Annotated in this window: 59 protein-coding genes and 1 tRNA gene (2 of these 60 only partly in view); 50 read left to right on the forward strand and 10 right to left on the reverse strand. The window is 42.8% G+C overall.

All coding sequences use genetic code 11. From position 1 onward, the window contains the following. From JJ692_RS05025 to JJ692_RS05040, 4 genes are all read left to right on the forward strand, one after another. Positions 1-784, forward strand: the 3' portion of a protein-coding gene (locus JJ692_RS05025; protein WP_024423579.1) for a DUF4097 family beta strand repeat-containing protein. It extends 308 nt beyond the left edge of the window; the window shows 784 of its 1,092 coding nt (coding positions 309-1,092); the start codon falls outside the window, past its left edge; its stop codon occupies positions 782-784. 6 nt (positions 785-790) lie between these two features. Continuing rightward, on the forward strand, positions 791-985 hold the full coding sequence (locus JJ692_RS05030) for a PspC domain-containing protein (RefSeq protein WP_024423578.1): 195 nt from the start codon (positions 791-793) through the stop codon (positions 983-985). Then, complete coding sequence (locus tag JJ692_RS05035) at positions 986-1,372, forward strand: phage holin family protein (RefSeq protein ID WP_024423577.1); 387 nt, start codon at positions 986-988, stop codon at positions 1,370-1,372. It begins immediately after the preceding gene. 94 nt (positions 1,373-1,466) lie between these two features. Further along, positions 1,467-5,321, forward strand: a complete 3,855-nt coding sequence (locus tag JJ692_RS05040) for a metallophosphoesterase (protein ID WP_206534291.1) — start codon at positions 1,467-1,469, stop codon at positions 5,319-5,321. Between the two features lie 29 nt (positions 5,322-5,350). Here JJ692_RS05040 and JJ692_RS05045 read toward each other — a convergent pair whose 3' ends face one another. Genes JJ692_RS05045 through nagA form a run of 3 tightly spaced genes read right to left on the reverse strand, consistent with a single transcriptional unit; the run spans position 5,351 to position 8,010 of the window. Beyond that, the gene (locus JJ692_RS05045) at positions 5,351-6,076 is read right to left on the reverse strand and encodes a GntR family transcriptional regulator (protein ID WP_044334239.1); all 726 of its coding nucleotides are present in this window, start codon (positions 6,074-6,076) and stop codon (positions 5,351-5,353) included. 18 nt (positions 6,077-6,094) lie between these two features. Then, the gene (gene nagB / locus JJ692_RS05050) at positions 6,095-6,820 is read right to left on the reverse strand and encodes a glucosamine-6-phosphate deaminase (RefSeq protein WP_024423574.1); all 726 of its coding nucleotides are present in this window, start codon (positions 6,818-6,820) and stop codon (positions 6,095-6,097) included. Further along, positions 6,820-8,010 carry an N-acetylglucosamine-6-phosphate deacetylase gene (gene nagA / locus JJ692_RS05055; protein WP_024423573.1) on the reverse strand — a complete coding sequence of 397 codons (1,191 nt, stop codon included), beginning with the start codon at positions 8,008-8,010 and terminating at the stop codon, positions 6,820-6,822. Before nagA ends, nagB begins: the two co-directional genes overlap by 1 nt. A gap of 177 nt (positions 8,011-8,187) precedes the next feature. Between nagA and hprK the strand changes: the two genes are divergently transcribed. The 8 genes from hprK to JJ692_RS05095 all read left to right on the forward strand — a co-directional run bounded on the left by hprK (position 8,188) and on the right by JJ692_RS05095 (position 13,993). Next, complete coding sequence (gene hprK / locus JJ692_RS05060) at positions 8,188-9,120, forward strand: HPr(Ser) kinase/phosphatase (RefSeq protein ID WP_024423572.1); 933 nt, start codon at positions 8,188-8,190, stop codon at positions 9,118-9,120. A gap of 11 nt (positions 9,121-9,131) precedes the next feature. Further along, the gene (gene lgt, locus JJ692_RS05065; protein WP_103131662.1) at positions 9,132-9,956 is read left to right on the forward strand and encodes a prolipoprotein diacylglyceryl transferase; all 825 of its coding nucleotides are present in this window, start codon (positions 9,132-9,134) and stop codon (positions 9,954-9,956) included. Between the two features lie 20 nt (positions 9,957-9,976). Further along, positions 9,977-10,921 carry a nucleoside recognition domain-containing protein gene (locus tag JJ692_RS05070; protein WP_024423570.1) on the forward strand — a complete coding sequence of 315 codons (945 nt, stop codon included), beginning with the start codon at positions 9,977-9,979 and terminating at the stop codon, positions 10,919-10,921. Beyond that, positions 10,918-11,568, forward strand: a complete 651-nt coding sequence (gene ppaX / locus JJ692_RS05075) for a pyrophosphatase PpaX (protein WP_024423569.1) — start codon at positions 10,918-10,920, stop codon at positions 11,566-11,568. Before JJ692_RS05070 ends, ppaX begins: the two co-directional genes overlap by 4 nt. A gap of 1 nt (position 11,569) precedes the next feature. After that, positions 11,570-12,088: an acyltransferase gene (locus JJ692_RS05080; RefSeq protein ID WP_024423568.1), complete on the forward strand. Its 519-nt coding sequence runs from the start codon at positions 11,570-11,572 to the stop codon at positions 12,086-12,088. 69 nt (positions 12,089-12,157) lie between these two features. Then, positions 12,158-12,586: an Rrf2 family transcriptional regulator gene (locus JJ692_RS05085; protein ID WP_024423567.1), complete on the forward strand. Its 429-nt coding sequence runs from the start codon at positions 12,158-12,160 to the stop codon at positions 12,584-12,586. Between the two features lie 87 nt (positions 12,587-12,673). Continuing rightward, entirely contained in the window at positions 12,674-13,315 is a 642-nt protein-coding gene (locus JJ692_RS05090) for an NAD(P)-dependent oxidoreductase (protein WP_206534292.1), read from the forward strand. A 45-nt stretch (positions 13,316-13,360) separates the two neighbouring features. Next, on the forward strand, positions 13,361-13,993 hold the full coding sequence (locus JJ692_RS05095) for a DsbA family protein (protein WP_206534293.1): 633 nt from the start codon (positions 13,361-13,363) through the stop codon (positions 13,991-13,993). 40 nt (positions 13,994-14,033) lie between these two features. Here the strand turns inward: JJ692_RS05095 and JJ692_RS05100 are convergent, their stop codons facing one another. Next, complete coding sequence (locus JJ692_RS05100; RefSeq protein ID WP_206534294.1) at positions 14,034-14,822, reverse strand: C39 family peptidase; 789 nt, start codon at positions 14,820-14,822, stop codon at positions 14,034-14,036. A gap of 234 nt (positions 14,823-15,056) precedes the next feature. Here JJ692_RS05100 and JJ692_RS05105 point away from each other — a divergent pair, with 234 nt between their 5' ends. The 17 genes from JJ692_RS05105 to JJ692_RS05185 all read left to right on the forward strand — a co-directional run bounded on the left by JJ692_RS05105 (position 15,057) and on the right by JJ692_RS05185 (position 30,758). Next, positions 15,057-16,232: an ATP phosphoribosyltransferase regulatory subunit gene (locus JJ692_RS05105; protein WP_044334248.1), complete on the forward strand. Its 1,176-nt coding sequence runs from the start codon at positions 15,057-15,059 to the stop codon at positions 16,230-16,232. Then, positions 16,225-16,869 (forward strand): ATP phosphoribosyltransferase, encoded by a 645-nt coding sequence (gene hisG, locus JJ692_RS05110; RefSeq protein WP_095409635.1) that lies wholly within the window; start codon positions 16,225-16,227, stop codon positions 16,867-16,869. The genes JJ692_RS05105 and hisG overlap by 8 nt, the downstream gene beginning before the upstream one ends. Further along, entirely contained in the window at positions 16,866-18,152 is a 1,287-nt protein-coding gene (hisD, locus tag JJ692_RS05115; protein WP_151862863.1) for a histidinol dehydrogenase, read from the forward strand. The genes hisG and hisD overlap by 4 nt, the downstream gene beginning before the upstream one ends. Then, positions 18,152-18,736 carry an imidazoleglycerol-phosphate dehydratase HisB gene (gene hisB, locus JJ692_RS05120; protein ID WP_024423560.1) on the forward strand — a complete coding sequence of 195 codons (585 nt, stop codon included), beginning with the start codon at positions 18,152-18,154 and terminating at the stop codon, positions 18,734-18,736. The genes hisD and hisB overlap by 1 nt, the downstream gene beginning before the upstream one ends. Then, positions 18,736-19,374: an imidazole glycerol phosphate synthase subunit HisH gene (hisH, locus tag JJ692_RS05125; RefSeq protein WP_122631965.1), complete on the forward strand. Its 639-nt coding sequence runs from the start codon at positions 18,736-18,738 to the stop codon at positions 19,372-19,374. Before hisB ends, hisH begins: the two co-directional genes overlap by 1 nt. Beyond that, entirely contained in the window at positions 19,371-20,108 is a 738-nt protein-coding gene (hisA, locus tag JJ692_RS05130) for a 1-(5-phosphoribosyl)-5-[(5-phosphoribosylamino)methylideneamino]imidazole-4-carboxamide isomerase (RefSeq protein ID WP_206534295.1), read from the forward strand. Before hisH ends, hisA begins: the two co-directional genes overlap by 4 nt. Next, positions 20,105-20,863, forward strand: coding sequence for an imidazole glycerol phosphate synthase subunit HisF (gene hisF / locus JJ692_RS05135; protein WP_034281034.1), 759 nt, complete (start codon positions 20,105-20,107; stop codon positions 20,861-20,863). Before hisA ends, hisF begins: the two co-directional genes overlap by 4 nt. Further along, positions 20,860-21,489, forward strand: coding sequence for a bifunctional phosphoribosyl-AMP cyclohydrolase/phosphoribosyl-ATP diphosphatase HisIE (gene hisIE / locus JJ692_RS05140; protein WP_024423556.1), 630 nt, complete (start codon positions 20,860-20,862; stop codon positions 21,487-21,489). Before hisF ends, hisIE begins: the two co-directional genes overlap by 4 nt. Before the next feature lie 130 nt (positions 21,490-21,619). Then, on the forward strand, positions 21,620-23,077 hold the full coding sequence (locus JJ692_RS05145; RefSeq protein WP_151039865.1) for a tetratricopeptide repeat protein: 1,458 nt from the start codon (positions 21,620-21,622) through the stop codon (positions 23,075-23,077). A gap of 364 nt (positions 23,078-23,441) precedes the next feature. Then, the gene (locus JJ692_RS05150; protein ID WP_024423554.1) at positions 23,442-24,830 is read left to right on the forward strand and encodes a C40 family peptidase; all 1,389 of its coding nucleotides are present in this window, start codon (positions 23,442-23,444) and stop codon (positions 24,828-24,830) included. A gap of 234 nt (positions 24,831-25,064) precedes the next feature. After that, entirely contained in the window at positions 25,065-26,015 is a 951-nt protein-coding gene (gene trxB, locus JJ692_RS05155) for a thioredoxin-disulfide reductase (RefSeq protein ID WP_087976242.1), read from the forward strand. Between the two features lie 357 nt (positions 26,016-26,372). Further along, positions 26,373-26,837, forward strand: a complete 465-nt coding sequence (locus JJ692_RS05160; RefSeq protein ID WP_024423553.1) for an 8-oxo-dGTP diphosphatase — start codon at positions 26,373-26,375, stop codon at positions 26,835-26,837. Between the two features lie 39 nt (positions 26,838-26,876). Then, positions 26,877-27,764 carry an RNase adapter RapZ gene (rapZ, locus tag JJ692_RS05165; RefSeq protein WP_024423552.1) on the forward strand — a complete coding sequence of 296 codons (888 nt, stop codon included), beginning with the start codon at positions 26,877-26,879 and terminating at the stop codon, positions 27,762-27,764. After that, entirely contained in the window at positions 27,765-28,724 is a 960-nt protein-coding gene (locus JJ692_RS05170) for a gluconeogenesis factor YvcK family protein (RefSeq protein WP_024423551.1), read from the forward strand. Positions 28,725-28,741: 17 nt separating this feature from the next. Continuing rightward, a complete protein-coding gene (whiA, locus tag JJ692_RS05175) occupies positions 28,742-29,692 on the forward strand; it encodes a DNA-binding protein WhiA (RefSeq protein WP_206534296.1) in 951 nt (316 codons plus the stop codon). Between the two features lie 26 nt (positions 29,693-29,718). Further along, positions 29,719-29,976, forward strand: coding sequence for an HPr family phosphocarrier protein (locus JJ692_RS05180; protein WP_024423549.1), 258 nt, complete (start codon positions 29,719-29,721; stop codon positions 29,974-29,976). 38 nt (positions 29,977-30,014) lie between these two features. Then, entirely contained in the window at positions 30,015-30,758 is a 744-nt protein-coding gene (locus JJ692_RS05185; RefSeq protein ID WP_151039866.1) for an arylamine N-acetyltransferase family protein, read from the forward strand. Positions 30,759-30,811: 53 nt separating this feature from the next. Here JJ692_RS05185 and JJ692_RS05190 read toward each other — a convergent pair whose 3' ends face one another. Next, the gene (locus JJ692_RS05190) at positions 30,812-31,291 is read right to left on the reverse strand and encodes a ribonuclease (protein WP_151039867.1); all 480 of its coding nucleotides are present in this window, start codon (positions 31,289-31,291) and stop codon (positions 30,812-30,814) included. Between the two features lie 177 nt (positions 31,292-31,468). Beyond that, positions 31,469-32,446 (reverse strand): 2-hydroxyacid dehydrogenase, encoded by a 978-nt coding sequence (locus tag JJ692_RS05195; protein WP_206534297.1) that lies wholly within the window; start codon positions 32,444-32,446, stop codon positions 31,469-31,471. 553 nt (positions 32,447-32,999) lie between these two features. Here JJ692_RS05195 and JJ692_RS05200 point away from each other — a divergent pair. Together JJ692_RS05200 and JJ692_RS05205 are read left to right on the forward strand one after the other, a co-directional pair. Further along, a complete protein-coding gene (locus JJ692_RS05200) occupies positions 33,000-33,581 on the forward strand; it encodes a beta-class carbonic anhydrase (protein WP_024423545.1) in 582 nt (193 codons plus the stop codon). 37 nt (positions 33,582-33,618) lie between these two features. Continuing rightward, the gene (locus JJ692_RS05205; RefSeq protein WP_024423544.1) at positions 33,619-35,241 is read left to right on the forward strand and encodes a SulP family inorganic anion transporter; all 1,623 of its coding nucleotides are present in this window, start codon (positions 33,619-33,621) and stop codon (positions 35,239-35,241) included. Positions 35,242-35,267: 26 nt separating this feature from the next. On the opposite strand, the gene JJ692_RS05210 is transcribed toward JJ692_RS05205, so the two are convergent. After that, positions 35,268-35,609: a MazG nucleotide pyrophosphohydrolase domain-containing protein gene (locus JJ692_RS05210; protein ID WP_024427682.1), complete on the reverse strand. Its 342-nt coding sequence runs from the start codon at positions 35,607-35,609 to the stop codon at positions 35,268-35,270. Positions 35,610-35,746: 137 nt separating this feature from the next. On the opposite strand from JJ692_RS05210, the gene JJ692_RS05215 reads away from it, so the two are divergent. Next, positions 35,747-36,325: an LOG family protein gene (locus JJ692_RS05215; protein WP_206534298.1), complete on the forward strand. Its 579-nt coding sequence runs from the start codon at positions 35,747-35,749 to the stop codon at positions 36,323-36,325. A 60-nt stretch (positions 36,326-36,385) separates the two neighbouring features. Here JJ692_RS05215 and clpP read toward each other — a convergent pair whose 3' ends face one another. Beyond that, a complete protein-coding gene (gene clpP / locus JJ692_RS05220) occupies positions 36,386-36,982 on the reverse strand; it encodes an ATP-dependent Clp endopeptidase proteolytic subunit ClpP (RefSeq protein ID WP_024427684.1) in 597 nt (198 codons plus the stop codon). A gap of 253 nt (positions 36,983-37,235) precedes the next feature. Here clpP and JJ692_RS05225 point away from each other — a divergent pair. The 8 genes from JJ692_RS05225 to abc-f all read left to right on the forward strand — a co-directional run bounded on the left by JJ692_RS05225 (position 37,236) and on the right by abc-f (position 46,114). After that, a tRNA-Arg gene (locus JJ692_RS05225) sits at positions 37,236-37,311 on the forward strand. A 597-nt stretch (positions 37,312-37,908) separates the two neighbouring features. Then, a complete protein-coding gene (locus tag JJ692_RS05230) occupies positions 37,909-39,078 on the forward strand; it encodes a macrolide family glycosyltransferase (protein WP_024423541.1) in 1,170 nt (389 codons plus the stop codon). 120 nt (positions 39,079-39,198) lie between these two features. Next, positions 39,199-40,839, forward strand: a complete 1,641-nt coding sequence (gene nikA, locus JJ692_RS05235) for a nickel ABC transporter substrate-binding protein (protein ID WP_206534299.1) — start codon at positions 39,199-39,201, stop codon at positions 40,837-40,839. Positions 40,840-40,854: 15 nt separating this feature from the next. Continuing rightward, a complete protein-coding gene (gene opp1B, locus JJ692_RS05240) occupies positions 40,855-41,784 on the forward strand; it encodes a nickel/cobalt ABC transporter permease (RefSeq protein ID WP_024423539.1) in 930 nt (309 codons plus the stop codon). Positions 41,785-41,789: 5 nt separating this feature from the next. After that, positions 41,790-42,677: a nickel/cobalt ABC transporter permease gene (gene opp1C / locus JJ692_RS05245; protein WP_024423538.1), complete on the forward strand. Its 888-nt coding sequence runs from the start codon at positions 41,790-41,792 to the stop codon at positions 42,675-42,677. Next, the gene (locus JJ692_RS05250; RefSeq protein ID WP_024423537.1) at positions 42,640-43,458 is read left to right on the forward strand and encodes an ABC transporter ATP-binding protein; all 819 of its coding nucleotides are present in this window, start codon (positions 42,640-42,642) and stop codon (positions 43,456-43,458) included. The genes opp1C and JJ692_RS05250 overlap by 38 nt, the downstream gene beginning before the upstream one ends. Next, positions 43,452-44,222, forward strand: a complete 771-nt coding sequence (locus JJ692_RS05255) for an ABC transporter ATP-binding protein (protein ID WP_024423536.1) — start codon at positions 43,452-43,454, stop codon at positions 44,220-44,222. Before JJ692_RS05250 ends, JJ692_RS05255 begins: the two co-directional genes overlap by 7 nt. 332 nt (positions 44,223-44,554) lie before the next feature. Then, a complete protein-coding gene (gene abc-f / locus JJ692_RS05260) occupies positions 44,555-46,114 on the forward strand; it encodes a ribosomal protection-like ABC-F family protein (RefSeq protein ID WP_024423535.1) in 1,560 nt (519 codons plus the stop codon). Positions 46,115-46,128: 14 nt separating this feature from the next. On the opposite strand, the gene JJ692_RS05265 is transcribed toward abc-f, so the two are convergent. Continuing rightward, positions 46,129-47,538 (reverse strand): polysaccharide deacetylase family protein, encoded by a 1,410-nt coding sequence (locus tag JJ692_RS05265; RefSeq protein WP_024423534.1) that lies wholly within the window; start codon positions 47,536-47,538, stop codon positions 46,129-46,131. 322 nt (positions 47,539-47,860) lie between these two features. On the opposite strand from JJ692_RS05265, the gene JJ692_RS05270 reads away from it, so the two are divergent. From JJ692_RS05270 to JJ692_RS05285, 4 genes are all read left to right on the forward strand, one after another. Continuing rightward, positions 47,861-48,889: a FecCD family ABC transporter permease gene (locus JJ692_RS05270; protein ID WP_081372098.1), complete on the forward strand. Its 1,029-nt coding sequence runs from the start codon at positions 47,861-47,863 to the stop codon at positions 48,887-48,889. After that, positions 48,886-49,887, forward strand: a complete 1,002-nt coding sequence (locus JJ692_RS05275) for a FecCD family ABC transporter permease (RefSeq protein ID WP_044333952.1) — start codon at positions 48,886-48,888, stop codon at positions 49,885-49,887. Before JJ692_RS05270 ends, JJ692_RS05275 begins: the two co-directional genes overlap by 4 nt. Positions 49,888-49,904: 17 nt before the next feature. Beyond that, positions 49,905-50,804 (forward strand): iron-hydroxamate ABC transporter substrate-binding protein, encoded by a 900-nt coding sequence (locus JJ692_RS05280; protein ID WP_370880892.1) that lies wholly within the window; start codon positions 49,905-49,907, stop codon positions 50,802-50,804. 144 nt (positions 50,805-50,948) lie between these two features. Further along, on the forward strand, positions 50,949-51,173 hold the full coding sequence (locus JJ692_RS05285; protein WP_024423530.1) for a phage holin: 225 nt from the start codon (positions 50,949-50,951) through the stop codon (positions 51,171-51,173). A gap of 293 nt (positions 51,174-51,466) precedes the next feature. On the opposite strand, the gene slrR is transcribed toward JJ692_RS05285, so the two are convergent. Further along, on the reverse strand, positions 51,467-51,937 hold the full coding sequence (gene slrR, locus JJ692_RS05290; protein ID WP_024423529.1) for an HTH-type transcriptional regulator SlrR: 471 nt from the start codon (positions 51,935-51,937) through the stop codon (positions 51,467-51,469). Between the two features lie 257 nt (positions 51,938-52,194). Between slrR and JJ692_RS05295 the strand changes: the two genes are divergently transcribed. From JJ692_RS05295 to JJ692_RS05320, 6 genes are all read left to right on the forward strand, one after another. Beyond that, positions 52,195-52,926 (forward strand): YveK family protein, encoded by a 732-nt coding sequence (locus tag JJ692_RS05295; RefSeq protein WP_024423528.1) that lies wholly within the window; start codon positions 52,195-52,197, stop codon positions 52,924-52,926. Further along, entirely contained in the window at positions 52,916-53,599 is a 684-nt protein-coding gene (locus JJ692_RS05300; protein ID WP_206534300.1) for a CpsD/CapB family tyrosine-protein kinase, read from the forward strand. Before JJ692_RS05295 ends, JJ692_RS05300 begins: the two co-directional genes overlap by 11 nt. Before the next feature lie 164 nt (positions 53,600-53,763). Next, a complete protein-coding gene (locus JJ692_RS05305; RefSeq protein WP_122631941.1) occupies positions 53,764-55,638 on the forward strand; it encodes a polysaccharide biosynthesis protein in 1,875 nt (624 codons plus the stop codon). Further along, the gene (locus JJ692_RS05310; RefSeq protein WP_206534301.1) at positions 55,604-56,752 is read left to right on the forward strand and encodes a glycosyltransferase family 4 protein; all 1,149 of its coding nucleotides are present in this window, start codon (positions 55,604-55,606) and stop codon (positions 56,750-56,752) included. The genes JJ692_RS05305 and JJ692_RS05310 overlap by 35 nt, the downstream gene beginning before the upstream one ends. Continuing rightward, positions 56,745-57,584 (forward strand): glycosyltransferase EpsE, encoded by an 840-nt coding sequence (gene epsE / locus JJ692_RS05315; RefSeq protein WP_024423524.1) that lies wholly within the window; start codon positions 56,745-56,747, stop codon positions 57,582-57,584. Before JJ692_RS05310 ends, epsE begins: the two co-directional genes overlap by 8 nt. Next, on the forward strand, positions 57,577-57,671 hold the 5' end (the start) of the coding sequence (locus JJ692_RS05320) for a glycosyltransferase family 1 protein (protein WP_034621438.1). The gene runs 1,036 nt beyond the window's last position; the window shows 95 of its 1,131 coding nt (coding positions 1-95); its start codon is at positions 57,577-57,579; its stop codon lies beyond the right edge, outside the window. Before epsE ends, JJ692_RS05320 begins: the two co-directional genes overlap by 8 nt.

Genomic DNA, 57,671 nt, shown 5'->3' on the forward strand with positions numbered 1-57,671 from the left:
TTCCCATTTAGATATTCAATTGGCGAACGGCAGCCTCAACGTGATGCCTTGGGACGATCGAGATATTCGAGCAGAGTGTCATGCAAAAATTTACCGTGCAGAGGATGGAGAGCAGGCAAGACAGCAATTTCTCAATCAATTGGACTGCGGGCTTGAAGGAGATAAATTTTTTATTCGAACCGAAAAGAAGACGATGAAAGTCAATGTTACATTATACGTACCGCGTATCCAATACGATAAGATCAAGGTCAAGCTGTTTAATGGACCGATTCGCGGGGAAAAGCTAAAGACAAAAGAACTTGCCGCGAAAACGACAAATGGTGTTGTCTCGTTTGCTTCGTTACAAGCAGAAAAAGTCGGAATAGAAACAGCAAACGGACAAATCAAACTGGCAGATCACGAGTGTGGTATGATTGAAGTAGAAACCATCAATGGGCTCATAGACCTGCGCGGGAAAAGTGAATCAATTGATGCTCAAAGCTTTAATGGAAATATTGCTGTTCAGCTGTCAGATGAAAAGTGCCGTTCCATCTATGCGAAAACGACAACAGGCAGTGTGGACGTTCAGATTCCGCGTGCATGTGCAGTGACCGCTGAGCTGAAAAGCAATCTTGGGTCTATCTCTCACGATTTACTTGATGCAGAGATGATTAAAGAAAAAAATGAAACATTACAAAAAGAGAAAATGATCAAAGCAAATCAACAAGCGGTGCACAGTATATCCATTTTTGCAGAAACAAAAACAGGCTCAATACAAGTAAAGCACCAATCAGACAAGGAGTGATTCTACATGAAGAAGCTTTATCGTTCAGCAACGGATAAAAAAATAGCGGGTGTTGTTGGTGGACTTGCGGAATATTTAAGTGTGGATGCATCCCTGCTTCGCATTTTAACCGTCATCATCGGATTTTTGACAGCATTTATGCCGATCTTCCTGATCTACTTCATCTGGTATTTTGTTGTTCCGGAAGAAGGCACTAAATAAATGCTTAGATGGATCGTCAGTATTTTAGTAAATGCATTACTTTTAATCGTCATTGCTGGATATTTTGATTCGGGCATTCTGCCTGGGCTCGGGAGCGTGTATATTGAAGGTTTTGGCGCAGCCATTGTGGCAAGTATCATTTTGTCCTTGCTCAATATTTTAGTGAAGCCGTTTTTGATCATTTTAACGCTTCCAGTGACCGTTCTTTCACTAGGATTGTTCTTATTTGTCATCAATGCGATTACACTCATGATGACATCGAGCTTTATGGGAGATAGCTTTAACATTGATGGATTCGGAACGGCCATTTGGATGGCTGTCATTTTATCCATTTTCCATCTGTTGATACAAAAAGGAATTGTAGAGCCGTTAGCGAAAAAAAGCTAACGGTTTTTTTGTGCAAATTTGCATCGTTTCTCCGTTCCATCTGACATAAAAACGACCTTCAGGAGACACAATATCCGAAGGGAGGCGGTGCAAGATGGTGAACGTGAGCAGACAAATCATGCTTTTATGTTTTTTTATCATTCTTTTTTGTTTCAGTCAGCCTGCTTCAGCAGGCCCTTTTCTTCAAACAGAAGTGAATGTACCGGACAAGCCTTTTTCGCCTTTTATCTTTGACCAATTTCATGTGGACGTCCGCCCGGTTCTAGGAAAAAGCCATGATCTACAGTTTCGTGCGTCCATTAGTGACCAAGAACAGATTTTGTCTGCGAACTTGTATTATAAACAAAGTGATGAACTGGGGTACCGCTTGATTCCAATGGAACGGCTGCCAGGGATGAAGCCAGAATTTACAGCGAAAATTCCGCCAGATCAATTATGGAATCCAACCGTTCGTTACTATACAGAGTTCCTTACGCAAAAATCAGTAATCAAAACGGCAGAGAAATTGGTTCATTTAAATGGATTTGAAGAAGATCTTTCACATATTCCGGATTTATTCATCACAGAAATTGTTGTCAATTCAAAAAACCGAAAAGGCAAAGATGCTTTTGAGTTTATCGAAGTGTATAACACGACACATGCGCCTATTTCTCTTAAACATTATCAGCTCCGCTACCGCAATCCTGCACAGGGCATTGAAATGGATGATGTATACTCCTTTCACACAAATTCAGTCACCATTTCACCTGGAAAACCTTATGTATTCTGGCTGAGAAAAAAAGGGCAGGAGCATTTAACGACAGCGGACTTTAATGCCATGTACAAAAGCCAATTAAAAGAGGGCGAGCATCTATCTATTATCGAGAGCAAAGGGCTGTCCAACTCTAAATCTCGTCTTGTTTCGATCACAACAAATATAGGTGAAGAGATTTCTTCTGCCGCATTTCGTTTGAAGCCATCATGGTTTAGCGAGCATAAATCCTTGCTGTTTAAGTATCCAATGGATGGTACGACGCAGACGAAGCTGATTTCGATAATTGAGGAAGAACCCACTCCAGGTAAAGTACTAAAAGCACAAATTCCATCTGAAAAAAAGGAAATTTCTCAAGATATCCATAAACCTGTGATTGAAGATATGACGGTAAGGAAACCGGTGAAACCAACTGAAAGTGTAGAGATTAAAGCAGACGTCCAAGATGATCAGGCTGTAAAAACCGTCAAGCTGCGCTATCGAACGAATCGAAAAGATCCGTTTAAGGAAATACTGCTGCAAAAAGACCATAATGACCGGTTATTTCATCATATTATTTATTCACCTGAGTTGATTGGGAAAGAACAATTGGAATATCAGCTTGAAGCGTCAGACGGCGAAAATGAAGCCATGACGTTGAAAAAAACGATTGATGTGGAGCAGGTCAGCAAAGCCCACGGTCTACGATTCAATGTAGAAGAGGGAGATACGGTATCAGGTTTATTTTCATTAAAGGCAACGTCTGATCAGAAAAAAAGCATCGAATTGCGGATAGATGGAAAACGGAATCAGCAAGTATCCTCTGCGCTTGAAGCGGATCCATATATCGCATTTGATGTCAAAGGAACAAATTTATATTTTAAAAATGGTGTGTCTATAGGTAGGCGTTTACTTTCTATTTTTGATGATTCGACAAAGGTGTACCGTACCTATACAATGCCAATACCCGAAGAAGAGATAAAAAAGGCAGGTCTCCAAACGATCTCTTTCCACGCTGGCACAAAGTCTTCTCCGATGGACCGGCTGCCTGGAGAGAATCATGATGATTTTGAATTGAAAAACGTCAGGATGATCTTGTCAAATGGAACACAAATTCCGCCAATCAATGCGAGGCCGCTAAAAGAATGGAGAATGGGAGACAGCGGGAACGCAAAAAAGGTGAGAACGTTTCAATTTGAGATTCCAAAAGAGGCGTATGTCTCAACCTATATAAAGTGGGATACAAAAAGGCTGAAAGAAGGGCCGCACCTGATTGAGGCCAAAACCTCAGACGAGCACGCTTCAGTACGTGTGAAAGTTGATAACACTGGGCCGAGAATTAAGACCAATGTACAAGCAAAGGATCAATATAAAGGCGCCTTTACATTAAAAGCAAAAGTAACGGATCGCTGGAGTGACATTGAGGAGTTGAAGGCATATGTAGATGGCAAACCAGTTTCTTTGCCATATCAGACGTCCTCTAGTGAATTAAAGCCTGGGAAGCACACGTTTACGATCAAAGCAAAAGACGCTGCCGGGAACATGTCGACGTTAAAAAAAGAGTTCAAGACGGTACATGAGCATCCTGAAACACCAGAGCGGGTGGCAGATAAGACGAAAATGAAATCATCAAAACAAACTGTGCTAACCAAGGATCCAACGAATGATAAGTTAGATTACTCTTTTTATCGTGCCTATCAATATACATCGCTGCATCCTTCAATGAAGATTTTTAAGTATGCAGCAGAGACAGAACCGCCTAAGAGTTATCTCCAAAAAGGAGAAATGATTTTTTCTGATCAAGAAAGGAACCGCATTGCATTTGTTGATGGGAAGTCAGTTGAAACGAAGGATTTACAGCGTTTTCCTTATCATCGTTTTCAAATTAAGGTTCATCATGGTGTACGTGAAAAGGATGTCGTCGAAGCTGTATGGAAAGGGAGTTCATTGTCAGGGAGAAAGGTGACAATGTACGCGTGGAATCACCAGCAGGAAAAGTGGGATAAAATCACTCATCACTTTGCCAAGGATCAAAAGGAATTTTATCTGAAAGGGCTACTGTCAGTGAGACAGTACATGAAGAATCAAACGTTTGATTTGCTAGTACAGGATGAAATCAGCAAATCGCAAAAGCCATATAAGATGGTATGGATGTCTGACACTCAATATTATGCAAAGAGCTATCCCCATATCTTTAAACAAATGGTCGAATGGATCAGAGATCAGAGGGAAAAATTAAACATTCAATATGTGTTCCATACAGGCGATATTGTGGATGATTCAAAGGATAAGCAATGGCAGCGTGCTGATACATTTATGCGTGTATTAGATGAGAATCACATTCCCTATGGTGTTTTAGCAGGAAATCATGATGTTAGACACAAGGACGGTTTATATGCGGAATACGGGAAATATTTCGGGGAAAAACGCTTTGCTGATAAGCCTTACTATGGTGAATCCTATCGAAACAATAAAGGTCATTATGATCTCATCTCTGCCGGTGGCAATGATTATATGATGGTGTACATGGGCTGGGGGATTAAGCAAGATGAAATTGATTGGTTAAACCGTGTAATTTCTGAGCATCCAGATCGTATCGTCATTTTAAATTTCCATGAGTATTTGTTAGTGAGCGGCAACCGAAGCCCGATTGGCGACCTCATCTTCCACCAAGTGGTGAAACGCCATCCTAATATTGTGGCCGTATTTAGCGGCCATTACCATGGAGCAAGCAGGAAAGTAGATGAGCTTGATGATGACCATGATGGAAAAGTCGACAGAAAAGTATATCAAATACTCGCCGATTATCAGTCAGGACCTGAAGGTGGTCAAGGGTTTATGAGGGTCATAACAGCCGATCAAGAAAAAAATCAACTTCATTTTACGACATACTCTCCTTACTTGAATCAAGAGCATTTTTATGATCCTAAAACGTATGGAGATCAGGATGAATTTTCAATCGATGTAGATTTGACACCGAAAATGAAATCTGTCAAAACCAATTATTTTGAACTCAATGTGTATACGAATGTTCTTCTAGGAGAAGCGCGCGGCGTAAAAAGCGGCAAAAAAGCAAGCTTTGAGTGGAAGGGCTTAAAGCCAAATGAAGATTATTATTGGTACACTGTAGCAAAAGATCGTTTTCAAGGAAAAGCCATTTCACCAATATGGAAAATTCATACAAAAGATGATGGCGAAACAAAATTTCTTAGGAAATAAAAAACAGTGCTCCGTGTCAGGGGCACTGTTTATCTTTCCATTGTATGAATGAGCTTGTAACGATCCCCTCTATAAACGGAAACAACATACTCAAATGGAATGTCTTGTTGAAAAAAAGTCGTTCTTGTTATGGACAGCACAGGGTCTCCTGCTGAAATAGACAGCAAGTGTGCTTCTTCCTTTGAGGCAACATTGGCTTCAAGCTCCTGTTTGGCATGAGCAATGACATGTCCAGTGTGAGTTTCTATATATTCATATAAAGAGCCAGTTAAATGTTTCTTTGTTAAATCTCCGGCGAATCTTTCAGGTATATAGCTCGTTTCAATCGCCATCGGTTCATCATTTGCAAGGCGTATCCGTTTGAGCTCAAATACAGCATCACTATTAGACAGCTGTAAGACTGGCAGCAAGTGCTCTGGACATGCAGTTTTTTTGAAGTCAATCAGCTGGCTTGATGCTTTGAGTCCACGCTGGCGCATATCCTCTGAAAAGCTTGTTAAGCCTTGAAGCGGCTGTTCAAATTTTTTCCGGCTAACAAAGGTGCCTTTTCCTTTTTGTCGATACAAATATCCTTCGTTCACAAGATTCGATAAGGCTTGTCTGACAGTCATTCGACTAATACCAAAGCGTTCGGCATATTCTCTTTCAGAAGGAATGAGTGTATCAGGTGCTAATGTTCCATCCTCAATCTGTTTTTTCAGGTTCTCCATAATCTGATGGTACATCGGAATAGGTGACTGCTTATCAATAAACATGTGAAAATCCTCTCGTTTTTAGCGTAGTGATCCAGCATCTCGATCAATCAAGACCGTTACATCTTCATGAAGTTTCAGTGCAGACGCTGGGAAGTCCGGATGAATCTCTGCCTGTTCTAAATATTGTATCACTTTCGCTTTTGATTTTCCCGAAGCAAGAAGGAGAATCTTTTTACTTGAAAGAATGCTCGCAATTCCCATTGTGATGGCATGTGTAGGTACCTCATCAATAGAAGAAAAGTATCTTGCGTTAGCCTGTCTCGTGTTTTCATCTAACTGCACAACATGAGTTTTTGAGTTGAAAGGGGTACCTGGTTCATTAAAACCGATATGCCCATTTTGACCGATTCCAAGGAGCTGAAGATCGATGCCGCCTACAGCCTCAATGAGCTGGTCATATCTTAAGCATTCCTTTTCTAAATGAGCTGCATTGCCATTTGGAAGAAAATACTGATCCTGAGGGAGATCAATATGGTCAAATAAATGACGTTTCATGTAGGTCATATAACTATTTTCGTGTTCTGGATTGAGTCCTGCATATTCATCTAAATTGATTGTTTTTGTTTGCTTGAAAGACAATTGACGCGCTTGATGAAGTTGAATTAACTCTTTGTAAGTTTCAATAGGTGTACCGCCTGTTGCTAGGCCGAGTACGGCATCGGGTTTAGCAGCTATTGTCCTTGCAATAATGGCAGCTGCTTCTTTTCCTAATTGATCTTTGCTTTCAAATTCGATGATGTTCATTAGTGGTCGGCCTCCTTTTTTTCAAAGACGATTTGTCCACGGCAGATCGTCATCATCAGTTCACCAGATTCATCCCAAATCACCAGATCTGCTAGTTTTCCAACTTCGATGGAACCGAGCAGTTGATCAAGTCCCAGCTGAGCAGCCGCATTGGTTGAGGTCATCTTCGCAATCTCTGTCCAATCACAATTTGTGAGCTGTTTTATCCTTTTGACGCCGTCTTTCATTCGCAAAATCGATCCTGCAAGTGTACCATCGTTCAGCAATGCTTTTTCGCCGCTGACTGTGACCGTCTGACCGCCAAATTCATACGTTCCATTCCCAAGCCCTTTTGCACGCATCGAGTCTGTGATCATGATTAAACGATCACTTCCTTTTGCCAAATACGCAAGCTTGATGGAAAGAGGATGGGAGTGAATCCCATCTGTGATCAGCTCAGTATGAAGATTCTCGTTCGTAAGAGCAGCACCTACAGCGTTCGGTTCACGGTGCTGAAACGAACTTATTGCGTTATAAAGATGCGTTACATGGCGTGCACCATGCTTAGCTGCTAAATTGATCATGTCATGATGGGCATTCGTATGTCCAATAGAAGGGATAATGTTCTTTTCCTGTAATAGAGAAAGAAATGCAAAATCTGTGTCTTCCTCAGGTGCAAACGTGACAATTCGAATGAGCTGATCAGAAGCATCCAGCCATTTTTTAAAAAGCGGAATATCAGGCTGTTTAATCCATTGAACAGGCTGTGCTCCTGCCTTATCTTTAGAAATAAATGGACCTTCGAGGTGGATTCCTATACATTGTGCCTGATTTCCTGCTTGTGCTTCATTACTTTGTTTCCACTGAGCGACATTTTTAAGTGCATGCTCAATTTCATGATGGTTTTGTGTGATGGTTGTCGCTAAAAAACTTGTCGTTCCTTCTGACGGTAGGTTGTCAGCGAGTGTATTCATCGCTTCTGCCGTCGCATCCATCATGTCTGCACCATATCCGCCATGGATGTGAATATCAATCATTCCAGGGAGTAAATAAAAGTTTTCCCGGGAAATATATACTTTTTCATAATTTCCTGTCGGTGGTGATGTTGAAATATAGTCAATCTTGCCATCGCGTAAACCGACAAAACCGTTTTCAATGACCTTTGTCTTTGTCACAATATGAATGTTGGAGAGCAATAAAGAACCGCTCATGTTTGAGCCCCCTTATTCGTTATCTTTCATTTAAGTTTACTCTTTTTAAGTATAGTTGTCTATACCAGTTAGGGCGGTGAAACAGGAACAGGATAAAATACTGTTTTGGGTTCATCATTGAAAGTGATAAAATAGAGCTGTATTTCTGAATCGCCTGTGATAAAAGGAGGAAGAAGCGTGCCGAAAGTTCGTACGAAGGACATAATGGAACAATTTCATCTTGAACTGGTAAGTGGGGAAGAAGGGATTAATCGTCCCATTACAATCAGTGATCTTTCCAGGCCAGGTATTGAAATGGCTGGTTATTTTACATATTATCCAAAAGAAAGAGTTCAACTTTTAGGGAAAACAGAGCTTTCTTTTTTTGAACAGCTCCCAGAACGCGAACGAAAGCAGAGAATGATGTCTCTTTGTACAGATATTACCCCTGCCATTATTTTGTCACGAGATCGTGATGTCCCGAAGGAATTAATCGAAGCATCAAATGAAAATGGCGTGCCTGTTTTACGATCTAGTCTAAAAACGACAAGACTTTCGAGTCGATTGACCAACTTTTTAGAAAGTAAGCTTGCACCAACGACTGCCATTCATGGGGTGCTCGTAGATGTATATGGTGTAGGTGTATTATTAATTGGGAAAAGCGGAGTAGGGAAAAGTGAAACAGCATTAGAATTAGTGAAGAGGGGACATCGGCTGGTTGCAGACGATTGCGTGGAAATCCGTCAAGAGGATCAGGATACGTTAGTCGGGAGCGCACCTGAGCTGATTGAACATCTTTTAGAAATCCGCGGGTTAGGCATTATTAATGTGATGACCTTATTTGGAGCAGGCGCTGTCAGAAGCTATAAGAGAATTACGATTGTAATGAACCTTGAGCTTTGGGAACAAGGCAAACAGTATGATCGTTTAGGACTTGAAGAAGAGAAAATGCGCATCATCGATACAGATGTGCCGAAGCTGACGATCCCTGTGCGGCCAGGACGAAACTTAGCGGTCATCATTGAGGTGGCTGCGATGAACTTCAGGCTGAAACGTATGGGACATAATGCAGCAGAACAATTTACAAGTAAACTTGCTGATGTCATTGAAGACAATGGCCAGGATGAATAGGAGTTGACTATATGAACGAAGCAATTCAGCCAATTGATCCGATTGCTTTTCACCTCGGACCTATTTCGGTTCATTGGTATGGTGTGATTATTGGGGTCGGGGCCTTGCTTGGACTTTGGCTCGCCTTGAGAGAATGTGAAAAAAGAGGAATCAATAAAGATCTGTTTATTGACTTAATCTTATTTGCCATTCCAATAGCGATTATTTGTGCCCGAATTTATTATGTATCCTTCGAATGGGATTACTATCAGCAGCACCCAAACGAAATCATTAAGATTTGGAATGGTGGAATTGCGATTCACGGCGGGCTGATCGGTGCCGTGCTGACAGCCATCATTTTTACAAAAGTGAGAAAGGTATCCTTTTGGAAAATAGCTGACGTCGCAGCACCTAGTATTTTACTAGGGCAGGCAATTGGACGCTGGGGGAACTTTATTAACCAAGAAGCACACGGTGAGGCGGTTTCAAGAACCTTTTTAGAAAATTTGCATCTGCCTGAGTTTATCATTAATCAAATGTATATTGATGGTACCTATTATCACCCGACGTTCTTATACGAATCATTATGGAATCTTGTTGGTGTTGTCATCTTGATTTTATTACGCAGAACTTCGCTGCGCAGAGGCGAAATCTTCTTGTCTTATTTAATTTGGTATTCAATCGGCCGTTTCTTCATTGAAGGGATGAGAACAGACAGCTTAATGCTGACAGAGCATCTTCGAATCGCACAGATGATTTCGATTGCGATATTCGCAGTGGCTGTTCTACTGATTTTCTTTAGAAGAATGAAAGGATACGCATCGATTCCGTATAAAGAGAACAACTCATCGAATTAAGCAGGGGGGATCAGAAGAAGATGGGAGAGACATGGAAAAACGGCTTGAAAGCAGGGCTGTCGACAACTTGGACACTTGGTAAAGTCATCTTTCCAGTGACCATTCTCGTCAGTATCTTGCAGCATACGCCTGTCATGGATTGGATCATCCGATTCATTCAGCCATTTATGGGACTGTTTGGTCTTTCGGGGGAAGCGGCTATTCCGCTTGTATTAGGAAATATGCTGAATTTGTATGCGGGGATTGCTGCCATTTTGACATTAGAGCTTCCTGTGAAGGAAGTGTTTATTTTGGCAGTGATGCTGTCCTTTTGCCATAACTTGATCATCGAATCAACAGTGGCAGCAAAGGTTGGACTGAGAGTATCTGTGATTTTGCTGGTCAGAATCAGTCTTGCTGTTATTTCTGCTATTGTCATTCATCTCGTTTGGCAGGGAGGCGAGGAGCCGGCGCAATATGGACTTTTGAGTGCAGCTCAGGCGGCTGATGTGCCTTCCAGCTGGTACATGATCGTCCTTCTTGCTTTACAAAAAGCAGTACTCGGTGTGCTGCAGCTTGCCTGTATCGTTATCCCGCTCATGATCATCATTCAATTCATGAGAGATTTAGGGTGGCTCCATACACTGTCTAAGTGGCTGTCACCTTTTACTAGAATGCTTGGAATGAAAGAAAATACGTCTATGACGATGGTGGCTGGATTAACGATTGGTCTCGCTTATGGAGCCGGTGTGATGATGAAGGCAGTGGAAGAGGACGGTGTGAGTAAAAAGGACTTAACCCTTGCTTTTATTTTCCTTGTTGCCTGCCATGCGGTGGTCGAAGATACGCTGGTTTTTATTCCACTTGGTATTCCGGTATGGCCGCTTCTTGTGATCCGCCTGATTTCTGCAATTTTATTGACAGCTGCCATTAGCTATATTTGGCGGAAGCGGGAACATGCAGCTGTTAGAAAGGAAGCCATATGAACGAATCAACGATCAACACAGTGCTATTTGATTTAGATGGCACATTAATCAATACAAATGAATTAATTATTGCTTCATTTCAGCATACGCTGGACCATTATTATCCTGGTCAGTACAGCCGTGAGGATATTCTTCATTTCATTGGTCCGTCCTTGTTTGATACATTTTCTGCGATGGACCCTGATTTGACAGATGACATGATTCAGATGTACCGCACGTTTAATCATAAGCAGCATGATCTGCTTGTGACTGAATATGAGACCGTTATCGACACATTGAAAGTCCTGCAGGATCGAGGATTTAAGCTCGGTATTGTCACAACGAAGATACGGGATACGGTTTTAATGGGATTGAAGCTGACCGGTTTAGAGCCGTTCTTTGAGGTCATTGTGACGCTCGATGATGTCCAAAATGAGAAGCCGCATCCGGAGCCTGTTCAGCTGGCATTATCAAAGCTCGGCAGTGATCCGCATGAAGCGGTGATGGTCGGTGATAATTATCACGACATTTTGTCTGGTCAAGCGGCAGGGACAAAGACGGCAGGTGTTGCTTGGTCGATTAAGGGAGAAGAGGCCCTTTTAAAGCATCGCCCTGATTTCATGCTGAAGAAAATGAGTGATCTCCTGGCGATTGTTGGAGCTGATTAAGTTGAGAAAAACAGATCGTTATCCTGTAAAAGGGGTCAATTCGCTGCGGCAAGTCTATCGGACAGTTCCCTTTTTCAAAGTGGTGAAAAATTTCATTTTTATTCAAATGGCAAGGTACACGCCTTTTATGGGAATGAAAAATTGGATTTACCGAACCTTTCTTCGTATGAAGGTCGGCGAGGATACGGCGTTCGCCTTAATGGTGATGGTTGATCTGATGTTTCCTGAGAAAATCACTGTCGGTCGAAATAGTGTGATCGGCTATAACACAACCATCTTGTCCCATGAGTATTTGATTAAAGAGTACCGACTTGGGGAAGTCTATATTGGTGATGAAGTCTTAATTGGAGCTAATTCAACTATTTTACCTGGTGTGACCATTGGGGATGGAGCGATCGTATCGGCTGGTACACTTGTTCATAAGGATGTCCCAGCAGGCTCATTTGTTGGAGGTAATCCAATGCGCATGATTTATACGAAAGAAGAAATGGAAGCACGTCAATCTACGTCTGCTGAGTAGCTCGGCAGACTTTTTTGTTGACAATGTGACATGGTGTAACTATAATGATTACAACAGAGGTGAGAAAACATGAAAATCAGCAGCAGATTTACTGTCGCTGTCCATATTCTGGCCTTGCTATCACTTGAAAAAGGATCATTACAGACATCGGAGGATATCGCGGGAAGTGTGAATACAAACCCAGTGGTCATCCGCCGCATTATGAGTAAATTAAAAAAAGCAGGTCTAATCTCAACGAGTCTTGGCAAAGGTGGTTCTCAGCTGAACCGCAGTGAAGACGACATCACACTGCTCGATGTGTATAAAGCGGTTGAAGTCGTGGATGAGGGAGAATTGTTTCAAATTCATGAAAGCCCAAATCCTGACTGTCCGATCGGTGCAAATATTCAAGCGGTGCTTGAATTAATTTTATGCCGCGCTCAAAGTGCGATGGAGCAAGTGCTTGCTGAGATCAAATTAAGTGAACTAACGCATGTGCTAATCAAAAAAATTGGATGATCAATTCAATTTTTTTTACCTCTGTTGTAACCGTATTAGTTACACCTTTCTTTATCAACATAAAATCATATTGCAGGAGGAGTTAACATGAAAATTGGAATTATTGGCGCAACAGGTAAAGCAGGACAAGAAATTGTGAAAGAGGCTCGATCAAGAGGACATGAAGTAACGGCAATCGTCCGTGATGCACAAAAGGTGACAGATTCATCTCTATCTGTTCTTGAGAAGGATGTGTTTCACTTGCAAGCAGAAGACATCAAAGGCTTTGATGTGATTGTAAATGCATTTGGCGCACCTGCTGGAAAAGAGCATCTTCACGTAGAAGCTGGGAAAAAGCTGATCGATATTTTAAAAGAGGCACCTGAGACTCGTTTGATCGTTGTGGGCGGAGCAGGAAGTCTATTTGTAGATGAGGCGAAAACAACAAGACTAGTGGACACACCAGAGTTTCCTAAAGAATATGCTGCTACGGCTTCACAGCAAGGAGAAAACCTAAAAGATCTTCAACAGACAGAGGGATTAAAATGGACCTTCCTCAGCCCAGCTGCATTCTTTAATCCAGCTGGCAAACGTACAGGTTCTTACGTGAAAGGGAAAGACCATCTGATTGTCAATTCTAAAGGTGACAGCTATGTGAGCTATGCTGACTACGCCATTGCACTTGTTGATGAAGTGGAGCAGGCAGCCCATGTTGGAGAACGTTTTACCGTCGTATCTGAAGCAGAATAAGCAGTTTCATGGCCGCCTAAAAATGATAAATAGGGAGTCTAACGTATGAATGAGCAAGAATTGTCTTTCATCTATGTATGGGATGCGTATTGTGGCTGGTGTTATGGATTTTCAAACAGTATCCGCACTTTGCATGAAAATCATCCGGAGATATCATTAACACTTGTGTCGGGTGGTTTATTTGTAGGAGAAAGAAGTCTTCCAATAAAGGATTATCCACACATTCCAGAAGCAAATCAGCGTAATAGTCAGCTGACTGGGGTCGAGTTTGGTGAACGTTATCAGAAGCTGTTAGCAAACGGAATGTTTCTTTTAGACTCTGAGGCTGCGGCCATTGGTTTTTCTGCATTAAGATCCATCGCACCTGAGCGCGCATTGTACTTGGCTTCATCGATGCAAAAGGCTTTTTATCAAGACGGAAAAAGCCTGAGTGATGAAGAAACGTATCGGGAGATCGCTTTGGCACATCATCTTGATCCTGACGCAGTCATAGAACGCATGAAAACAAAAGAAGCGATGAATGATGCGTATGCCGACTTTGCCAAGGTTCATCAACTTCATGTGAACGGCTATCCTACACTTTTATTAAAAAGAGGGGATGAATCCTTCAGCCTGGGCGGAGGTGCGATGACAGCTGAAAAGCTTGAAGACCGTCTGAAGGAATTACTAGGAAAATGAAGCAATAAAAACAACCTCTACGTGAATAGAGGTTGTTTTTTTACGCTTTAATGATAATCGCTTGACTGCCCATCTGTTCCCAAGAATCTTCAAATTGATCACGGTCGACTTTTTGATTCTTTTCTCCATAGGGGTTATTCAAGTAGACATGCTCCTTGTCATAGCCTGTGATGACCACGCTATGCATATTAAAGCTTACATCGATTTTGCCATTTGGTGTATTCCATGTTTCGATGTTATCTGTTTTGTCAAAGGTGGATGTCGTAATCACCCAGACAGGATAGCCTTTTTCAAGGGATTGATAGATGGCCTTTTTAACAGGCTTTCCGGTTAAGTCGACTACTTGATCGCCCGCGTATTTTTTCGCAAGCTGATAAATCGGTTCGTGGTAAACCCCAAGACCCGGTCCATTCTCCATATCGCCTACAAACCCGTCATGAGGGTCTCCTTTTAAGCCATTTTCATAATTGAGCGGAACGCGTTTGATTTCATTTGCCAATGTGTTTTTCGTTACTTGCTCATAGCCGCTGTAATGAAGCAGCATCGCTAAGCTCGTGACTTCGCATCCGTTATAAAGCCTTGGCGCATCCATTTGATTGTAGAGAATGACGTCCATGGCTTTTTTGCTTCCTTTTAATGAATGATGTGTGGTTTCTGTTTTTTTCGTTGAACGAGTTTCTTCAGCCGCAAGTGCGGTATCGTTTTCTTTTGCTGCTTTTTGCGGCGAAGCTGTTTTCTTGATTTGATCGATTTGTGAAACGTATATAAAGCCGAAATAAACAAGACATGCGCACAACAAAGTTAAGATGAATGTCTGGATGAACTTCACTGTTAATCTCCTGTGTTATTCAATATTTTTAAGTATTATAGCATGTTCCTTCATCGAACATACAGAAAAGGCACAGGTGTCACTTGAATGTAATAATTCCAGAATATGTTGATGAAAATAGGTAGAAATAAAAATGATTGATTTAATCACTTTATTTTGTTAGCATATTATCATATTAGCGAACTAAAGGATTCGGAATTTTTTGTTTTAATGTGTTGGAGGTGCGGAAGAAACATGTTTATGTTTGAGAAACCATATGGTATGCGGGATTCATTACCTGGATTGTATGAGACGAAAAAAAAAGTGAGGCATTCCTTAACAGAGGTCATGACTGGTTGGGGTTTCCGTTTGATGGAGACACCAACGCTTGAATTTTACGATACAGTCGGTGTTCAATCGGCGATTACTGATACACAGCTTTTTAAGCTTCTTGATCAAAACGGGCAAACTCTAGTGCTGAGACCTGATATGACAGGTCCGATTGCAAGAGTGGCGGCTTCCAAGCTTCATGAACAGGCGTATCCGCTTCGTGTTGGGTATGCAGCCAATGTGTTCCGTGCCCAGGAAAGAGAAGGTGGAAGGCCGTCAGAGTTTGAGCAGGTCGGAATTGAATTGATTGGTGATGGCTCGATTAGCGCAGATGCTGAAGTCATCGCGCTTGCCGTATTTGCATTAAAAAATGCCGGGCTAAGGTCCTTCAAAATCGCGATCGGGCATGTCGCTTTAGCAGAGACGTTATTTGTCGATGTACTCGGAAATACAGAGCGTGCAAACGTCCTTCGCCGCTTCTTATATGAAAAGAATTATGTGGGATACCGTCAGCATGTGAAACAATTACCGCTTTCCTCCATCGATAAAACGAGGCTGTTACAGCTTTTAGAGTTAAGAGGCGGCCAAGAGGTTATAGAGCGGGCAGAGGAAATCGTCGTTTCACAAGAAGGAAAAGAGGTGCTCGCACAGTTAAAGTCGCTTTGGGAGACACTTGAAGATTACGGTTGTACAGAATATATCCGTTTAGATTTAAGCATGGTGAGTCATATGAGCTATTATACGGGTATTTTGTTTGAAGTATTTGCAGATCATGTTGGGTCGGTCATCGGAAGCGGCGGGAGATATGATCAATTGCTTGCTCACTTTGATGCACCTGCACCAGCTACAGGGTTCGGACTTCGACTAGACCGTCTTCTTGAAGCGCTCGATGCAAAAGAAATCATTGAGCCGCAGGAGGCTGTGATTTTTAGTAAAGAACAAAGACTGGAAGCCTTTGCTTTTGCAGAAAAGGAGCGGTCAAAAGGGAAAAAGATTGTTCTGCAAGACTTAGCGGGGATTGAAAATATTGACGCGATGACCAAGGCATTTGAACAGGTGACTTATTTTATCGGCGCTAGAAAGGAAGAGCGGAATGGGTAAAGTGTTGACGATGGCGATGCCAAAGGGCCGGATCTTTGAAGAAGCAGCAGGGCTGTTAAGACAGGCGGGGTACCAGCTGCCAGAGGAATTCGAGGATTCAAGAAAATTAATCATTGATGTACCAGAAGAAAACCTCCGCTTTATTTTAGCCAAGCCAATGGATGTGACCACCTACGTAGAGCACGGCGTGGCGGATGTTGGCATTGCAGGGAAGGATGTCATGCTCGAAGAAGCTCGTGATGTGTACGAAGTGCTCGATTTAAACATCAGTAAATGTCATTTAGCTGTTGCTGGCTTGCCAGGAGCGAGCTGGGGTGGTGTCGCACCGCGTGTGGCAACAAAGTACCCCAATGTCGCATCATCCTATTTTAGAGAGCAAGGAGAACAGGTGGAGATCATTAAGCTGAATGGTTCCATAGAATTAGCACCGCTCATTGGGCTTGCCGATCGCATTGTAGACATTGTCTCTACAGGTCAAACATTAAAAGAAAATGGACTTGTGGAAACGGAGCATATTTGTGATATCACGTCACGCTTTATTGTTAATCCTGTGAGCTATAGGATGAAGGATACGGTGATCGATGAAATGGCGCAGCGTCTTGCAAAAATCATTGGAGAAGGGGAGGAATCATCATGAACATCACCTATCTACAAGAAGGTGAGACAGATACTCTCTCACTCAAACGGTCTTTAGATACAGGAACAGAGGAGCAGCGTCAGGCTGTTCAGCGCATTATACAAGAAGTAAGAACAAATGGTGATGAAGCTGTACGGTCTTTTACAAAGCAATTTGACGGGGTGTTGATTGAAGATTCACTTGTCACAGAGGATGAAATGGCAAAAGCCTGCGACCGCTTGGACAAAGAGATGGTTCAAATTATTCAAACGGCTATCAAGCATATTCGCACATACCACGAGCGTCAGCTGACGTCCTCTTGGTTTTATCACCAAAAGGACGGCTCAATGCTTGGACAAAAGGTAACACCGCTTGATGCAGTAGGTGTGTATGTCCCTGGTGGAACAGCTGCCTATCCATCATCTGTATTAATGAATGTGATCCCTGCGCTAGTCGCTGGCGTTGAACGAATCGTACTTGTGACACCCCCTGGGAAAGATGGCTGTCTCTCTGACGCAGTCTTGGCTGCGGCGAAGGAGCTTGGTGTTTCAGAAATGTATAAAATGGGCGGAGCACAGGCGGTTGCGGCACTTGCCTATGGAACGGAAAGCATCAAGCCTGTTGATAAAATCACAGGTCCAGGCAACATTTATGTCGCGCTGGCAAAGCGGGAAGTATTTGGTCAGGTAGATATTGATATGATTGCAGGTCCAAGTGAAATTGCAGTTCTAGCAGACGAAACAGCAGTCGCGCATGAGGTAGCGGCGGATTTACTTTCGCAGGCAGAGCATGATGCGCTGGCATCTAGTATTTTGGTGACACCGTCTAAGACACTTGCTGAAAGTGTGCAGGCTGAAGTTCGAAAGCAGCTGGATACTTTGCCGAGAAAATCAATCGCAGCACAATCTATACAAGATCATGGCCGTATTTACGTGACAGAATCAATCGATCGTGCAGTAGACGTCATCAATCAATTAGCACCAGAGCACTTAGAGGTGCTGACAGCATACCCAGAATCACTTCTTGGTCAAATCAAGCATGCTGGCGCAATTTTCTTGGGACGCTATAGTCCAGAGCCGGTGGGCGATTATTTTGCAGGGCCGAATCACGTGCTGCCAACAAACGGAACAGCTCGATTCTCCAGCCCGCTTGGTGTGACTGATTTTCAAAAGAAAACGAGCATTATTTCATATAGTCAAGAAGCCTTTGAAACACACCGGGAAAGCATTGCGGCATTTGCCAGATTAGAAGGGCTTGAAGCACATGCAAGGTCGATTGAAGCGAGAAAGCGGGAGGAATCGTAATGAGACAGGCGAAAACAGCGAGAAAAACAAATGAAACGAACATTTCATTAGCGCTAGAAATTGATGGAGAAGGAAAAGCGGATATTCAAACAGATGTCCCTTTCATGACGCACATGCTTGATTTATTTACGAAGCATGGACACTTTAATTTGACCGTCGATGCGAAAGGAGATACGGATGTTGATGATCACCACACAACAGAAGATATCGGCATTGTACTTGGGCAAATGTTTAAGGAAGCGTTAGGCGATAAAAAAGGGATTAAGCGGTATGGTTCCAGCTTTGTTCCGATGGATGAAACACTTGCCCAGGTCGTGGTCGATTTAAGCAACCGTCCTCATTTGGAAATGAGAGCGGCTTTTCCAAGTCAAAAGGTTGGTACCTTTGATACAGAGCTAGTACATGAGTTTCTGTGGAAATTTGCACTTGAAGCCCGGATCAACCTTCATGTCATTGTTCACTACGGAACCAATACACACCATATGATTGAAGCCATTTTTAAAGCGATGGCACGTGCCTTAGATGAAGCAACAACCATTGATCCACGTGTGAAAGGAATTCCTTCAACAAAGGGGATGCTCTAATGATCGGAGTCATTGATTACGGAATGGGAAATTTGTTCAGCGTATCAAAAGCACTGGAACGAGCAGGTGCCCGCTATATCGTCTCCTCTGATGTGGAGGAGCTGAAAAAAGCAGATGCTTATATTTTGCCCGGGGTCGGTTCGTTTCGTGATGCAATGCAGCTGTTAAAACAGACAGGACTTGAGGCGTTTATTCACCAAGTTGTGCAGGAAGGAAAGCTGTTATTCGGCATTTGCCTTGGCATGCAGCTGTTATTTGAAGAAAGTGAAGAGGCAGGCCGCACAAAAGGATTGGGGCTGTTAAAAGGGCGTGTCGTTCTTTTAAAGGATCGTGATCAGGACGGGCAAAGGCTGAAGGTACCTCATATGGGCTGGAATGAGCTCACATTTCATCAGCCCTCCCCATTGTTTGACGGTGTACCAGAAGGATTTGCGTACTTTGTTCACTCGTATTATGTGAGCGATATGAATCCACATGAGCAATTAGCAAGCGCGGACTATGGTGTTCAAGTACCAGCTGTTGTTGGCAAGGGGAATGTGCTTGGAGCACAGTTTCACCCTGAAAAAAGCAGTACAACGGGAATGGCGCTGCTCAAACAATTTATTCAATTAGCAAACGAACAGAGGGTGAGCAAATGAGTGAGTTTACATTATATCCGGCGATTGATATGAGAAATGGCAAATGTGTACGTCTTGTGCAAGGAGATTATGATCAAGAAACCATTTATGGAGATTCACCGCTCGACATGGCCGCGAAATTTGCGAAGGATGGAGCAGCATGGATTCATCTTGTCGATTTAGATGGTGCAAAAGCAGGGAAACGGGTCAATCATGAGCATGTGCTGGCGATTGCTTCTTCCTTAGATGTGAAGGTACAAATCGGCGGCGGTATTCGGACAGAAGAAGACGTTGCCTTTTATTTAAAGAGCGGCGTAGATAGAGTGATTCTCGGCAGCTCAGCTGTTTCGAACCCAGCCTTTGTGAAAAAAATGCTGGCGCAATATGGAGAGAAAATCGCAATTGGGATTGATGCGCGAAATGGCTTTGTATCGACTGAAGGATGGCTTGAAACGTCTAAAGTGAAGGCAGAGGAACTCGGCAGGGAATTGGCAAAGGAAGGCGCAGAGGTCTTTATTTTCACCGATATTCAAATGGATGGCATGCTGTCTGGTCCCAATGTAGAAAGCACGGTTCGCTTAGCAGAAGCAACCGGCAAACAAGTGCTTGCTTCAGGTGGTGTCAGCGCAGTAGCTGATCTTCAAAAGCTGTCAGCGCAAAAACAGTCTGGTGTGTCTGGTGCGATCGTTGGAAAGGCACTTTACACAAAGCAGTTTACTTTAGCAGAAGCATTTGAAGGGCTTGACCGCATATGATGACAAAACGAATCATTCCATGTCTTGATGTGAAGGAAGGGCGTGTTGTCAAAGGGGTGCAATTCCTTGGCTTAAAAGATGCTGGTGATCCGGTTGAATTGGCGCAGATCTATGATGAGGAAGGGGCGGATGAACTCGTCTTTCTTGATATTTCTGCTTCTCATGAAGGCCGGAAAACGATGGTGGATGTGGTCAAACAAGTCGCGTCTACTCTTGCGATACCATTTACGGTGGGAGGCGGGATTAACCACCTTGATGACATGAAGCGTATTTTAAGAGCGGGTGCAGACAAAGTATCTGTCAACACAGCAGCTGTGTTAAGACCGGAACTGATTTCAGAAGGTGCTGACTTTTTTGGCTCCCAGTGTATCGTTGTCGCAATTGATGCAAAATACGATGAAGAGAAAAAAGCATATATGGTCTATACACACGGAGGACGCCGTCAAACAGATTTAGAGGTCAGCGACTGGGCGAAGGAAGCTGTGCAAAGAGGGGCAGGAGAGATTTTGCTGACAAGTATGGATGCTGATGGTGAAAAGACAGGCTTTGATCATCGATTGACAAAGCTTGTATCAGAGGCGGTCAATGTGCCAGTGATCGCTTCTGGCGGCGCTGGCAATGCTCAGCATATGCTCGAGGCCTTTACAAAAGGAGAAGCTGATGCAGCATTAGCAGCCTCCATTTTCCATTATAAAGAAACCTCCATTCATGAGGTGAAGACATATTTGAGAGAACACGGGGTGAAGGTCAGATGAAACAGGCAAATGAATTAACCTTTAATGAAGCAGGCCTGATTCCTGCGATTGTACAGGATGCTCAAAGTAAGGAAGTATTGACGCTTGCATATATGAATCAAGAATCCTATGAAAAAACGCTGGAGACAGGTGAAACATGGTTTTATAGCCGGTCGAGAAACGAGCTTTGGCATAAAGGCGCCACCTCTGGACATACCCAGCAAGTGATTTCTATTCGATATGACTGTGACAAGGACGCTCTGCTTGTCCTTGTCGCGCCAAGCGGCCCAGCCTGCCATACTGGCAGCTATAGCTGTTTCTCGGAAGAAGGCGTGAAACGCCTGAGCGAAGAGCAGGAACGTTTTGCGATATTAAATGAACTTGAACAGGTCATTGCAAAGCGTCAGGCGGAAATGCCAGAAGGGGCTTATACAACCTATCTATTTGAAAAAGGGGTCGATAAAATCCTGAAAAAGGTAGGGGAAGAGGCGTCTGAGGTGATCATTGCAGCGAAAAACCGGGATCAAGAAGAATTGAAATGGGAAACTGCTGACCTCCTCTATCATCTTCTTGTATTGTTACGTGAACAGCAATTGCCGCTTGATGATGTATTAAAGGTATTAAAAAAACGTCATCAAGGTGAATGAAAAGCCGGGGATATCCCTGGTTTTTTCATTTTAAATGAAAAACAAATCCTTCCTTTCCTTTTGTTCTATGTGACGACTAGGGAAGTATGTTATACTACACACGGTACACTGTTCGAAATGGAGGGTATCGGTGAGTAAATACACTTCTCAAAATAATCACACACAAGTCGTCCAGCTATTTCAAGATGGGCATTACTTTTTTCATAAAGGTCTTAAAGCATATAGAGAAAGAAATCTGTCTAGGGCAAGTAAGCTGATACAGCGGGCCATCGTACTTGAGCCTGAAAATGTAGAAATGCTGTCACAGCTTGCCATTATTTATACTGAAATGGGTCATTACCAGCAATCAAACGAACTGCTTGATTTTATCCTTGAACACATCGATGAAAACATGTCTGAGTGCCACTATTTTAAAGCCAATAATTATGCGAATCTCGGACTGTTTCAAGAGGCATATAAAGCAGCTACTGCTTATGCCGCGCTGGAAGAGAACGGGGAATTTGCGGATGAAAATGACGACCTTCTTGACCTGCTCGATATGAGCGACGAAGAGGACGAAGATTTTCCTTATGATCAGGATGACCTGATTGTGAAGCAGGATCAAGCAAACCATTTGCTAGAAAGCGGCAGACTCGATGAAGCCATTGAGATGCTGGAACAGATGATTGTTGAGTATCCAGAATTTTGGTCGGCGTATAATAATCTCGCTTTGGCCTATTTTTATTCTGGCCGAATCCATCAGGCGAAAGAAATGTTGAACCGGGTCCTTCATGAAAATCCCGGTAATCTGCATGCCCTTTGCAATCAGCTGGTCTTCTACCATTATGAAAAAGAAGAAGAAAAGGTCAACGTGTTAGCAAAGCAATTAACGCACGTGTATCCAATACTAAGTGAACAGCGTTATAAGCTTGGTGCAACATTTGCCCTTGTGGGAGAATTTGAATGGGCCTTTAAATGGCTTTATTCTTTATACAAAACAGGTTTTCAAGGAGATAGTACATTTTTATACTGGCTTGCAAGCGCAGCCTATCATACAGGCCACAAGACGCTCGCCCAAACGGTTTGGGATAAGATGGTCGAAGAAGATATCGATGCAGATGAAATCAAGCCGTGGCAGGATAAACCTGAGGTGACTGAGCCAATGGTCTCGATTGAGGAACGGCTGACTGCGTACTATGTCAGTAAACAAAAAGGGGAACGTGACGTTCTGCAGTCTGTTCTTGATGCACGCGCAGCGAAAACGGCGTTTGAACAGCAATTCATAGAACTGCTTTTATATGAAGATGAAATGAAAGAAAAGTCTTTTTCAGAAGATGCAGTTTTTGCAAAACAGGCGGCATCCAGTCTGGAGGAAGCGGTTCAGCCTGACAGCCATATGCCTTATTTTTGGTTATTCCATATTATTCAGCAGGCACGTGCTTCTGGTATTGATAAGAAAAATGCACCTGCCTGGGCAGCAGCATCTTATTATCTATGGATGAATGAACAAGAAGCAGCTGTCAGCAAAAAAGATGTTGCGTCCGCTTTTCAGATCAGTGTTCAAACACTGTCTAAATACGAACGAGAGATCTGTACGTTAATCGATTAAATAGGTAAATAGATTCAGAACATCCCAGCATGGCCGAAAAGGTCATGCTTTTTTCTTGGATAAAAAGGTGGGATTTGCAAGGAATTGGCGAAGTATGACAATCACGACATGTTTTTGAAACATAAATGTAATAAAAATATTAGCTCATTTTGTCGATGTCTCATGTATAATGAAACTCGTGGATTAAAACAAAGATAGATATTTAAATATTTTACTATACATAATGAAACACCTAGTGATAGAAACAATCTGGTCAACATCTGACTGAACAATCAGGAAAAAAGACATAGAGAGCACAGATTGATCGCAGAGAATTTGCTGCTTTCTAATGTCGCTTGGGAAATTGTCAAAGGAGGAACTATTCGTGAAAAAGTTTATTACTTTTGGTTTAGCTTCGGTGATCGGAGCGAGCGGTTTATTTATTCCATTTACGCATGAAGCAAACGCACAGAACTTTGAACAAAAGAAACAAGAACTAGACAGCAAGCAATCTGAGGTAAACAAGAATCTTCAAAAGAAAAAAGAAGAGCTTTCAAAGCTTGAAGCAAAACAAGAGGCACTTGCTCAAAAGCTTAAAGATATTGATGAGAAAGCTTTAAAAACAAGTGATCAAATCGAAGAAAAACAAAAAGAAAATGAAAAAACAAAAAAAGAAATCAAAGCACTGAAAAAAGAAATTGCTGATACAGAAAAACGTATTGAAGAAAGAAACGAGTTCTTGAAAAAGCGTGTACGTGCCCTTCAAGAGAGCGGCGGTTCTACGAAATACATAGATGTATTACTAGGAGCAAAAAGCTTTAGCGATTTCATCAGCCGTGCAGGTGCAGTATCGACACTGATCAACGCAGACAGTGAAATCATTAAAGAGCAGGAAAAAGACAAAGCAGAACTTCAAAAGTCTGAAAACGAATTAAACACAAAGCTTGAAAATGTGCAAAACACACTTGCAAAGCTTGAAACGCTTCAATCAGACTTGAATAAACAGCTTGATGAAAAAGACAAGCTATTCAAGCAAGTGAAAAAGCAAAAAGGAAGTGCTTTTTCTGAAATCAGCGAGTTAAACAGTGAGGCTAACAGCATTGCATCTGAAAAAGACGCAACAATCGCTGCACAAAAACAAGCTGAAAAAGAAGCAAGGGAAGCAGCTCAAAAAGCAAAAGAAGAAAAAGCGCAAAGACAACAGCAGCAGCGTCAAGCTAGTGTCCAAGCGGAAGACAACAGCTCAAATAACGATAGCAGCCCGTCTTCAAGTAACAGTGGATCATCTTCTAATGACAACAATAACAGCAACAGCAGTGCACCAAGCAAGAAGCCATCTTCTGGCGGTGGATCACCTGTCAGCAGTAACGTAGGTGGAATTGAAGGTGCGATCAGCACAGGTTCTACGATTGTTGGACAATCTCCATATAAATGGGGCGGCGGCAGATCACAAGCCGATATTGACGCACGTCGTTTTGACTGTTCTTCATTCGTTCGCTGGGCATTTGCATCAGCAGGCATCAACCTTGGACCAGTTGGCGGTACAACAACAGATACGCTTGTAGGTAAAGGAAGAGCTGTAAGTGCATCTGACATGAAACGCGGAGACCTTGTGTTCTTTGATACGTATAAAGTAAATGGACACGTTGGTATTTACTTAGGAAACGGTTCATTCTTGAACGATAACAGCTCTCGCGGTGTTTCAGTTGACTCAATGAACAACGTATACTGGAAAAAAGCTTTCAATGGCGTTGTAAGAAGAGTCGTTGAATAAATCATTACTTTTTATATAACCGTAAACAGGCTTCCTTAAACAGCAGTTTAAGGAAGCTTTTTCTTTTTTTGAAGATATGAGCAAATGATTCGCTTATTCCCCGCAGATTTAATAGGATATGGGTAAGGAATAAAAACTAAGAGTGGAAATGATGCTCTCTGTCATGAATGGAAGCATCACCCAAGGGCATTCTAATAAGAAATGCGAGCAGCAATTGAAGAGGGAGTGACAGTTGTGTCAGAAGAAAAAATCTACGATACGATCATCATTGGAGCGGGTCCTGCCGGAATGACAGCCGCTGTTTATACATCACGGGGAAATCTTTCAACATTAATGATTGAAAGAGGAATTCCAGGCGGACAAATGGCGAATACGGAAGATGTCGAGAACTATCCTGGCTTTGAAAGCATTTTAGGGCCGGAACTTTCAAATAAAATGTTTGAGCATGCGAAGAAATTCGGTGCAGAGTATGCATATGGCGATATTAAAGAAATCGTGAACGGTGAAGAATATAAAATCGTCAAAGCCGGCTCAAAAGAATACAAAGGACGCTCTGTCATTATCGCGGCAGGGGCTGAATACAAAAAAATCGGTGCACCAGGTGAAAAAGAACTTGGCGGCCGCGGCGTATCATATTGTGCAGTATGTGACGGGGCATTTTTTAAAAACAAAGAGCTTGTCGTCATCGGCGGCGGAGATTCTGCGGTAGAAGAGGGTGTGTATCTCACACGTTTCGCTTCTAAAGTAACGATTATCCATAGACGCGATAAACTTCGTGCACAAAGCATTTTACAAGCACGCGCCTTTGATAATGAAAAAATTGACTTCAAGTGGAACAAAACCGTCAAACAGATCAATGAAGAAAACGGGAAAGTTGGCAGTGTGACATTGGTTGATACGGTGACTGGTGAAGAAGAAGAGTTTAAAACAGACGGCGCCTTTATCTATATCGGCATGCTGCCACTGTCTAAACCATTTGAAAATCTCGGCATTACAAATAAAGAAGGCTACATCGAGACAAACGAAAGAATGGAAACAAGAGTGGAAGGTATTTTCGCCGCTGGTGACATTCGAGAAAAAACACTTCGTCAAATTGTGACAGCAACAGGTGACGGAAGTATTGCAGCACAAAGCGCACAGCATTATGTAGAAGAGCTTGCTGAAAAACTCAAAGCAACGAAATAAAAGGCTGTCGTAAATCCTTAATATAGCGTCATGGGCTTTTAACTGGAATGTAACACGGGTGAAATAATTATCCGTTATGATGAAACTAGTAATTGACCCCCTTTTATAAGGAATACATGTTTGGCACGGATGTGAATCCGTGTCCTTTTTTTTGCCTAAAATCAGAAATTCACGAGATGTTCACAAATGACGCATGGAGAACCGTTAGATGCTGTAAAATAAAGAGTAGAGAAATGGCCCATTACACGATTCAAACGAAAACCGGTCTGTTTTCGGGGAAGAACGGGCATGTTCATTGTGGGAGTCAGGTTGAACCTGTATAATAAGTTAAAGACATAAAAGAGTAGGTGACAGCTGATGCAACGAGTAACCAATTGTGTGCTGCATCACGAAGATCAAGTTCTCTTGCTGCAAAAGCCAAGACGGGGCTGGTGGGTAGCGCCGGGCGGCAAGATGGAAAGCGGAGAATCGGTCAAGGATTCAGTCGTTCGAGAATATAGAGAAGAAACAGGTATTTATATTTTAAATCCGCAGCTAAAAGGTGTTTTTACCTTTATCATAAAAGAAGGCGATCAAATCGTTCAAGAGTGGATGATGTTCACCTTTATGGCAGATTCATTTACTGGAAAAAACGTAACAGAGTCAGAGGAAGGCATTTTAAAATGGCATGACGTAAAGGATGTGCCTCATTTGCCGATGGCCCCAGGAGATTCCCATATTCTTGATTTCATGCTTAAAGGAAAAGGACTTCTGCACGGCACTTTTACGTATACACCCGATTTTGAGCTGATTGCTTATCGGTTAGATCCTCAGGGAGAATAATACATGAACCGTTTTCATAAAGAAGGAGAGGAAGCAGGCATGAATACACACAAACAAGAAGATATTCAGCTTGTGATTATTACAGGAATGTCAGGTGCGGGGAAAACCGTCGCCATTCAAAGCTTTGAAGATTTAGGCTACTTTTGTGTTGATAACCTGCCGCCATCACTTTTACCGAAGTTCTTAGAGCTCATGAAGGAATCGAATTCCAAGATGAGCAAGGTCGCTCTTGTGATGGATTTGCGCGGACGCGAATTTTTTGACAGCTTAATTGCCGCGTTAGATGAAATGAGTGATCTTGACTGGATCACGCCAAGGATTCTATTTTTAGATGCAAATGATAAGGTACTTGTCTCAAGATACAAAGAAACGAGACGTTCGCATCCCCTTGCGACAACAGGTTTGCCGCTTGAAGGAATTGCAATGGAGCGCGAGCTGTTAGAGGAGTTAAAAGGCCGGTCTCAAATGATTTTTGATACATCGGATTTAAAACCAAAACAGCTGCGAGAAAAAATTGTCACGCACTTTGCCACGAATCAAGGGCAGGTGTTTACAGTAAACGTGATGTCCTTTGGCTTTAAATACGGTCTGCCAATTGATGCTGATCTTGTCTTTGACGTGAGATTCCTGCCGAATCCTTACTATATTGAGAGCATGCGTCCACAGACTGGAAACGATGAAGAAGTGCGCTCCTATGTGATGAAATGGACTGAAACACAAAAATTCACAGAGAAATTAATCGATCTCCTCAGCTTTATGCTTCCGTCCTATAAACGAGAAGGAAAAAGCCAGCTTGTGATTGCCATCGGCTGTACAGGCGGACAGCATCGATCTGTGACGCTGGCCAACTATTTATCGGAGTATTTTAAAAACGATTACTATACACATGTCACTCACCGGGACATTGAAAAGAGAAGCAGAAAATAGATGACGACACTACCAAAGGTGGTCATTCTTGGCGGCGGCACTGGCTTATCTGTTTTGCTCAGAGGGCTTAAAACGAAGCCGGTGGACATTACCGCTATAGTAACGGTTGCTGATGACGGAGGCAGCTCAGGCAGACTGCGGCATGATTTGAATATTCCTCCTCCAGGTGATATTCGAAATGTCCTTGCGGCTCTCTCTGATGTTGAACCGCTTGTAGAAGATTTATTTCAGCACCGTTTTAACAAAGGGAATGACTTAACAGGCCACTCACTCGGCAACCTCATTCTTGCGGCCATGACAAATATAACCGGTGATTTTTTTCATGCCGTCACTGAAATGAGCAAGGTTTTAAATGTGAGAGGAAAAGTATTGCCAGCAGCGAACTCAAGTGTTGTTCTTCATGCGGAATTAGAAAATGGGCAAATGGTGACAGGAGAATCGAAAATTCCCACCTATGGTGAGCGAATTAAACGAGTGTTCCTCACACCCGATACGATTGAACCACTGCCAGAATCCATTCAAGTCATTCGTGAGGCGGATTTAATCGTCATTGGGCCTGGCAGCCTGTATACGAGTATTTTGCCAAACTTGCTTGTCCCGCATATTGGAGAAGAAGTGATTCGCTCTAAGGCGAAAAAAGTGTATATATGCAATGTCATGACGCAGCCGGGGGAAACGCTTTCCTACAGTGCAGCTGATCATGTGCAGGCATTAAATGATCATATGGATCGTCCATTTATCGATACGATTTTTGTGAACAATAAAGAAATTCCAGAAGAAATCAAAGCAAAATATGCAGAAGAACAGGCACAGCCTGTCCAATTCGACACAGATGCACTGAAAGCAATGGGACTAGAAGTGATTCCTGGAGAAATCATTACATATGACCAGCATGTCATTCGTCATGACACGCTGAAAGTAGCCTCGCTGCTTGTCGATCTGCTGCAACAGAAAAAATAGGAATGGGGGTGGCAAGGATGTCATTTGCATCCGAAACAAAAAAAGAGCTGACTAATCTGGACGTGAAGGACTGCTGCACAAAAGCAGAGCTTTCTGCCCTCATCCGTATGAACGGTTCATTATCTTTCTCTAATCGAAAATTGATTTTAGATATACAGACAGAGAACGCAGCCATTGCAAGACGGATTTATACGCTGCTCAAAAAGAAATACGATGTGACAGTCGAACTGCTCGTCCGTAAAAAAATGAGATTGAAAAAGAATAACGTGTATATTGTCAGACTGGTAGAACGAGCGAAAACCATTTTAGAGGATTTGAAAATATTAGGTGAGCAATTTGTATTTGAGCGCAATATTTCAGAAGAGCTTGTGAAGAAAAGATGCTGCAAGCGCTCCTATATGAGAGGTGCTTTTTTAGCAGGCGGTTCTGTGAATAACCCAGAAACGTCCTCCTATCACCTTGAGATTTTTTCACTATATAAAGAACATAATGATGCTCTTTGTGAGCTGATGAATCAATTTCATCTCAATAGTAAAACACTCGAGCGCAAAAAAGGGTACATTACGTACATGAAGGAAGCAGAAAAAATCACGGAATTCCTAAGTGTTGTGGGCGCTCATAACTCACTGCTCCGGTTTGAAGATGTGAGAATCGTCCGAGATATGAGGAACTCCGTCAACCGGCTCGTCAATTGTGAAACAGCAAACTTGAATAAAACGATTGGTGCATCACTGCGTCAGGTCGAGAACATCCAATTCATTGATGAAAAAATTGGACTTGATGCCCTGCCGGATAAGCTTCGTGAAATTGCCAAACTGCGAGTCGACTATCAAGAGGTCACGCTGAAGGAACTTGGAGAAATGGTGGAAAGCGGCAAGATCAGCAAGTCAGGGATTAACCATCGCTTAAGAAAGCTAGATCAAATCGCAGAACAATTACGAAACGGACAAGCTGTACCACTCAAATAGGAGAATGAAAAAGGGAGGCAGATCATATGGTGGAAAAAACGGTCACCATCCAGCTGAAAACAGGCTTGCAGGCACGTCCAGCTGCTTTGTTCGTACAAGAAGCCAATCGCTTTGGTGCTGATATTTTTCTAGAGAAAGATGGGAAAAAAGTCAATGCGAAAAGCATTATGGGTCTCATGAGTCTTGCGATCAGCTCTGGGGTTACTGTCACACTGATTGCAGATGGTGCGGATGAACAAGAAGCCATTGAGGCGTTAACAGATTTTATCAATCAAGAAAACTGAGTCTCTTCAAAGGCTCAGTTTTTTTAGGAGGGAATGTCATGATTCAATCAGCTTTTTTACAGAAGATCGGATATGAAGGCCAGTCCATCACCTTTAAAGACTTGCCTGTACTATTAAAAAAAATGGCCTATACCTTTCCATTCGAAAATAGATCTGTTTTGAACAAACAATCCTACGCTTTGAATCAAGAAGGGTTGAAGCAGCATCTTCTTGAAGAAAACAGAGGAGGTCTTTGTTACGATCTCAATCCTCTCTTATACTATGTATTAAAAGAGGCAGGGCTCTCTGTACAGCTTCTTCAAGGCACAGTGTATAACAAAGAAGCGGATACGTGGGCAATTGATGGTACGCACGTAGCCATCATGTTGAAGCATCACAACGAACGCTTCCTCATTGATGCGGGATTTGGTGTGAATTTACCTCTCCAGCCTGTGCCTTTTACAGGAGATTGGGTGGAAGGACCGTCAATGCGGTTTCGCGTCAAAGCTGAGGAAACCGAAAAAGGGACACATCTGCTCCAATTTGATAAGGGAGATGGCGCTGAAACAGGCTATGCTTTCACATTGAACGAGGTGGACGAGGCTGTATTGGCCCAAATGAGACACGAGATTTATGAAAATGAATCCTCTCCATTTAACAAAAGACCGCTTGCCTCAAAGCTCACGCCAACAGGACGTGTGATCGTTACTGAGGATCATGTCACCACACATGAACACGAAGAAGTGTCGAAAAAGCCGCTTTCAATTCCTTTTGAGGATTACGTGAAAAACCTGATACCGTAAATCACCATACGAAAAGACAGCCCTAGATCAAATAGGGCTGTCTTTTTTATTGATTATCGAATACGTGTGAAAGTCGCGTAATGGTCTGTTGTTTTGTAAATGAGCCAGTCGCTTGAATACACAAGACGGTCAGCATTGCGGAAGCCTGAAACGTAGTTTATGTCTGCCTCACGCCATGTTCGGCCGCTTGCTGAAGGAAGACGTCCCTCCCGGTTTGAGAAAATATCTCCACCAATGCTTTTACCTGGCGCCACCTCTGCTAGATTTCCCTTAGATGCCACCCATCCAAGAGCAATTGCTTGTGATTTCGTAATGTAGTTATCAGGCAGTCGTTTGTAGCGAATTAAATAATCTGCTACACCATCAAACGTATTAATGACGGCAAGGGTACGTACATCTGGCGAGAGCTGAGTTTCAGTTGTGGCTGTTGGTGTAAGAGGTGTTTCTGCATGAGCTTGCTGCGGGATAAATCCAGAAAACAGAATAGCAGCGATCAGAGCGAACATAGTAAAAATCGAACTCAATCTTTTCATCTTCATCCTCCTATTAAGGAAATCGGATGCCGTCCTCTTGATGCTTGTCTACCTCATATTATAGCACCCGAACATGAAGGAAATGTAAAGAATCAGGATCTTTGCTAAAATGAGGCTTTTCTCCTGATGTCTCCTAAAGAAATAAATAAAAAGACGCAGTTTCTGCGTCTTTGCTGTTCAAGATGAAGCAAGCTCCTTCACAACATCAACAGGCGCCTTCCCATCTATTCCATGAATCACATTATGAATGGCTCTTTTCAGCATGAGATCCCTTGTTGTTTCAGTAGCGGAACCGATGTGAGGGGCTAGGGTGACATTGTTCATCTCTTTGAAAGGATGATCCTCTTGAAGCGGTTCCTGCTCATACACATCAAGACCAGCGCCTTTGATCCATCCCTCCTGAAGTGCTTGAATGAGGCTTTGTTCATCCACTGTTTTCCCGCGGGAAATGTTTACAAATAAAGCCGTTTGCTTCATTAACTTCAATTCTCGTTCCCCAATCATATGATATGTTTCCTCGGTCAGCGGTGTAATCAACACGATGATATCAGCTTGTTTTAAAAGATCATCAAGTGCACAATAGACAGCGCCATACGCCGATTCAGCCTTTTCATTCCGGCTTCGGTTATGATAAAGAACGTTCATATCAAAACCATGTGCTGCCCGTTTGGCCACTTGTTCTCCGATACGTCCCATACCAATAATACCGAGCGTTTGGTGATGGACGTCGATGCCAAAGATCTCTTCTTCCTGTACGAATTTTGTCCATTTTCCTTCACGGATAAAACGGTCAAGCTCGGCGATTCTTCGCGCAGAGGAGAGAATGAGCGAAAAGGCAAGGTCAGCCACGGTATGATCGAGCGTATAAGGAGTATGCGTACCAATCACGCCTCTTTGCCTCATCGCTTCTATATCAAAATTGTCATAGCCGACAGAGTTATTGCTCACCACCTTGAGTTTTGGTGCGTGATCTAACAGCTCTTGATCGATTTTTGTTCCAGACGTTAAAAGACCATCAGCGTGCTGCAGCTTCTCAAACAACATGTCTCTTGGAATAGGGTCTTTGGATTGCCAAACCTCGTATGTACAATATTCCTTTAGCATTTCCTCAAAAGAGGCAGGCAAGGGTTTGGCGACAAAAATGTGTGGTGTCACAGTCAATTCGCTCCTTTCACATGGTCATCTTACTCTTTTTATTATAAAGCAACGATTTCGGCAGAACACGTTTGAATGTTAGCAGCTCAATATTTAATATACTGAAATAACGGTAAAGAAAGACATTTTCTTAGTGAAAAAGTAGATTCTTATGCCATCTTATGCATTTTTTATCTATATAAAAATAAGCTGATAGTAGATTAGACATGTGAAATTGCAAAAATTTACGAGAGATTATCTGACAAACTGGAAAATAGATCGAGACTTTTTGATAGAAAATTTATTATATTTGAAATGTATTAAACGGGATGATCATTTTCTACTAAACCATTTTATTGTCTTTTGATGTGATGAGAACAATAGATTGAAAGCAAACCCGCGAAGCCATTGGGATGCAACGTAAAATAGAGAAAATGATGATATTTCTTCTCATCGTTTTCTCATTTTTTTCTTTTTTTTCTATCATTTTTCTTCTCTATTCTTGAGAACACAAGAAAGAAAAGGAGGACAGGCACGAGCTTACGTTACTTAAAAAAAGATGGGAGATGGCAAAATGGAGTCAAAATTAGAACAGATTCTTCAGCACAATTCAGAGTTTGTGAATGAGAGACATTATGAGCCTTACAAAGCGGGAAAATTTCCTGAGAAAAAACTGGTTATTTTAACGTGCATGGATACCCGTCTTTTGGAATTATTGCCGCAATCTATGGGTCTGCGCAACGGGGATGCAAAAATCATTAAGAATGCAGGCGCCATCGTGACACATCCGTTCGGCAGTGTGATGCGGAGTATCCTGCTAGCTATCTATGAACTAAAGGCAGAGGAAGTATGCATTGTAGGGCATCATGAATGCGGAATGGCAGGTCTTGCGGCGGACCCTTTACTTGAAAAGGCGAAAGCACGCGGAATCGAAGAGAAATGCTTAAGCATTGTGAAAAACTCAGGAGTTGATTTAAAGGGCTGGCTGACAGGCTTTGATTCAGTTGAAGAAAGCGTGGCCCAAAGTGTGAAATTAGTGAAAGAGCATCCACTGATGCCAAGTGATGTGGCAGTTCATGGACTGGTGATTCACCCAGCGACAGGAAAGCTGGATGTCGTAGTGAAAGACAAACAAATTGACCCACAGTATACCTAAATCATCTACACATACTTGAAGGAGGCCAACACATACCATGCGTTTTTATGGAAGATTTGAAGGGTACAATTCATCAAAGTTTAGACGCGATTTAATCGCTGGGCTTGTCGTGGGCGTTGTGGCAATTCCTTTAGGCATGGCATTTGCCATTGCATCTGGTGTCGGACCAGAATATGGATTATACACAGTCATCGTTGCCGGCATTTTGATTTCATTGTTTGGTGGTTCAAAGTATCAGATCGGCGGGCCGACCGGGGCGTTTGTTCCAATTTTATTCGGAATTGTCAGCCAGTACGGTATTGAAAACTTGCTCATTGCCGGTTTTATGGCAGGCTGTATGCTTGTATTATTCGGAATATTCAAACTAGGAAAGCTCATGAAATTTATTCCTCGTCCGGTTATCATCGGTTTTACTGCTGGCATTGCTGTCATTATTTTTTCAGGACAGATTGCCAACTTCCTCGGATTAAAGGGTGTTGAAAAACATGAAAGCTTTTTCCTCAATATGAGAGAAATCGTGGTGCATCTTGGTACCACAAACAGTCTGGCCATTATCACAGCCGTCATCGGGCTCATCGTGATTTTGGCGGCACAAAAATACATTCCCAAAATACCTGGTGCTCTATTAGGTTTATTGGCTTCTACGTTTCTAGCTGTTCTCTTTTTTCAAGGACAAGTTGAAACGATTGGCTCTGCATATGGTGAAATCCCTCGTCAGCTGCCAACCTTCGCTTTTCCTGAATTGACGATTGAAAAAATGATATACCTCCTGCCTCCAGCAATTGTCATTGCGCTTTTAGGCGGCGTGGAATCGATTTTGTCCGCAATGGTCGCTGATAATATGAAAGGCTCTAAGCATGACAGCAATAAAGAGCTTGTGGGGCAAGGAATTGCCAATATGGCGGCACCGCTTTTCGGAGGAATTCCAGCGACGGGAGCTATTGCCCGAACGGCAACGAACATAAAAAATGGCGGGGCAAGTCCGATTTCTGGTGTGGTGCATGGCGTTGTCGTCTTGCTGATCTTAATGGTATTTGCGCCGTATGCGTCGATGATTCCACTTGCTGCAATGGCACCGATTTTAATGTTTGTTGCTTGGAATATGAGTGAGAGAAAAGAGTTTATCAATATTTTGAAAGTGAAAAATGCTGATTCGCTTGTACTGGTCGTGACCTTCCTGCTCACAGTGATCGGTGATCTGATTATTGGCGTCACTGCTGGTCTCATTTTAGCATTTATCGCCTTTATCAAAAAAATGAGCCAGACGACCAATATCCATACAAATGTCGCCGTTCCTCAAATGGAAACAGCAGCTGCTTTAGAAAAACAGACAGAGGAGAAAGGGATCAGTATGTATTCCATTGAAGGGCCGCTCTTTTTCGGAACAACAGATTCATTAGAAAATTCGATATTGGATCATGTTCAAACAAAACCGAAAACGCTCATTCTGCTTATGAATAAAGTCAATTATATGGACACATCGGCAGAAGCGGTTCTCATGAATATCTCCAATCGGTTAAAGCATCATAATGGAAAGCTGATGATCGTTGGACTTCAATCACAGCCTAAGGAGCTTTTGCATCGAACGGGACTATTCCATCATATCGGAAAACAGCATTTCTTTGAACGAACGGATGACATTTCACCACAGCATCTTTAAGGCGTAAAAAACACGTGACAGCTTGGTCACGTGTTTTTTACTGGCTCTTTTTCTCCAGAAAAACGCTTTGTGAGTTTTTGTTGATGAGCGCTGAAGATCTCTTCTACCGTGACATCATATTGATCCGCTAAAATGAGGAGATTTGCTAAGACATCTCCCATTTCTTCAATGAGTTCTTTCTTCAGCTCAGATGATTCCTGTCTCTGCTCATCAGGCCGGTCTCGTCCGATTTCTATTGCTCTAACAGCGCGAGCGAGTTCTCCCGTTTCTTCCATTAAGAAGCCTAACCGGATAAACGGTCCGTATTCTGTCCAATTTCTCGTTTGATAAAAATCCTTGATCCACTTCTCCATCTCAGTTGTTTGCATTCTCTCTATACAGCTCCTTATATGGTGTCCACTCTTTTGATTTTACACTATATATAGAAGAAACGGCTGTTTCTTTACAAATCATTATAGTAGAATGAGTGGGTGAAGAAATCATAGAGAGAGATGGGGCTGTTTTGATGAAAACGATTTGTGTGTTTGCTGGTTCGAATCCAGGTGTAAATGATGTCTATAAACAAAAGGCTGTAGAGCTGGGTGCTTATATGGCGAAGCAGGGCATTCGTCTTGTTTACGGCGGATCGCGTATTGGGTTAATGGGCGCGATTGCCGATGAGGTCATGAGACATGGCGGGCAAGTGATCGGGGTCATGCCTAAGGGGCTTTTTAGAGGAGAAGTCGTGCATCAAGAGCTGACAGAGCTAATTGAGGTAACAGGCATGCATGAACGAAAAGCAAAAATGAGCGAGCTGGCCGATGGGTTTATTGCGATGCCAGGCGGCTTTGGTACATATGAAGAATTATTTGAGGTGCTGTGCTGGGCACAAATCGGCATCCATCAAAAGCCGATTGGATTGTATCAAGTAAATGATTACTTCAATCCGCTCATAGACATGGTGAAATTCAGTGTACAGGAAGGTTTTTCGAATGAATCACACCTTCAATTGTTACATGCTTCGGGTGAACCGGAGAAATTAATCACGCAGATGGCTTCTTATCAAACACCGTCTCTTCAGCAGAAATGGACGGAGCTGTCTTAAAGTATATGTCAATCAAAAAAAACCGTCTGTTCAAGGAACAGACGGTTTGTGTTGTGATCATTATTTTTGGTCTTCTGTATTACGGGTCAAGACTTTGTCAATGAGTCCGTATTGAAGTGCTTCTTCCGCTGTTTTGAAGTTGTCACGATCTGTATCGCGCTCAATGACTTCAATTGGCTGACCAGTACGTTCAGCAAGTACTTGGTTCAGTTTATCGCGTAAAGAAAGGATTCGTTTTGCCGCAATTTCAATTTCTGTTGCTTGACCTTGGGCACCGCCGAGTGGTTGGTGAATCATGACTTCACTGTTTGGAAGAGCATAACGCTTACCTTTTTCACCAGCAGCAAGCAGGAACGCACCCATAGATGCAGCCATACCAATACAAATGGTTGATACCTTTGGTTTAATAAATTGCATCGTATCGTAAATGGCCATACCAGCTGTGATTGAACCGCCAGGGCTGTTAATGTAGATAGAAATATCTTTTTCTGGATCTTCAGCTTCTAAGAAAAGCAGCTGTGACACGATGGAGTTGGCAACATTGTCATCGATCGCAGAACCAAGCATGATAATACGGTCTTTTAAAAGACGAGAATAAATGTCGTAAGCTCTTTCCCCACGATTTGTTTGCTCAATGACTGTAGGTATTAAATTCATAATGTTCCTCCTTCACCTTTTAGGTAAGTATGTAATTCAATGATACATTTTTGGTCAATAAAGGTCAAACAAAACGCTGACCTAAATTCAAATACCCCTATCCATTTTCCCCAAAATCATTCCACTTCAAACCAGCATATTATTCTATGTATCCAAAAGAAGAAAATACATCATCAAGACGAATGATTAATCATTGCTTTCTTGCAGCATTTCCCTTATAATTTGATATGCTGACGTTCAAAAAACATATCGTGCGCTCGTAGCTCAGTTGGATAGAGCGGTGGTTTCCGGTACCACGTCTGCCGGGGGTTCGAATCCCTCCGAGCGCGTATCTGACCTTGCTTACGATGTTAAAGGTCTGTCATGAACCCCTCTTCATATGGAGAGGGGTTTTTGTGTTCATTCGGGTTTATCGTTCACTAGGGTGAGGGAAGTGAAAAAATGATCTGGTTGCAAGCCAGCAACATCTATCCGAATATAATAAAATAACCCCCATTCTTAACATAAGAGTGGGGTTATTGCTATAAAGGAGTTATCTGCCTTTCTGGCCTTTCCTGTAAATAGCCGCAGGTATAATTGTAAGGAGAACAATGATAAATCCAATCACGGATACAGTATTTTTTATTGTATTGTCATTCACAGTGAAGTTTGTCACGATCATTGCCGCTAGACAAAGAATGATAATTAAATAACTGTATTTCTCCAAGACTTTCACAAAATATCCCTCCAATATGAAGCTGAAAATAATATTATGACTAATTATACAAAAATATTGGATGTTTGCTCGTGAGAAGGCGTTATGTTCATGTCCCTCCATGAAATACTGGACGTAAGACTCATTTCTTCCCTTTTCAGGCGTATTTGTTGAGCCAGTTCGCTGTATATGATTAACATGGAAGGGAATTGACAATGAGGAGGAATTTCTTGTGGCGAAGATTTTATTGATTACGTTTCCAGCTGAAGGACATGTGAACCCTATGTTAGGAATGATTAAAGCATGGGCGGATCGAGGCGATGAAGTGCATGCGGTCACAACTGTACATTATGAGGAACGAATTAAACGCTTAGGTGCTCACGTACATATACATCCAGACTATATTCGGACATTACATGTGGAAGAAGGAGATTTAGATTCTATGCAGCCGTTCTTTCATGCCATGCTGCAAACATCATATGATATTTTAGAGGTGGTGGAAACACTTTCCGAGGAGCATTCATTTGATTTGGTTTACTTTGATATGTTTGGGGCAGGGGAGCTTGTGCGAGATTACTTACACATTCCGAGCATCGGGTCCAACCCATCTTTTGTGCTGCAAGAGGCGCATTTTGATACACCGCTATACAGAAAGGATGAGAAAGCCGATCATCTGTTAGAAAAAATACAAGAGCGTTTTGGCGTTCAGCCAACGCGTTTGATGCAATTTATGAAAAACCGTGGAGAACTGAATATCGTCTATACAAGTAAATATTTCCAGCCTTCTGTTGATTCATTAAACGATTCGTTTGTTTTCATTGGACCGAGCTTTTTAAAAAGAGCCGACCAGCATGAATTCCCGCTGGAAGCACTTGAGCAAGAAAAAGTCGTTTTTATTTCCATGGGCACCGTTCTTGGGGATACAGAAGCATTTTTTAATATGTGTATAGATGCTTTCGAAGACTTTGACGGAAAAGTGATTATCGCAACAGGTGAAAAAGTAAATCGTTCTCTCTTAAAAGAGGCGCCTGCTCATTTTCTGATTGAGCCTTATGTGCCGCAGCTTGAAGTGCTCGAACTGACAGATGTATTTGTAACGCACGGCGGGATGAATAGTGTCAATGAAGGGATTCATTACCACGTTCCGATGGTCGTCATTCCAGTCGATAAAGATCAGCCGATGGTGGCACAAAGACTGACCGAATTATCTGCTGCCTGTACACTTGATAAAGATCAGCTGACACCAAAGCAGCTAAGAGAAACTGTTGAGAAGGTTTTAGGCAGTGACACGTACCGTGCGGGGATTGAGAAAATTGAAGAAAGCTTCCAAGCAGCAGGTGGAACAGAAAAAGCATTAAAGGTGATCGACCAATTTATACAAGCGAAACAGACTCAATCATGAGTCTGTTTTTTTTATGAAAAGACGTTGTATTTCCCATTTCTGTATGCTAATATTCAATTCGTAATCATTTCGATTAATAATCGTAATGATTACGATAATGTTGAATTGGGGGAAGTACATATGAGTGATCAACCTGTTTACATAAAGAAGAAATATGAGAAAAGGCATCCCTACGTGACATACACCTTGATGCTGTTTTCAGTGATGGCTTGTTTTTTATTGGCCTCATGCTCTGAAAACAAAGCATCCTCCAGCAATGATAGAGAAGAAGATGAGCTCGTGTATGCAAGTACAAAAGATATCAGGGACATCAATCCTCATCTATACGGTGGAGAGATGGCTGCTCAAAATATGGTGTTTGAATCGCTTGTCGTCAATACAGAGAAGGGCGTTCAGCCTGCCTTAGCGAAAAGCTGGGACATATCAAAGGATGGAAGGACCTATACCTTTCATCTTCGAAAAGGTGTGACTTTTTCAGATGGTGAGCCTTTTAATGCAAAGGCAGTGAAATTGAATATTGATGCTGTCGTCAAAAATATTGAAAAGAACGCTTGGCTTAATCTCGTATCTGAAATCAAATCCACAAAGGCGCTAGATGACGATACATTTGTTCTCACGTTGAAAGAGCCTTATTATCCTACGTTAGAAGAGCTGGGCTTAACACGCCCCTTCCGTTTTATTTCTCCAAAAAGCTTCATTGATGGAACGACTGCAAAAGGAGTTAAAAGCTATGCAGGTACAGGTCCTTATGTGCTAAAGGAACATAAGAAAAATCAATATGCCGTTTTTGAAATGAATGATCACTATTGGGGGCAAAAGCCGAAAATTTCAACTGTGAAATGGAAAGTCATGCCGGATCACCAAACCATCTTACTTGCGCTTCAAAAAGGAGAGATTGATCTTTTATTTGGAGCAGATGGTGACATGATTGATGGAGACTCATTCCAGGCTTTAAAAGAAGCAGGGCAATATGGTGTCACCGTGAGCCCTCCTGTTGGTTCAAGATCGATTGTGATTAATTCAAACCAGCCAATCACAAAAGATCCGAAAATAAGAGAAGCTTTTCAATACGCCATTCAAAAGGACATGATCACTGAAGGCATTTTAAATGGAACGGAAAAGGTGGCACACACATTGCTTGCTCCTTCTGTCCCATACGCAGATATTCCACTGAAAAAGAAAACTTATCAAAAGAAGAAAGCAGAGGCAATATTGGATGAGGCAGGCTGGAGGATGAAAGAAGACGGGTATCGCTATCAAAATGGCAAACTGCTGAGTGTGGCTATTTACTATAATTCCGATAATGCAGGGGAAAGAACGATCAGTGAATCGATTCAACAAGATTTCAAGCAGGTGGGGATCAAGCTGGATATTAGAGGAGAAGAAAAACAGGCATTCTTAGATCGCCAAAAAACAGGAAAGTTCGATCTGATGTACTCGCTGTCTTGGGGGCTTCCTTATGATCCACAAACTTATGTCTCTTCATTCCGTGTAGCATCCCATGCTGATTATCAAGCTCAATTAGGACTGAAAAAGAAAAAGTGGCTGGACGAGACGATTACGGAAGTATTAGTAGAACCAGATGAGCAAAAGCGGAAACAAATGTATCAAGAAATATTGACGTATATCCATGATGAAAATGTTTACCTCCCAATCTCTTATTCTGTGACAAAGGCTGTTTATAATAAGCGCCTGAAAGGCGTAGGTTTTCATGTGTCTCAGTATGAAATCCCATTTGACCGTATGTATTTTGCGTCATAAAACGGAGGCAGAGACATGACTCGCTATCTCTTAAAACGAATACTGATGCTTTTTCCGCTTATGATCTTTATCACCTTCTTTGCTTTTGTACTGCTGACGATGCGGGCAAGTGATCCAGCAGAGGTCGCTTTGCGGGTGAATCAAGTCACTCCAACAGAAGAAATGATTGAATCGATGCGGCAGGAGTTAGGCTTAGACCAGCCATTTTTCATCCGCTATGCCACATGGCTTAAAAATGGATTAACAGGTGATTTTGGCAGGAGCTATGTCACTCAGGAGCCCGTTTTTGATCTTATCATGGAGGCGCTGCCTGCGACATTGCAGCTTGCAGGAGCAGCGCTCTTTTTTATCATAGTGCTCAGTTTATTGTTCGGGGTGATCTGTGCATATGCTGCTCACACTTGGGTGGATCGTTTATTGAGAGCCTTTGTGTTTATCGCCGCTTCAATGCCTAGTTTTTGGCTGGGGATTTTGTTGATTTGGCTTTTTTCTGTCAAATTCAATTGGGTTAATACGAGTGGAATGGAAGGGTTCAAATCGATTCTTCTTCCAGCTGTCACATTATCATTAGGCTACTTATCGACCTATGTGAGACTCATACGTAATCAAATTCTAAAATTTCAGCACGAGCCCTTTGTTTTTTATGCAAGAGCACGTGGTTTAAAGGAACGAACTGTTCAACTGAAAGTCATGAGGCATGCCCTGCAATTAGCGGTAACAGCACTTGGCATGTCTATTCCAAAGCTCATTGCGGGAACTGTCATTATTGAGAACCTTTTTGCTTGGCCAGGGGTTGGCCGGTTGTGTATAACTGCTATTTTCCATGCTGACTTCCCTATTATTCAAGCCTATTTGTTTGTGATGGGGTTCCTGTTTGTTATGTGCAATCTCATCGCTGATATGCTGCAAATGACCATGAATCCGCAATTGCGAAAGGAGGTATGACAACAATGATAGGGTGGCATCAATTAAGAAAAGACCGTATGGCGATTCTTTCAATCTGGCTGTTAGCGCTTGTCGCATTAGCTGGACTGTTTGCTCCAATGTTAGCACCACATGACCCAACAAATACGAACATTCTTCAAAAATATGCCGGTATCAGTCTTACTTACCCACTCGGAACGGATCATCTAGGGAGATGTGTATTATCGAGGCTTTTATATGGCATTCGGACAACAATGCTTGCAGCTATGCTGACGATGTGTATCACGATGCTCATTGGCAGCGCACTTGGACTCATGGCAGGCTTCTTTCGAGGAAAGGTGGATGGGGTTTTGATGAGGCTGTGTGATGTCATGCTGTCCTTTCCAGCAGAGGTGATGATTCTTGCGGTTGTGGGAATACTCGGACCTGGACTATTCAATATTATTTTGGCCAATGTCCTAGCGAAATGGGCCTGGTATACAAGAATGATTCGTTCGTCTGTCCTTCAATATGCGAATGAACCTTCTGTTCAATTTGCAAAGGTGACTGGCGGCAAACCCTTTTACATATTGAGGAGACATCTATTTCCTCGCATCTCAGGAGAAATTGCTGTTTTTGCGACACTTGATGCGGGCTGGGTGATCTTAAATATATCAGCACTGTCTTTTCTTGGATTAGGTGTGAGTGCACCTACACCAGAATGGGGCATGATGCTCAATGAGGCGAAGAATGTCATGGTGACACATCCAGCCCATATGCTTGCGCCTGGACTTGCCATCTTGTTTGTGGTCATGGCATTGAGCTTTTTAGGAGACAGCCTTCAGCATGCCGCGAATCCTGCCATGCATCATACCAGAAAGAAAGGGGTGAGGCCATTTGCCTTTAATCGACGTAAAAAATCTGTCCGTACATGATCCACAGCAGCAAAAGAATATAGTGACGAATATCACATTTTCTTTACATCAACAACGCTGTTTAGCCGTCATTGGAGAAAGTGGCAGTGGAAAATCAACTGTCGCCAAAGCGTTAATTGATCTTGTCGCCCCTTCGCTAGAAGTGGAAGGAACGATTATTTTTGACGGCAAAACATTAACAAATCAAGAAGCGCACCAATGGCGGGGGAAACGAATAGGTTTCATCTCACAGGATGTCATGAATGCATTCAATCCTATCGAAACGATAGGTCATCAAATGGTGGAAACATTTCAGCAGCATTTGGGCTTACGAGGGAAAGAAGGGAAAGCACATGCTATGGCTGGGCTTACACGTGTTCATTTAAAAAATCCATATGATTTGATGAAAAAATATCCGTATGAACTGTCTGGAGGAATGCTTCAGCGTGTGATGATTGGCATCACGATGATGCTTTCTCCAGACATGATCATTGCAGACGAGCCAACTGCATCGCTTGATGCCTTTAATCGGCGTGAAGTCATCAGACAATTACACAGTCTAAAGGAAGAAACGGGTGTTACCTTAATCGTCATAACGCATGATCTAGGCGTCGTTCAGGAAATCGCTGATGAATTGATGGTTATGCACCAAGGAGTAATGCTTGAGCATGGGTCAGCCAAGGAATTGTTCACATCACCCGAGCATCCCCAAACAAAGCAATTACTTGAGACGAGGCTTCGATTATCTGCCCCTGCTGAAGCACTGCGGCAGCAGAAGAGAGTGGAGGCGTTTCCATGTTGATCACAGCTTTCGATCTAGTCAAACACGGTGAGAAGAAAGGTCTTTTTTCAAAACAAAAGAAACCAAAAGACCGCATATCAAATGTTTCGTTTCAAATCGAAAAAGGACAATGTGCCGGATTAGTCGGTGAGAGCGGCAGTGGCAAAAGTACATTGGCACGTATCCTGCTCGGTTTAGAAAAAATAGATGGAGGCGAGGTACAAATTGATGGTATGACAGCTGACAAATGGCGGAGGGTGAATCGGGGGAAAATGAGTGTTGTCTTTCAAGATTATCTATCTTCTGTTCATCCCTCCTTTACGGTGAAAGAGATCATAGCAGAACCGATGCGTTTGTTAAAGCAGAATCAGAATATGGATCAGAAGGTTTTGTCATTACTTGAGCAAGTCAGACTGCCCTCGTCTGTGCTGAATCAATATGCTCATCAGCTAAGCGGCGGTCAGCTCCAGCGAGTGTGCATCGCACGAGCTATATCAACGCACCCAGCCATTCTTATACTAGATGAAGTCTTGAGTTCACTGGATGTCTCTGTTCAAGTACAAATATTGGATCTGCTTATGACATTAAAACAAGAGCTAGACATGACCATGCTTCTCATTACTCATGATGTAGAAGCAGCGGTGTATCTATGTGACCACCTTCTATTTTTACATGAAGGAAGCCTAGTGGAAGAATGCAAAAAGGACGAACTGTTTGAAGTGTCCCATCCATTTACACTCCAGTTAATCGACTCACTTATGCCATTTCAGCTTGACAAAAAATAACCAATCTTTTATCGTATACGTAACAAACGACGGAAGGGTGACCCAATGCAATGAAGTACTAATCCTATGACCTGTAAGCAAAATGAACGAACGAAGGCAGTGAGCAAACGATCAGTTTGCCATGTTTGCTGCGTTTTCATTTTTTAGCTTCGGAATAGGATGGTACAGCTTGGGAATCAAAGAATGAGATGATTGATACGTGGGATGTGTGCGTTCAAATAGGAACGGCACACCATACTGGATCAATCCGCTTATTTTTGTACACCATTTTGCCTCCTATTCTGAGAATGGGAGGCTTTTTCATGTCTCCTGATACGAAAGGAGAGGATTGGATGTTACTAAAAGCCAATCAGTTAAAGGTATTTCGAAAAGATCGCTTGTTATTTGATATTGAGGAGCTAGCCATCCATCAAGGTGATCGCATTGGTCTTGTAGGGACAAATGGCAGCGGAAAAACGACTTTATTGCATGTGCTGGCAGGACAGGAAACACCAGACAGCGGCACGGTTGCCGCCACAGCGGTCTGTACGCTGCTTCCTCAATTGAAACAAGGAGACGGCAGACAGAGTGGCGGTGAAATGACCCAAACTTATATTGAAAGAGCATTAAGCCGGCCGTCTGCCCTTTTATTAGCAGATGAACCGACCACTCATTTGGATACAGAGCATATTGAGTGGCTGGAAGATAAGCTGCGTCATTATCAAGGAGCTCTCATTGTTGTTTCACATGATCGTGCTTTTTTAGATGCAATATGTACGGAGATTTGGGAACTGGATCATGGGAAGCTTCATCATTACAAAGGCAATTACACACATTTTGCACAGCAAAAAGAGCTAGCACATCGTCAGCAGGTGGAAGCGTATGAAGCCTATACACAAAAGAAAAAACAGTTAGAGCATGCACTGGAAAAGAAAAAGAAAAAGGCGGACAAAGCGACAAAGCCCTCCCAAAAGGTGAAATCCTCAGGACCTAAAATTGCAAAGCCCTACTATGCAAATAAGCAAAAAAAGCTGCAAAAAACAGCCAAATCCATTGAAACAAGGATGGAGAAATTAGAAAAGGTTGAGAAGGTAAAGGACATTCAGCCCATTCACATGACTCAGCATACGATGAAGGAAACTGCAAGCCGTACCATTTTGAGAGTGGAAAATGTAGATGGCAAGGCGGGCGATAAAGTGCTTTGGAGGCAGGCGAATGTGGAAGTGAGGGGCGGAGACAAGGTTGCCATTATCGGAAAGAACGGGAGCGGAAAAACGACATTTCTCCGTATGTTAGTGAATGGACATCCCGGAGTTACTCGTTCAGAGGCTGTCAAGCTAGCCTATTTTCGTCAGGATCTTTCAGGATTGAAGGTAGATGAATCGATTTTACAAAATGCGCTGAAAGAGGCAGTTCAAGATGAAACAGTGGTTCGAACGGTTTTGGCGAGACTAGGATTTAGAGGGGATGATGTGCACAAGCCTGTTGAGGTATTAAGCGGGGGAGAACGGGTGAAGACGATGCTTGCGTCCTTGCTCGTCAGTGATGCCAATGTTCTCATGCTGGATGAACCGACGAATTTTTTAGATCTGGCGGCAGTTGAAGCACTTGAAGGTCTATTGAAGGATTACCCAGGTACCGTTGTGTTTGTTTCCCACGATCGCAGGCTGATTGAAGAGGTTGCCACTCGTATTTTCCATATTCATGAGGAACGTATTGAAGGATTTGACGGCACATATGAAGCCTATAAACAAAAGGAAGAAAAACCAGCTGTGACAAATAGAGAAGAGGAGCTTCTGTTAATTGATATGCAGCTGTCTGAAGTGCTCAGCCGTTTAAGTATTGAGCCGTCGCAAGAGCTTGAAGAGACATTTCAAGCATTATTGAAACAAAAAAAGTCTTTGGAGTCATAAAAGAAAACCCCTGTTTACTCTACAGGGGTTTTAGATTGTCGTTCTTTTTTTAATTGTTCAAGTTCACTCACTGTGACGAGCTGGTAGCCTTGTTTGGTGAGTTCATGAATGATCTTTACGGCTGCTTGGGCTGAGCTTTCATAAATATCGTGCATTAACACTGTTCTGCCATCGGCTGCATGTGAGAGAACGCGGTTTGTGATTTGCTGGCTGTTGCGGATTTTCCAATCCTCTGGATCAACATCCCACAAAGTGACCTTCATCCCAATTGCATGATTGATATCTTGATTTGTACCGCCATATGGCGGTCTAAAGTGCGTAGGTGTATATCCGCTCGCTTTCTCAATCAGCTGCTGGGTGTCCTTCACTTGTTTCACCGCTTCATCTAAAGGCAGTCTTGTTAATAAAGGGTGATTGTAGGAATGGTTTCCGATCTCATTCCCGCCTTTTAAAATATCGGCAAGCATTCCAGGGTAATATTGCACCCTGCTGCCTAATACGAAAAAGGTAGCATGTCCTTTATTTGCCTTCAGCGCATCTAAAATTTTTGAGGTTGTCGCTGGATTCGGTCCATCATCAAATGTGAGTGCGATGGCTTTTTTATTCGGATCAAGCTTTGATTTTTGCGGCAGCTTGACGGCTTTTCTTTTTGGATTCGGTTCTTTCATTTCATTTTTATTTTTCAGTTTATCCATATATTCTGGCTTTAATATGTCCTTCAGCAATGTCTTTTTGATCGCGAGTGTTTGCGGACCAAGATCCTCTGCGGCTACTTGAGATGCAGGGAAATAAAATTCTACATATTTGTCTTTCAAGGCAAATTGACTGAAGTTTTGAGCATCAGGGGCTGTTCCTTTCTGAAGGAGAGGCTGATCCTTAGATAAGGTTTTGTCCTTCCGAAGCTCTGTATATGTAATATAGGATAATTTCTTTAAATAATTGGTTTTAGACAGAAATAGATCTTTTGTGTCAAGAAAGGTTTTTTTCTGAAAATCAAAGTTAATCGTGAGATGATTGGTGGTTCCATTTTGCTGGCCAGTATACGTATAGGTCGTAAAACGAATGGCAGCAGACTGCTTTGCATAGTGCACCATTTCATAATCAATATTCAGTTCATAGCGTTTATGTTCATCGATATCCTTTGCTTCACTGAATGTTTTTTTGAAATGCTCTAATGCCGAATTGGCATAGCTTTGAATCTTATCATCTAGCTCTTTTTGATGAAAAAGAGGATAGTTGACTGCATATCTCATAAATTTCCCGTCATTTACGAGAGTGACAATTTCTACGTTTTTATAGTTCGTATCCTGCTTTACATTTTTCTTCTCTGTACCGCTTGCTTGTTGATTTTGAAAGAAAGCAACTGCTCCAATGACGACTGCAAGCGCAAATAGGACGATACTCCATTTTCCCTTTACTGACACAACTTTCAAATCTCCTCTCATGACGGGTCATTCTTTATTAGTTTGACATCTGTTTGTAATATTTTTATAACATTTGACTTACTTTTGTAATTTTAGGGGATATTCATGCGAAATGTCAACTATTTTCCTATTAAACTATGAGAAAAAATGATAGGCCGTTCTGAGCGGCAAAAAGAAATCTCCTTTCTCTGCTCCGCACATACCTTCATTAATTAAAAAATAGGGTGTACATTGATTTTTTAGAGGCTGGCGGCTATAATTTTGTTGATTATGATTCTCATTTTCAAACTGACTTTTAATGAAGAAAAGGATGACACCGATTTTGCAGGATAAGCGAAAACCTCAACAAAAACGATCATCACATATTCTGTTCTTTTTGATATTTTTTCTCGCCGTCATTGGTTTAGCGGCTGCCATGTTTTTTGCTGTGTCATACGGTGCAAAAACATTGTCTCTGCAAACGGTTTGGACAGCTGTATTTGACTACCAGTCAAATGTTACAGAGCAGCAGATCATCCATGAATTAAGACTCCCTCGTGTTTTAGGGGCAGCTCTAGTGGGAGCGGCGTTTGCCGTAGCGGGTGCTCTTATGCAGGGCATCACAAGAAATCCACTGGCAGATGCGGGGATTTTGGGCATTAATGGAGGTGCGATGTTTGTGGTCGCTCTCTGTTTTGCTTTTTTTCCAGGAATACCTTATTCAGCACTGATGTTTTTTTCCTTTATTGGTGCTGTGCTCAGTACGCTGCTGATCTTTGCGATTGGTGCGGCTGGCGGCGTATTGACACCGCTGCGCCTCACTGTGGCAGGAGCGGTTGTAGCCGCATTGCTTCATGCGCTCAGCTCTGGGATCGCGATTTATTTTGACCTGAGTCAGGATTTGGCTTTTTGGTATGCAGGCGGGGTAGCTGGTGTGAAATGGCCGCAGCTGACGATTCTCGCTCCGGTTATTCTAATTGTGATCGTATGGGCAATGCTATTAGGTCGGTCACTTTCCTTACTATCGCTCGGTGAAGATACAGCGGCAAATTTAGGGGTGAAAACACGGCAAGTGCGAATACTAGGAATGACTGCTGCTGTGTTATTAGCAGGAGTTTCTGTTTCAGCAGTCGGATCGATTGGGTTTGTCGGTCTTGTCATCCCTCATATTGCACGAAAGCTTGTTGGTGTAGACTATCGTTTCGTCATTCCGATGTCAGCGATACTAGGCGCAATGCTGCTTGTCTTTGCAGACCTTGCCAGCCGTACAGTCAATCCGCCAAGAGAACTTGCCATTGGCGTGATGGTGGCACTTGTTGGTGTTCCTTTCTTCTTATACATTGCCAGAAAAGAAGGGAGGAACCTGTCATGAGAGAGAAACAGCGTGCTCTTGTCGTGACACTCGTTTTGCTTTGCCTGAGTGCGGCTGTGGTGCTGTATAGTTTAAATACCGGTACGCTGAAACTAAGCCCTGTCATGGTCATCAAGACGTTATTTGGCTTTGGAGATTTCCAAAGTGAAACGGTGCTGTTTGACTATCGTCTGCCTCGAATTGTGGTGACGATGTTAGCTGGTATTGGTCTTGGCATTGCTGGCGGCATTTTGCAGAGCTTATCCCGTAACCCGCTGGCCGATCCTGGGATTATTGGATTGAATGCAGGGGCAGCCTTTGGCTTAATTGTGTTTGTGACATATTTTCACGCACTTGAAGGCAATCCGTCTCTTCTTATTCCGCTCTTTACGTTTGGCGGCGGACTGCTTGCGGCAGCTGTCATCGTGCTTCTTGCATATGACCGGCATGAAGGGCTTGTTCCTATCCGGCTGATCTTAGTTGGCATTGCGGTTGCTGCGGGATTTAGTGCACTCACCTTATATTTGTCATTGAAGCTGGATGAAGATACATACACGTTTGCTTCAAGGTGGCTTGTGGGCAATGTATGGGGGAGAGACTGGATTCATGTGCTGGCGCTTCTGCCTTGGATTGTATGCCTTGTGCCGCTTACGCTGATGCAGACAAACACGCTCAATGCATTGACATTAGGAGATGCTGTCGCCTCAAGTGTAGGTGTACGTGTCCAGCGTAAACGTCTTCTCCTCTTGACCTTAGCGGTAGGCCTCGCGAGTGCAAGTGTTTCAATGACAGGTGGTATTGGCTTTATTGGCCTCGTCGCCCCGCATTTGGCTAGGAGGCTTGTCGGTTCACTGCATCAGTATTTCTTACCAGTTAGTGCGCTGCTTGGCTTGTTGATTTTGGTCAGTGCCGATACAATCGGACGTTCCATCTTTGCTCCAAATGCCATACCGGCGGGTGTGGTCGTGGCCTTTATCGGTGCCCCGTATTTTCTCTATTTATTAACTAAAACGAAATAAATATGAAAGAGGAACTCATCATGAAAAAACTACTAGTATTTGGATTAACGCTCTGTTTCTTGCTGCTTGCCGCTTGTGGACAACAGGAAACAAAGAATACAACAAATGAAAAGACCAATGGCACACCAAAGATTGCTTCCTTGTCTATTCATTTAACAAATGACTTGTTAGCACTCGGTATCAAACCGGCGGGCTCTGTTGTAGGAGGAGACTTAAAAGATTTCCTTCCACATGCGAAAAAGCAGCTGAGTCAGACGAAGAAGCTCGGCATTGCATCTGATCCAGATATGGAATCACTGCTTGCGTTACAACCAGATGTCATTTATGTTGATGAAGAATTAGCCGGACAAGACTTATCGAAATATAAGAAGATCGCCAAAACAGAAGTGTTTAATTTAAATGATGGCACATGGCGGGATCATTTGAAAAAAATCGCCAAACACGTCAATAAAGAAAAAGAAGCGGATCAATATATTAAGAATTACAATCAAGAAGCAAAAGAGGTCAAATCGCTCATCAAGAAAAAGATTGGAAACGGAAAAGTCATGGCGATCCGTGTGACAGCAAAGGAGCTTCGCGTATTTAGCATGAAGCGCCCAATGGGTCCTATTTTATACGAGGATTTAGGCCTGACACCTGTCGATGGTGTGAAAAAGCTGGACAGCAAGCGCCCATTTGAAGTGATTTCTCAAGAGGTTCTTCCTGATTATGATGCTGATGCGATCTTTGTCGTTGTCAACCGTGATGATAAAGCGCAGCAGGCATTCAAGCAATTAGAAAAGACTCCGATTTGGAAAGGTCTAAAAGCAGTGAAGAAAAACCAAGTCTATCCGATTGCCGATCAGCCTTGGCTCGATTACTCAGCTCTAGGCAATAAAATGGCATTGGATGAAGCAAAAGAGATGTTTTCTAAATAAATAGCAAATGAAATCAGGCATCATTCCGCATATAGGAATGATGTCTCTTTTTTTGATTCGTTCTTCTATTCATTCGGCTGATGCATACATATGAGAGAGAACGAGCAATACCGCCCGTGAGAAGAAGAAAGGGAGGGGTTACAGTTGGAGGTTCAAAAAATTAGTGCAGGTACGATTGCAAGGCTTGTGCTGCTTTTACTGGCGCTTGTTAACAGTGCGCTAACTGCTGCGGGAAAAAGCCCAATTCCTATTGATGAAGAAGGCGTTCAGCAATTCATCACACTGGCCTTTCTGGGAATTACATCACTATGGGCCTATTGGAAAAACAATGACATAACGAAAAAAGCACGAACAAAAAAAGAAGAATAACAGAAAAAAGAGCCTTTCATGAAACAAAGGCTCTTTCAGCGTGCAGACAAACCCTCGCATTCGCCCGCAGGTCTGCGCTCCGGTGCTCACGAATGTTTCAATTCGCTCCGCTCCGGTACTCGCCCTTCCTAGGGCTGCAAAGGTTTTCTATCACGCTGAAAAGAAGACAAAGGGCTAAAATAAAAATCATTTTAGCCCTTTATCAACAGTCTGAAAGAGCCTTTCATGAATCAAAGGCTCTTTTTCATCGAAGCGTCAAACGCCTCTCCCCGCAATCATTCTTCCTGAAAGGCTTACGCCCGGCGTTCTCCCATGTTGTTGAGGAAAGCTTTTACTTCCTCAATGCTTAAGCCAATTGCCTTTGCTTCACTCATTAGACGCTTCCACTCTGTGATATTTGAATCGGTCAGCTTTCTATGGGTGACATGTAACGACTTCTCTTCCTGCTCCTTTCGGTACGTTTGGAGCAGCTGATAGAGCTCTTCTTTAGGCATGCCTGATTGGACGGCACTTACGATATGCTCCCGCCATTCGTGTTCACCACCCTCAGCGTAATGAAACATCATCGTCTCTGCATCAAACAGCTCTTGTAAATCAATCTCTAGTGAAGAAGATACCTTTTTTAAGAACTGGACAGATGGATTTCTGTGGACACCACGCTCAATTTTGCTCAAATATGACTTAGAGACATGAGCATCCTCAGCCAGCTGCTGAATCGAGTATCCTTTTCTCTTTCGGTAAATGCGTATCACCTTGCCTATCATTCGATCAATGATCTCCCTTCTCACCGGCGAATAGTTCTGCGACCTTTTCGTTCATTATAAGAAATAAATTGTTCTTTATAAAATTCAAAAACGTAAGAATCAGGAAGTAAACAAAAGAAAACGAACGATTTCGTTCTTTAAAAAGAACTATAAGACCTATTATGACATTTTTCTTTGCGGGTATTATCTTTTATAATCCAATCATTAACAAAAAGAAACCATATATAACCTTTTTATGATGAAATCGGGAGGTATCTATGAATGAGAATATAGGTTTTAAGCAGCTGTTTTCTGTCATTAAAGAGAAAATGGCCCTTCTGATCCTGATTGTCCTGATCGTAACGGGCATTTCAGCCTATTATCAGTTCTATGTCTCGACTCCTGTATATCAGGCAACCACTCAAATTCTTGTTCATAAACGCAGCAATGACGCACAAGCAGATTTAAACGATATTCAGATGAACCTTCAATATACACGTACCTTTCAAGTTTTATTAAAAAGCCCAATCGTCATTGAAAAAGTAAAAGAAACACTCCATCTCACAGAATCAGCAGAAGGACTAAAACACAAAATTGCCACAAGTACAGAAAATGAGTCTGAGGTCATCAATATTTCTGTACAAGATGAGGATCGCGCGAAGGCAGTCGCCATTGCGAATACCGCAACAGAGGTGCTGCAAGAAGAAATCAAAAAAACAATGAATATGGATCGCATTAATGTTTTGTCTGAAGCCAAGCTGTCCAACACGATTCTGATGAATTCAAGGAAGTTCGTTCATATCGTTCTGGCACTAGGCGCCTCTTTATTAGGGGGCATGACACTCATTTTCTTAATGAATTTACTCGATGATACTGTAAAACGAACACATCAAATAAGAGAAGAGATCGGATTGCCGTCGCTTGGCAGTGTCTATCAGATGCAGGCAGACAGGAGGGCCAAAAAAGACAAGCAGTCCGTCATAACGGGAGGACAGAACATTGATCTTTAAGAGGAAGAAAAGAGAAAAGAGAGATTTATCCTGTATTTCTGTATTAAATCCTCACTCTGTCATTGCGGAACAATTCCGTACGATCCGAACAAACATCGAATTCACATCGATCCAAACAAGGCTGAAATCGATATTAGTGACCTCCTCCTTACCGAAGGAAGGGAAATCATTTACGGCTGCAAACTTAGCAGCTGTTTTTGCACAGCAGAACAAGCGGGTGCTGCTCATGGATGCTGACTTGCGAAAGCCGGTTGTCCATGAATATTTTGACTTGAGTCATCATACCGGTTTGACGAATGTGCTATTAAATAATTGCAGCTTGGAAGAAGCCATTTTACCGACACCGATTGAGCATTTAGAGCTGCTTCCGAGCGGAACCATTCCGCCGAATCCAGCTGAGCTGCTCTCCTCTTCTGTAATGAAGCAGTTATTTTATGAGATTGAACAGCAATATGACATGGTGATTGTTGATTCCACACCGCTTCTGCCAGTTGCAGATGCAAAGATTTTGGCGAACCGGACGGATGGGAGCATTCTCGTTGTCTTAAGCGGCAAAACAAAGATTGCTGCTGTGAAGAAATCAAAAGAAGTATTAGAAGGAACAACAAGTAAACTGCTTGGAGCTATGCTAAATGGCAAGAAAGAGAAAAAGGGCAGGCTGTATATGTATTAAAAAGATTGATAGGTGATGTCTCCTAATCTTTAACAATGGAGGCACTCGATCCTGCTGTGGGCATAACCGTGCCTTAGATGCTCGTCATCAGTAGTGGGATGTGAGGACGGGTTTGATGCCCATGTTACGTAAGAATAGTGATGCTTTAAAAAGGGGGAGGAGCGTTGACTTACGCCCAAAGATTATCAATCATCGTAGCACTAGATTCATATCTCATCTTAGTTGCCGTCTTTTTTGGTTTTCAATTTGTCCAAGAGGCGGCTTTAACCGTTTATACATTTGAAATGCTCGCCATTTCTTCACTCAGTCTGCTCATTGGGCACCATATATTTGCCTGCATGTTTCATGTGTACAAGCAAGTATGGGCTTATACAGGAGTAAGAGAGTTATTTTCTTTAATGAAGACCTTTGTGTGTTCTTTTTTATTTTCGATGACGATGCTGTACCTTTTCGTGCAGACATGGCCATTTCGGTTTTTATTCATCGTGTGGCTTTTTCATATCTTATTCATCGGTGCATCTCGTATGGCTTCTAGGCTATTTCATGACGGGGCCAAACGGCTTCAGGCAGAAAAAGAGCGGGCCTTAATTATTGGTGCCGGATCAGCAGGAACCATGCTCGTTCGTCAGCTTCAGCAATCGAGTGATGTACATATTGAGCCAGTCGCCTTCATCGATGATGACAAGACGAAACATCGGCTTGAAATTATGGGTCTGCCTGTTATAGGAGGAAAAGAACAAATTCAAACAGCTGTCGTGATGATGGATATTCAGAAGATCATCATCGCCATTCCGTCCAAAAGCAGCCACACCTTAAAAGGGCTGTATAAGGAATGTGTCGCGACCGGAGTCAAAACACAGATTATGCCGGAAATGGAGCAGATTTTAAAAGGAACCCATGCGCTGAATCAATTACGGGATGTACAGCCAGAGGATTTACTAGGGAGAGAACCGATTCAATTAGATACGAGCCGTCTATCTGCTCATTTAAAGGGAAAAACAATCATGGTCACAGGGGCAGGCGGATCAATTGGATCAGAAATCTGCCGTCAAATTTGTGTGTTTGCTCCTCAAGCGATTGTACTTGTGGGACATGGAGAATTTAGCATTCATTCTATTTTACTAGAGCTGAAAGAATTATATGGAGGCAGCATCAGACTCTATCCACAAATTGCGGATATTCAAGATAAACAGAAAATGAGTGAAATCGTTGGTCAATTTCAGCCGGATATGATTTATCATGCTGCGGCACATAAGCATGTCCCGCTCATGGAGATCAGTCCGAAAGAAGCTGTGAAAAACAATATTATCGGGACAAAAAATGTCGCAGAAGCCGCACACGAGCACGGCATTGAAACATTCGTCCTCATCTCATCTGACAAAGCGGTCAACCCTGCCAATGTGATGGGAGCCACAAAGCGGTTTGCTGAAATGCTGATCATGCAAATGGGGGCAAGCAGCGAAACAAAATTTGTCGCCGTTCGATTTGGAAATGTACTCGGAAGCAGAGGGAGCGTCATCCCTATTTTTAAGAAACAAATCGAGCAAGGCGGGCCGGTGACGGTCACGCACCCAGCCATGACAAGATATTTTATGACCATCCCAGAAGCATCAAGGCTTGTGATTCAGGCAGGTGCACTGGCAGAAGGAAGACAGATTTTTGTTTTAGATATGGGGGAGCCAGTGAAAATCGTGGACCTCGCAGAAAACCTCATTCACCTCTCAGGCTACACCACAGACCAGATTCCAATCACTTTCACAGGCATTCGTCCTGGAGAGAAAATGTACGAGGAATTACTCAACCAGCATGAAAAAGCACAGGAGCAAATCTTCCCGAAAATTCACATCGGCCATGCGCTGGATGGTGACCCATATGTGCTGAACCGTTTTATCCATGAATTTGACATGATGAGTGAAGAGCAGATGAGACAAGCATTATTTGCTGCCATTGAGTCGCATGATATGTTGTCCGATCAGATGGCACGAGAGGAGGAAGCGCTTGCCAATGAAGAAAAAAGTCTTGTTTTGCGCAACGGTTGATTATCACTTTAAGGCCTTTCATCTTCCGTATTTCCGGTGGTTTCAGGAACAAGGATGGGAAGTGCATACAGCGGCAAACGGCCAGCTGGAGCTGCCCTATGTGAATCAAGCTCACTTGATTCCGATTCAGCGGTCTCCTTTTCATGTACGCAACCGGCTTGCGTATGTAGAACTGAAGAAGCTGTTAGCGAAAGAGCACTATGATTTCATCCATTGCCACACACCAATGGGAAGTGTCATTGGCAGGCTCGCAGCCAAAGGTACGCGCAAAAAAGGAACGAAGGTTCTTTACACGGCACATGGCTTTCACTTTTGGCAGGGGGCGCCGCTTCAAAACTGGCTGCTCTATTATCCAATAGAGAGATTTCTCGCCCGCTATACAGACGCTCTGATCACCATTAATGGAGAAGATTTTAAAAGAGCCGACCGTCTATCAAAAGAGCGGACATCTGTTTATTATGTGCCCGGTATGGGTGTGGATATGAAGCGGTTCGCACCTGTCGATGAAAAAGAGAAGCAGAGCCTTCGCGCAGCCTATGGCTTTTCCTCGGAAGATTTTATCGTGCTGTGTGCTGGTGAATTAAATACGAATAAAAATCAAGGGATGCTCATCAAAGCATGTGCACAGCTGTCTAGGAAAATACCAAATATAAAGATCGTATTTGCCGGGGAAGGGACAATGAGGCCGAACTATGAAAAGCTTACCCGCCAGCTCCATCTTGAAAATCATGTCCACTTTGCTGGGTTTTGCAAACAAATGGAGGAATGGATGCATATAAGCGATGTATGTGTTTCCACCAGCTTGAGAGAAGGGCTCGGCATGAACCTGCTTGAAGCGATGTCGGCAGAAAAACCTGTGGTTGCAACGGAGAATAGAGGACATTGTGAGCTTGTCAAACATGGCGTCAATGGTTTTTTAGTTAAACCGCAAGATGTGAATAGTTTAGCTGATTACTTGCAGCAGCTCTACGACAAAAAAGATCAGCTGCCCCTCATGGGAAAAGCGGGACGCTCTATGGCTCATGCATTTGCACAGGAGCAGACGGTCAGTGCAATGGAAGAAATTTATACAATCTATATGGATCAAGCAGAGAAGGTGATACAGCATGCATAAACCAAAGGTGTCTATGATCATGGGCGTCTACAATTGCCAAGAGACAGTAGAAGAAAGCATTGAATCTATTCTTCATCAAACATATGAAAACTGGGAGCTCATCATATGTGATGACGCCTCAACAGATGGCACTTATGAGAAAGTGCTGTCTTATACAAAACGACATCCTGAAAGAATTCGCCTGATCCGCAATCAACAAAATCAAAGACTCGCTGCCAGTCTCAATCGCTGCCTGGCTGAAGCGAGGGGAGAGTTGATTGCAAGGCAGGATGGCGACGATCTATCAGTGCCTGTTCGTTTAGAAAAACAGGTTCATTTCCTCGATACATATCCTGAATATGATGTAGTCGGTACGGCAATGACGGTTTTTGATGAAACGGGAACAAAGGGTGTGCGGGCACTTGTTTCAGAGCCTGATCGGAAGGTGTTGGCAAGAGGGACTCCTTTTTGTCATGGGACCATTATGATGAGGGCTTCTGCTTACAAGGCTTTACAAGGCTATCGTTCTGTAAAAACAACAAGGCGGATGGAAGATATCGATCTTTGGATCCGCTTTTTTGCTGCTGGGAGGAAAGGTTTTAATTTACAAGAGCCGTTATATCTGGTGAGAGAGGATGAAGCGGCCTTTCAGCGGCGAAAGTTTCGATATTCAATGGATAATGCCTGGCTCGTTTTGAAAGCATGCTGGCTATTAAAGCTGTCGCCGCTTGACTATTTATTTGCTCTAAAACCGGTGGTTCGTGCCTGCTTGTCACCGAAGATCATGAAGCTTTATCATCGCCGGAAGCTGGCGGCGTCTATGCTGAAGAGGAGGGCGGTTCAAGATGAGTGAGCCAAAGCGCGTGCTTCATATTGTGGGCGGGATGAACCGCGGCGGAGCCGAAACGATGATTATGAACATCTATCGTGCACTTGACAG

The organism is Bacillus sp. 3a (assembly GCF_017161885.1).
Classification (GTDB): domain Bacteria; phylum Bacillota; class Bacilli; order Bacillales; family Bacillaceae; genus Bacillus; species Bacillus safensis.

Bases quoted from the DNA above. Each gene is read 5' to 3' on its own strand.
- JJ692_RS05030 (WP_024423578.1), top strand. From the start codon at position 791: ATGAAGAAGCTTTATCGTTCAGCAACGGATAAAAAAATAGCGGGTGTT.
- JJ692_RS05035 (WP_024423577.1), top strand. From the start codon at position 986: ATGCTTAGATGGATCGTCAGTATTTTAGTAAATGCATTACTTTTAATC.
- JJ692_RS05040 (WP_206534291.1), top strand. From the start codon at position 1,467: ATGGTGAACGTGAGCAGACAAATCATGCTTTTATGTTTTTTTATCATT.
- JJ692_RS05045 (WP_044334239.1), bottom strand. From the start codon at position 6,076: ATGTTTATTGATAAGCAGTCACCTATTCCGATGTACCATCAGATTATG.
- nagB (WP_024423574.1), bottom strand. From the start codon at position 6,820: ATGAACATCATCGAATTTGAAAGCAAAGATCAATTAGGAAAAGAAGCA.
- nagA (WP_024423573.1), bottom strand. From the start codon at position 8,010: ATGAGCGGTTCTTTATTGCTCTCCAACATTCATATTGTGACAAAGACA.
- lgt (WP_103131662.1), top strand. From the start codon at position 9,132: ATGAACGAAGCAATTCAGCCAATTGATCCGATTGCTTTTCACCTCGGA.
- JJ692_RS05070 (WP_024423570.1), top strand. From the start codon at position 9,977: ATGGGAGAGACATGGAAAAACGGCTTGAAAGCAGGGCTGTCGACAACT.
- ppaX (WP_024423569.1), top strand. From the start codon at position 10,918: ATGAACGAATCAACGATCAACACAGTGCTATTTGATTTAGATGGCACA.
- JJ692_RS05085 (WP_024423567.1), top strand. From the start codon at position 12,158: ATGAAAATCAGCAGCAGATTTACTGTCGCTGTCCATATTCTGGCCTTG.
- JJ692_RS05090 (WP_206534292.1), top strand. From the start codon at position 12,674: ATGAAAATTGGAATTATTGGCGCAACAGGTAAAGCAGGACAAGAAATT.
- JJ692_RS05095 (WP_206534293.1), top strand. From the start codon at position 13,361: ATGAATGAGCAAGAATTGTCTTTCATCTATGTATGGGATGCGTATTGT.
- JJ692_RS05105 (WP_044334248.1), top strand. From the start codon at position 15,057: ATGTTTATGTTTGAGAAACCATATGGTATGCGGGATTCATTACCTGGA.
- hisG (WP_095409635.1), top strand. From the start codon at position 16,225: ATGGGTAAAGTGTTGACGATGGCGATGCCAAAGGGCCGGATCTTTGAA.
- hisD (WP_151862863.1), top strand. From the start codon at position 16,866: ATGAACATCACCTATCTACAAGAAGGTGAGACAGATACTCTCTCACTC.
- hisB (WP_024423560.1), top strand. From the start codon at position 18,152: ATGAGACAGGCGAAAACAGCGAGAAAAACAAATGAAACGAACATTTCA.
- hisH (WP_122631965.1), top strand. From the start codon at position 18,736: ATGATCGGAGTCATTGATTACGGAATGGGAAATTTGTTCAGCGTATCA.
- hisA (WP_206534295.1), top strand. From the start codon at position 19,371: ATGAGTGAGTTTACATTATATCCGGCGATTGATATGAGAAATGGCAAA.
- hisF (WP_034281034.1), top strand. From the start codon at position 20,105: ATGATGACAAAACGAATCATTCCATGTCTTGATGTGAAGGAAGGGCGT.
- hisIE (WP_024423556.1), top strand. From the start codon at position 20,860: ATGAAACAGGCAAATGAATTAACCTTTAATGAAGCAGGCCTGATTCCT.
- JJ692_RS05160 (WP_024423553.1), top strand. From the start codon at position 26,373: ATGCAACGAGTAACCAATTGTGTGCTGCATCACGAAGATCAAGTTCTC.
- rapZ (WP_024423552.1), top strand. From the start codon at position 26,877: ATGAATACACACAAACAAGAAGATATTCAGCTTGTGATTATTACAGGA.
- JJ692_RS05170 (WP_024423551.1), top strand. From the start codon at position 27,765: ATGACGACACTACCAAAGGTGGTCATTCTTGGCGGCGGCACTGGCTTA.
- whiA (WP_206534296.1), top strand. From the start codon at position 28,742: ATGTCATTTGCATCCGAAACAAAAAAAGAGCTGACTAATCTGGACGTG.
- JJ692_RS05180 (WP_024423549.1), top strand. From the start codon at position 29,719: ATGGTGGAAAAAACGGTCACCATCCAGCTGAAAACAGGCTTGCAGGCA.
- JJ692_RS05185 (WP_151039866.1), top strand. From the start codon at position 30,015: ATGATTCAATCAGCTTTTTTACAGAAGATCGGATATGAAGGCCAGTCC.
- JJ692_RS05190 (WP_151039867.1), bottom strand. From the start codon at position 31,291: ATGAAAAGATTGAGTTCGATTTTTACTATGTTCGCTCTGATCGCTGCT.
- JJ692_RS05200 (WP_024423545.1), top strand. From the start codon at position 33,000: ATGGAGTCAAAATTAGAACAGATTCTTCAGCACAATTCAGAGTTTGTG.
- JJ692_RS05205 (WP_024423544.1), top strand. From the start codon at position 33,619: ATGCGTTTTTATGGAAGATTTGAAGGGTACAATTCATCAAAGTTTAGA.
- JJ692_RS05210 (WP_024427682.1), bottom strand. From the start codon at position 35,609: ATGCAAACAACTGAGATGGAGAAGTGGATCAAGGATTTTTATCAAACG.
- JJ692_RS05215 (WP_206534298.1), top strand. From the start codon at position 35,747: ATGAAAACGATTTGTGTGTTTGCTGGTTCGAATCCAGGTGTAAATGAT.
- clpP (WP_024427684.1), bottom strand. From the start codon at position 36,982: ATGAATTTAATACCTACAGTCATTGAGCAAACAAATCGTGGGGAAAGA.
- nikA (WP_206534299.1), top strand. From the start codon at position 39,199: ATGAGTGATCAACCTGTTTACATAAAGAAGAAATATGAGAAAAGGCAT.
- opp1B (WP_024423539.1), top strand. From the start codon at position 40,855: ATGACTCGCTATCTCTTAAAACGAATACTGATGCTTTTTCCGCTTATG.
- opp1C (WP_024423538.1), top strand. From the start codon at position 41,790: ATGATAGGGTGGCATCAATTAAGAAAAGACCGTATGGCGATTCTTTCA.
- JJ692_RS05255 (WP_024423536.1), top strand. From the start codon at position 43,452: ATGTTGATCACAGCTTTCGATCTAGTCAAACACGGTGAGAAGAAAGGT.
- abc-f (WP_024423535.1), top strand. From the start codon at position 44,555: ATGTTACTAAAAGCCAATCAGTTAAAGGTATTTCGAAAAGATCGCTTG.
- JJ692_RS05275 (WP_044333952.1), top strand. From the start codon at position 48,886: ATGAGAGAGAAACAGCGTGCTCTTGTCGTGACACTCGTTTTGCTTTGC.
- slrR (WP_024423529.1), bottom strand. From the start codon at position 51,937: ATGATAGGCAAGGTGATACGCATTTACCGAAAGAGAAAAGGATACTCG.
- JJ692_RS05295 (WP_024423528.1), top strand. From the start codon at position 52,195: ATGAATGAGAATATAGGTTTTAAGCAGCTGTTTTCTGTCATTAAAGAG.
- JJ692_RS05310 (WP_206534301.1), top strand. From the start codon at position 55,604: ATGAAGAAAAAAGTCTTGTTTTGCGCAACGGTTGATTATCACTTTAAG.
- epsE (WP_024423524.1), top strand. From the start codon at position 56,745: ATGCATAAACCAAAGGTGTCTATGATCATGGGCGTCTACAATTGCCAA.